At 69.9% G+C, this 55991-nt stretch carries 52 protein-coding genes (2 of these 52 cut by a window edge); 27 read left to right on the top strand and 25 right to left on the bottom strand.

Annotated elements, in window-relative coordinates; translation table 11 throughout:
* From AB0I28_RS16885 to AB0I28_RS16875, 3 genes are all read right to left on the bottom strand, one after another.
* Positions 1-947, bottom strand: the 5' portion of a protein-coding gene (locus AB0I28_RS16885) for a hypothetical protein (protein ID WP_357494116.1). It extends 112 nt beyond the left edge of the window; 947 of the gene's 1059 nt are visible here — the first part of the coding sequence; its start codon is at positions 945-947; its stop codon lies beyond the left edge, outside the window.
* Between the two features lie 53 nt (positions 948-1000).
* On the bottom strand, positions 1001-1291 hold the full coding sequence (locus AB0I28_RS16880; RefSeq protein ID WP_357494115.1) for a hypothetical protein: 291 nt from the start codon (positions 1289-1291) through the stop codon (positions 1001-1003).
* Positions 1292-1433: 142 nt separating this feature from the next.
* Complete coding sequence (locus AB0I28_RS16875) at positions 1434-1811, bottom strand: hypothetical protein (RefSeq protein ID WP_357494113.1); 378 nt, start codon at positions 1809-1811, stop codon at positions 1434-1436.
* Positions 1812-2081: 270 nt separating this feature from the next.
* Here AB0I28_RS16875 and AB0I28_RS16870 point away from each other — a divergent pair, with 270 nt between their 5' ends.
* The 3 genes from AB0I28_RS16870 (at position 2082) to AB0I28_RS16860 (ending at position 5452) form a co-directional block, all read left to right on the top strand.
* On the top strand, positions 2082-3167 hold the full coding sequence (locus tag AB0I28_RS16870; RefSeq protein ID WP_357494111.1) for an LLM class flavin-dependent oxidoreductase: 1086 nt from the start codon (positions 2082-2084) through the stop codon (positions 3165-3167).
* The gene (locus AB0I28_RS16865) at positions 3168-3779 is read left to right on the top strand and encodes an FMN reductase (protein ID WP_357494109.1); all 612 of its coding nucleotides are present in this window, start codon (positions 3168-3170) and stop codon (positions 3777-3779) included.
* Between the two features lie 92 nt (positions 3780-3871).
* Positions 3872-5452 carry an ATP-binding protein gene (locus tag AB0I28_RS16860; RefSeq protein ID WP_357494107.1) on the top strand — a complete coding sequence of 527 codons (1581 nt, stop codon included), beginning with the start codon at positions 3872-3874 and terminating at the stop codon, positions 5450-5452.
* Here AB0I28_RS16860 and AB0I28_RS16855 read toward each other — a convergent pair.
* On the bottom strand, positions 5403-5804 hold the full coding sequence (locus tag AB0I28_RS16855; RefSeq protein ID WP_357494105.1) for a DUF6326 family protein: 402 nt from the start codon (positions 5802-5804) through the stop codon (positions 5403-5405). The two genes, AB0I28_RS16860 and AB0I28_RS16855, sit on opposite strands and share 50 nt — an antisense overlap.
* 230 nt (positions 5805-6034) lie before the next feature.
* Here AB0I28_RS16855 and AB0I28_RS16850 point away from each other — a divergent pair, with 230 nt between their 5' ends.
* Together AB0I28_RS16850 and AB0I28_RS16845 are read left to right on the top strand one after the other, a co-directional pair.
* Positions 6035-7180, top strand: a complete 1146-nt coding sequence (locus AB0I28_RS16850; protein ID WP_357494103.1) for a sensor histidine kinase — start codon at positions 6035-6037, stop codon at positions 7178-7180.
* Positions 7177-7824, top strand: coding sequence for a response regulator transcription factor (locus tag AB0I28_RS16845; protein WP_357494101.1), 648 nt, complete (start codon positions 7177-7179; stop codon positions 7822-7824). Before AB0I28_RS16850 ends, AB0I28_RS16845 begins: the two co-directional genes overlap by 4 nt.
* A 53-nt stretch (positions 7825-7877) precedes the next feature.
* On the opposite strand, the gene AB0I28_RS16840 is transcribed toward AB0I28_RS16845, so the two are convergent.
* Positions 7878-9143 carry an ATP-binding protein gene (locus AB0I28_RS16840; RefSeq protein WP_357494099.1) on the bottom strand — a complete coding sequence of 422 codons (1266 nt, stop codon included), beginning with the start codon at positions 9141-9143 and terminating at the stop codon, positions 7878-7880.
* Between the two features lie 162 nt (positions 9144-9305).
* On the opposite strand from AB0I28_RS16840, the gene AB0I28_RS16835 reads away from it, so the two are divergent.
* Both AB0I28_RS16835 and AB0I28_RS16830 read left to right on the top strand, forming a co-directional pair.
* Positions 9306-9854: a thioredoxin family protein gene (locus AB0I28_RS16835; protein ID WP_357494097.1), complete on the top strand. Its 549-nt coding sequence runs from the start codon at positions 9306-9308 to the stop codon at positions 9852-9854.
* Positions 9855-9917: 63 nt separating this feature from the next.
* Positions 9918-10211: a hypothetical protein gene (locus tag AB0I28_RS16830; protein ID WP_357494095.1), complete on the top strand. Its 294-nt coding sequence runs from the start codon at positions 9918-9920 to the stop codon at positions 10209-10211.
* A gap of 5 nt (positions 10212-10216) precedes the next feature.
* Here AB0I28_RS16830 and AB0I28_RS16825 read toward each other — a convergent pair whose 3' ends face one another.
* Together AB0I28_RS16825 and AB0I28_RS16820 are read right to left on the bottom strand one after the other, a co-directional pair.
* Positions 10217-10477, bottom strand: a complete 261-nt coding sequence (locus AB0I28_RS16825) for a chorismate mutase (protein WP_357494093.1) — start codon at positions 10475-10477, stop codon at positions 10217-10219.
* Positions 10478-10699: 222 nt separating this feature from the next.
* Positions 10700-11689 carry a hypothetical protein gene (locus tag AB0I28_RS16820; RefSeq protein WP_357494091.1) on the bottom strand — a complete coding sequence of 330 codons (990 nt, stop codon included), beginning with the start codon at positions 11687-11689 and terminating at the stop codon, positions 10700-10702.
* A 146-nt stretch (positions 11690-11835) separates the two neighbouring features.
* On the opposite strand from AB0I28_RS16820, the gene AB0I28_RS16815 reads away from it, so the two are divergent.
* Both AB0I28_RS16815 and AB0I28_RS16810 read left to right on the top strand, forming a co-directional pair.
* Positions 11836-12453, top strand: coding sequence for a TetR family transcriptional regulator (locus AB0I28_RS16815; RefSeq protein ID WP_357494089.1), 618 nt, complete (start codon positions 11836-11838; stop codon positions 12451-12453).
* A 52-nt stretch (positions 12454-12505) separates the two neighbouring features.
* Positions 12506-13375: a hypothetical protein gene (locus AB0I28_RS16810; protein ID WP_357494087.1), complete on the top strand. Its 870-nt coding sequence runs from the start codon at positions 12506-12508 to the stop codon at positions 13373-13375.
* A 184-nt stretch (positions 13376-13559) separates the two neighbouring features.
* Here the strand turns inward: AB0I28_RS16810 and pcrA are convergent, their stop codons facing one another.
* Entirely contained in the window at positions 13560-15920 is a 2361-nt protein-coding gene (pcrA, locus tag AB0I28_RS16805; RefSeq protein WP_357494085.1) for a DNA helicase PcrA, read from the bottom strand.
* 45 nt (positions 15921-15965) lie between these two features.
* The gene (locus AB0I28_RS16800) at positions 15966-16790 is read right to left on the bottom strand and encodes a M23 family metallopeptidase (protein WP_357494083.1); all 825 of its coding nucleotides are present in this window, start codon (positions 16788-16790) and stop codon (positions 15966-15968) included.
* Between the two features lie 156 nt (positions 16791-16946).
* Here AB0I28_RS16800 and AB0I28_RS16795 point away from each other — a divergent pair, with 156 nt between their 5' ends.
* The 4 genes from AB0I28_RS16795 to sucD all read left to right on the top strand — a co-directional run bounded on the left by AB0I28_RS16795 (position 16947) and on the right by sucD (position 20956).
* Positions 16947-17354 (top strand): cobalamin B12-binding domain-containing protein, encoded by a 408-nt coding sequence (locus tag AB0I28_RS16795; RefSeq protein ID WP_357494081.1) that lies wholly within the window; start codon positions 16947-16949, stop codon positions 17352-17354.
* 847 nt (positions 17355-18201) lie between these two features.
* Positions 18202-18762, top strand: coding sequence for a hypothetical protein (locus AB0I28_RS16790; RefSeq protein WP_357494078.1), 561 nt, complete (start codon positions 18202-18204; stop codon positions 18760-18762).
* 125 nt (positions 18763-18887) lie between these two features.
* Complete coding sequence (gene sucC, locus AB0I28_RS16785; RefSeq protein WP_357494075.1) at positions 18888-20066, top strand: ADP-forming succinate--CoA ligase subunit beta; 1179 nt, start codon at positions 18888-18890, stop codon at positions 20064-20066.
* 2 nt (positions 20067-20068) lie between these two features.
* Positions 20069-20956 carry a succinate--CoA ligase subunit alpha gene (gene sucD / locus AB0I28_RS16780; protein ID WP_357494072.1) on the top strand — a complete coding sequence of 296 codons (888 nt, stop codon included), beginning with the start codon at positions 20069-20071 and terminating at the stop codon, positions 20954-20956.
* Positions 20957-21077: 121 nt separating this feature from the next.
* On the opposite strand, the gene AB0I28_RS16775 is transcribed toward sucD, so the two are convergent.
* Positions 21078-21530 carry a hypothetical protein gene (locus AB0I28_RS16775; RefSeq protein WP_357494070.1) on the bottom strand — a complete coding sequence of 151 codons (453 nt, stop codon included), beginning with the start codon at positions 21528-21530 and terminating at the stop codon, positions 21078-21080.
* 231 nt (positions 21531-21761) lie between these two features.
* On the opposite strand from AB0I28_RS16775, the gene AB0I28_RS16770 reads away from it, so the two are divergent.
* From AB0I28_RS16770 to AB0I28_RS16755, 4 genes are all read left to right on the top strand, one after another.
* The gene (locus AB0I28_RS16770) at positions 21762-23075 is read left to right on the top strand and encodes a DUF6350 family protein (RefSeq protein ID WP_357494068.1); all 1314 of its coding nucleotides are present in this window, start codon (positions 21762-21764) and stop codon (positions 23073-23075) included.
* Between the two features lie 3 nt (positions 23076-23078).
* Entirely contained in the window at positions 23079-23708 is a 630-nt protein-coding gene (purN, locus tag AB0I28_RS16765) for a phosphoribosylglycinamide formyltransferase (protein WP_357494066.1), read from the top strand.
* Positions 23708-25264 (top strand): bifunctional phosphoribosylaminoimidazolecarboxamide formyltransferase/IMP cyclohydrolase, encoded by a 1557-nt coding sequence (purH, locus tag AB0I28_RS16760; RefSeq protein WP_357494064.1) that lies wholly within the window; start codon positions 23708-23710, stop codon positions 25262-25264. Before purN ends, purH begins: the two co-directional genes overlap by 1 nt.
* 561 nt (positions 25265-25825) lie before the next feature.
* Positions 25826-26497, top strand: coding sequence for an HNH endonuclease family protein (locus AB0I28_RS16755; protein WP_357494062.1), 672 nt, complete (start codon positions 25826-25828; stop codon positions 26495-26497).
* Between the two features lie 65 nt (positions 26498-26562).
* Here AB0I28_RS16755 and AB0I28_RS16750 read toward each other — a convergent pair whose 3' ends face one another.
* Positions 26563-27012, bottom strand: coding sequence for a hypothetical protein (locus AB0I28_RS16750; protein WP_357494060.1), 450 nt, complete (start codon positions 27010-27012; stop codon positions 26563-26565).
* A 60-nt stretch (positions 27013-27072) separates the two neighbouring features.
* Here AB0I28_RS16750 and AB0I28_RS16745 point away from each other — a divergent pair, with 60 nt between their 5' ends.
* The gene (locus tag AB0I28_RS16745) at positions 27073-28041 is read left to right on the top strand and encodes a YafY family protein (RefSeq protein ID WP_357494058.1); all 969 of its coding nucleotides are present in this window, start codon (positions 27073-27075) and stop codon (positions 28039-28041) included.
* Between the two features lie 48 nt (positions 28042-28089).
* On the opposite strand, the gene AB0I28_RS16740 is transcribed toward AB0I28_RS16745, so the two are convergent.
* From AB0I28_RS16740 to AB0I28_RS16725, 4 genes are read right to left on the bottom strand one after another with little or no spacing between them, the layout of a single operon-like run.
* Positions 28090-30531 carry a glycoside hydrolase family 2 TIM barrel-domain containing protein gene (locus AB0I28_RS16740; protein WP_357494056.1) on the bottom strand — a complete coding sequence of 814 codons (2442 nt, stop codon included), beginning with the start codon at positions 30529-30531 and terminating at the stop codon, positions 28090-28092.
* A gap of 35 nt (positions 30532-30566) precedes the next feature.
* Complete coding sequence (locus tag AB0I28_RS16735) at positions 30567-31469, bottom strand: carbohydrate ABC transporter permease (RefSeq protein ID WP_357494054.1); 903 nt, start codon at positions 31467-31469, stop codon at positions 30567-30569.
* Positions 31469-32437, bottom strand: coding sequence for a sugar ABC transporter permease (locus tag AB0I28_RS16730; protein WP_357494052.1), 969 nt, complete (start codon positions 32435-32437; stop codon positions 31469-31471). The genes AB0I28_RS16735 and AB0I28_RS16730 overlap by 1 nt, the downstream gene beginning before the upstream one ends.
* Positions 32438-32495: 58 nt before the next feature.
* Entirely contained in the window at positions 32496-33776 is a 1281-nt protein-coding gene (locus AB0I28_RS16725; protein ID WP_357494050.1) for an extracellular solute-binding protein, read from the bottom strand.
* 227 nt (positions 33777-34003) lie between these two features.
* Here AB0I28_RS16725 and AB0I28_RS16720 point away from each other — a divergent pair, with 227 nt between their 5' ends.
* On the top strand, positions 34004-35038 hold the full coding sequence (locus AB0I28_RS16720; RefSeq protein ID WP_357494048.1) for a LacI family DNA-binding transcriptional regulator: 1035 nt from the start codon (positions 34004-34006) through the stop codon (positions 35036-35038).
* Positions 35039-35122: 84 nt separating this feature from the next.
* On the opposite strand, the gene AB0I28_RS16715 is transcribed toward AB0I28_RS16720, so the two are convergent.
* Positions 35123-38128 carry a S8 family peptidase gene (locus tag AB0I28_RS16715; protein WP_357494046.1) on the bottom strand — a complete coding sequence of 1002 codons (3006 nt, stop codon included), beginning with the start codon at positions 38126-38128 and terminating at the stop codon, positions 35123-35125.
* Between the two features lie 327 nt (positions 38129-38455).
* Here AB0I28_RS16715 and AB0I28_RS16710 point away from each other — a divergent pair, with 327 nt between their 5' ends.
* Together AB0I28_RS16710 and AB0I28_RS16705 are read left to right on the top strand one after the other, a co-directional pair.
* Positions 38456-39046, top strand: coding sequence for a pentapeptide repeat-containing protein (locus tag AB0I28_RS16710; RefSeq protein WP_357494044.1), 591 nt, complete (start codon positions 38456-38458; stop codon positions 39044-39046).
* 81 nt (positions 39047-39127) lie between these two features.
* Positions 39128-39898 carry a sporulation protein gene (locus AB0I28_RS16705; protein WP_357494042.1) on the top strand — a complete coding sequence of 257 codons (771 nt, stop codon included), beginning with the start codon at positions 39128-39130 and terminating at the stop codon, positions 39896-39898.
* A gap of 351 nt (positions 39899-40249) precedes the next feature.
* On the opposite strand, the gene AB0I28_RS16700 is transcribed toward AB0I28_RS16705, so the two are convergent.
* From AB0I28_RS16700 to AB0I28_RS16680, 5 genes are all read right to left on the bottom strand, one after another.
* Positions 40250-41296 carry a dipeptide ABC transporter ATP-binding protein gene (locus AB0I28_RS16700; RefSeq protein ID WP_357494040.1) on the bottom strand — a complete coding sequence of 349 codons (1047 nt, stop codon included), beginning with the start codon at positions 41294-41296 and terminating at the stop codon, positions 40250-40252.
* Positions 41293-42363, bottom strand: a complete 1071-nt coding sequence (locus AB0I28_RS16695) for an ABC transporter ATP-binding protein (protein ID WP_357494038.1) — start codon at positions 42361-42363, stop codon at positions 41293-41295. Before AB0I28_RS16695 ends, AB0I28_RS16700 begins: the two co-directional genes overlap by 4 nt.
* A 5-nt stretch (positions 42364-42368) precedes the next feature.
* Complete coding sequence (locus AB0I28_RS16690) at positions 42369-43220, bottom strand: ABC transporter permease (protein ID WP_357494285.1); 852 nt, start codon at positions 43218-43220, stop codon at positions 42369-42371.
* A 55-nt stretch (positions 43221-43275) separates the two neighbouring features.
* Entirely contained in the window at positions 43276-44199 is a 924-nt protein-coding gene (locus AB0I28_RS16685) for an ABC transporter permease (protein ID WP_357494036.1), read from the bottom strand.
* A 92-nt stretch (positions 44200-44291) separates the two neighbouring features.
* The gene (locus AB0I28_RS16680; RefSeq protein WP_357494034.1) at positions 44292-45887 is read right to left on the bottom strand and encodes an ABC transporter substrate-binding protein; all 1596 of its coding nucleotides are present in this window, start codon (positions 45885-45887) and stop codon (positions 44292-44294) included.
* A gap of 240 nt (positions 45888-46127) precedes the next feature.
* Between AB0I28_RS16680 and AB0I28_RS16675 the strand changes: the two genes are divergently transcribed.
* From AB0I28_RS16675 to AB0I28_RS16665, 3 genes are all read left to right on the top strand, one after another.
* The gene (locus AB0I28_RS16675; RefSeq protein ID WP_357494032.1) at positions 46128-47324 is read left to right on the top strand and encodes an RNA-guided endonuclease TnpB family protein; all 1197 of its coding nucleotides are present in this window, start codon (positions 46128-46130) and stop codon (positions 47322-47324) included.
* A 19-nt stretch (positions 47325-47343) separates the two neighbouring features.
* A complete protein-coding gene (locus AB0I28_RS16670; protein WP_357494030.1) occupies positions 47344-48921 on the top strand; it encodes a Na+/H+ antiporter in 1578 nt (525 codons plus the stop codon).
* A gap of 65 nt (positions 48922-48986) precedes the next feature.
* Complete coding sequence (locus AB0I28_RS16665) at positions 48987-49244, top strand: UBP-type zinc finger domain-containing protein (protein ID WP_357494028.1); 258 nt, start codon at positions 48987-48989, stop codon at positions 49242-49244.
* A gap of 28 nt (positions 49245-49272) precedes the next feature.
* Here AB0I28_RS16665 and AB0I28_RS16660 read toward each other — a convergent pair whose 3' ends face one another.
* Positions 49273-50100 carry an inositol monophosphatase family protein gene (locus AB0I28_RS16660; protein ID WP_357494026.1) on the bottom strand — a complete coding sequence of 276 codons (828 nt, stop codon included), beginning with the start codon at positions 50098-50100 and terminating at the stop codon, positions 49273-49275.
* A 62-nt stretch (positions 50101-50162) separates the two neighbouring features.
* Between AB0I28_RS16660 and AB0I28_RS16655 the strand changes: the two genes are divergently transcribed.
* Together AB0I28_RS16655 and AB0I28_RS16650 are read left to right on the top strand one after the other, a co-directional pair.
* Positions 50163-51020 (top strand): bifunctional methylenetetrahydrofolate dehydrogenase/methenyltetrahydrofolate cyclohydrolase, encoded by an 858-nt coding sequence (locus AB0I28_RS16655; protein ID WP_357494024.1) that lies wholly within the window; start codon positions 50163-50165, stop codon positions 51018-51020.
* A gap of 98 nt (positions 51021-51118) precedes the next feature.
* Complete coding sequence (locus AB0I28_RS16650) at positions 51119-52069, top strand: malate dehydrogenase (RefSeq protein WP_357494022.1); 951 nt, start codon at positions 51119-51121, stop codon at positions 52067-52069.
* A 106-nt stretch (positions 52070-52175) separates the two neighbouring features.
* On the opposite strand, the gene AB0I28_RS16645 is transcribed toward AB0I28_RS16650, so the two are convergent.
* On the bottom strand, positions 52176-52589 hold the full coding sequence (locus AB0I28_RS16645) for a nuclear transport factor 2 family protein (protein WP_357494020.1): 414 nt from the start codon (positions 52587-52589) through the stop codon (positions 52176-52178).
* On the bottom strand, positions 52586-53749 hold the full coding sequence (locus AB0I28_RS16640; RefSeq protein WP_357494018.1) for an MFS transporter: 1164 nt from the start codon (positions 53747-53749) through the stop codon (positions 52586-52588). Before AB0I28_RS16640 ends, AB0I28_RS16645 begins: the two co-directional genes overlap by 4 nt.
* Before the next feature lie 54 nt (positions 53750-53803).
* Here AB0I28_RS16640 and AB0I28_RS16635 point away from each other — a divergent pair, with 54 nt between their 5' ends.
* Positions 53804-54469, top strand: coding sequence for a TetR/AcrR family transcriptional regulator (locus tag AB0I28_RS16635; RefSeq protein ID WP_357494016.1), 666 nt, complete (start codon positions 53804-53806; stop codon positions 54467-54469).
* 283 nt (positions 54470-54752) lie between these two features.
* Here the strand turns inward: AB0I28_RS16635 and eccCa are convergent, their stop codons facing one another.
* Positions 54753-55991, bottom strand: partial view of a type VII secretion protein EccCa gene (eccCa, locus tag AB0I28_RS16630; RefSeq protein WP_357494014.1) — the 3' end only. 2769 nt of this gene lie beyond the right edge of the window; the window shows 1239 of its 4008 coding nt (coding positions 2770-4008); the start codon falls outside the window, past its right edge — the gene reads right to left on this strand; it ends in the stop codon at positions 54753-54755.

Below are 55991 nucleotides of genomic sequence, written 5' to 3'. Positions count from 1 at the left end.
CCCGGCCGCGTGCGGCCGGGCCCTCCTTCGCTCTGGCGAAGTACGTAGGAGCGGACGGTGCTGTGGGTGATCTTCGTGCCGTCGTCGCCGGTGGCGCTCATGCGCACCGAGACGTACTCGGCGCTCTTCGGGTGGCGCAGGGTCGCGGTGGCGTGGTCGCCGGTGCGGTCGAGGGCGACCTTCTTCCAGGTGGCGCCGTCGTCGTAGGAGACCTCGAAGGTCATCGACGTGGCCGCGGTGTCGGGCGCGCCCGGCTGGGGGGTGTAGTCGAGTTCGACCTGCTGGGCCTTGTCACGGGCGGCGGTGCCGTTGACGACGCCCTCGGCGTCGAACTCCACGACGCTGAAGGGCAGTGCGGCGGAGGTGTCGGCGGGCCCGGGAACGGAGTCGAACTCCCAGTCGAGGGTGTTGCGGGTGCCCAGCGGCGTCCAGGGCACGTCGAGGGTCCCTTCGAGGGACGGGCGGTAGCGGCCCGACTCGCCGGGCGGCAGGCCGGTGTCGAACCAGCTCAGGTCGCCGTCGATGCGGTTGATCTCGGCGCCGTCCTTGGTGACCACGGCCGTTCCGGTGACCGCGAAAACCTCGCCGAAGGTGTCGTAGATCGGATCGTCGTCGTTGTCGAGAAGATGCGGCTGGAAGTACAGGACGTCGTTGTAGCGGACCATCTCCTGCGCGAGGCCCGCGCCCGGCGAGTACGGGCCGGTGCCCATCGAGCCGCGGTAGGTGCCCGGCGTGTAGACGCGCTCGGCGGGCTCGGCGATGGCCATGTACCGCTCGGCGGAGTCGGTGAGCGTCAGGTAGCTCTGGTAGCGAGTCTGGCCGTCGGCCATGTAGTAGTTGGTGCGCGTCGAGGGGACGGCGATTGCGGCGAGCGCGCACATGCCGTTCTGGTCGTCACCGGTGTTGCTGCTCGCGCACTCGTAGCCCTGGTCCCAGGGCATGCCCATGCTGTTGTAGTCGACCGTGACGGCGGCCGGCGACGAGGTCTCGGCCGCGTAGGTCAGGTCGGCGGGGACGCCGCCGGTCTCGTTGCAGAGCAGCCGGTGCCGTCGGCGCCGATCTCGACGCGTTCCTCGACCCCGGCACCGCTGAGATAGAAGGTGCTCAGTCCGGGCGCCTCGCCCTGGCGGTCGCGCAAGGTGACGGTGAGCGTGGTGGTCGCGGCGGACGTGAACCGCTTCGCCCGCGCGGGCGGGGCCGTCGCCGGGGTGGACGGTTCGGCGGCCTGCGCGGCCGCCGGGAGCGTCGACAGCAGGGCCGCCACCGCGAGCAGGGGTATGAGCTTTCGCAAAGGGTTTCCTTCCGATCGTCGGGTTCGACCCGATCGAGGGAAGTACGCCCGCGGGCGGCCGCCGGGTTGTCGGCGTCGCCGAGGTGACCCGCACCACCCGCCGCCGCTCCCCCGGCGGCGGGCGAAAGGTCACCCGTGGGGGTCAGCCGCCGCCGCAGTTGTTGTTGCGGGCGGGCTGGGTGGTCTTCGACTGCGTGCCGAACTCGGCGTGGACGCGCATCACGCAGGGGAACTCGACGTCACCGGTGGTCGTGATGGTGTTGTCGTTGTAGTAGGTGGTGCCGCTGTCCCAGACGGACCAGTTGCCGGCCGCGTCCTGGCTCTGGACCTCCCAGGAGACGTCCCCGGCACAGCCTTCGAGGCCCTGGACGTACTGGATGATGTTGGCGCCGTTGTAGATCTCGCTCTGGATGAGCGTGCACGCCTCGGTGCCGACCGCGGCCTGCGCGGGGGCTGCGGTGGCGACCAGCGCCGCGGCGGCGAAGCCGGCGGTGCCGAGGATTCCCAGGATTTTGCGCATGGGGGCTTTCCTTCCTGCGGTGGACAACGGACGCTGTCCTTCTGAGGCACCGTTATAGCAAAGATCAAGTGACGCGGACCATAGTCGAGCGAAGAAAAGTTTCGTCGGTGAAGACCATCTCGTAGGTGACCTCCATCTATGGCGGAGCGTAATCACGACGGGGACGCCCGAAGTGCTCCAGACCACCGACCCGCGGTCGGCGGAATAGGGCCGGACAGGCTAGCGTTGTGCGCGATGTTGACACGTCAGCAAACAGAGAGGGTGAGTGCCGTGCAGTTCGGTATCTTCACGGTCGGTGATGTCACTCCGGACCCGACCACGGGCCGCGAGCCGACCGAGCACGAGCGGATCAAGGCGATGACCACCATCGCGCTCAAGGCCGAGGAGGTCGGACTCGACGTCTTCGCCACCGGCGAGCACCACAACCCGCCGTTCGTGCCGTCCTCGCCGACGACGATGCTCGGCTGGATCGCCGCGCGCACCGAGAAGCTGATCCTCTCCACGTCCACGACGCTGATCACCACCAACGACCCGGTGAAGATCGCCGAGGACTTCGCGATGCTCCAGCACCTCGCCGACGGGCGCGTCGACCTGATGATGGGCCGCGGCAACACCGGCCCGGTCTACCCGTGGTTCGGCAAGGACATCCGCCAGGGCATCCCCATGGCCATCGAGAACTACGCGCTGCTGCACAAGCTGTGGCGCGAGGACGTCGTCGACTGGGAGGGACGCTTCCGCACGCCGCTCCAGGGCTTCACCTCGACGCCCCGGCCGCTCGACGGCATCCCGCCGTTCGTGTGGCACGGCTCGATCCGCTCGCCGGAGATCGCCGAGCAGGCCGCCTTCTACGGGGACGGCTTCTTCGCCAACAACATCTTCTGGCCGCGCACGCACTTCAAGAAGCTCATCGATCTGTACCGGCAGCGCTTCGAGCACTACGGGCACGGCACCGCCGAGCAGGCGATCGTCGGCGTCGGCGGGCAGTTCTTCATGCGCAAGAACTCCCAGGACGCCGTCCGCGAGTTCCGCCCCTACTTCGACAACGCGCCCGTCTACGGGCACGGGCCGTCGATGGAGGAGTTCACGTCGCAGACGCCGCTGACGGTCGGCAGCCCGCAGGAGGTCGTCGACAAGACGCTGTCCTACCGCGACACCTACGGCGACTACCAGCGGCAGCTGTTCCTCGTCGACCACGCGGGGCTCCCGCTCAAGACCGTGCTGGAGCAACTCGACCTGCTCGGTGAGATCCTGCCGACGCTGCGCGCCGAGTTCGCCAAGGGACGCCCCGACAGCGTGCCCGACGCGCCCACCCACGCGTCGCTGCTCGCCGCCCGCGACAGCCTTCAGGAGGTGTAGATGAAACTCGTCGTCGTCTCGGCGGGACTGAGCGTCCCCTCGTCGACCCGCCTGCTCGCCGACCGCCTGACCGCGGCCACCGTCGCCGAGGCGCCGGACACCGAGGTCGAGGTCATGGAGCTGCGCGACCTCGCCGTCGACATCGCCAACAACCTGGTGACCGGTTTCGCCAACGTGCGGCTCCAGTCCGCGCTCGACGCCGTCGCCGGCGCCGACGGGCTCATCGCGGTGACGCCGGTGTTCTCCGCGTCGTACTCGGGGCTGTTCAAGTCCTTCTTCGACGTGCTGGACAACACCGCCCTGACCGGCACCCCCGTGCTGGCCGCCGCGACCGGCGGAACCCCGAGGCACTCGCTGGCGCTGGAGCACGCGATGCGGCCGCTGTTCGCCTACCTGCGGGCGGTCGTCGCGCCGACCGCGGTGTACGCCGCGTCGGAGGACTGGGGCGGGTCCGGCGATCCGCTGACCGACACGCTGCCGACGCGCATCGAGCGCGCCGGAGCCGAGCTGGCCGCGCTGATGCGGGGGCGGGCGGCGGTGGCGCCGGCGGACTCGCCGGAGGCCGTGGTGGTCCCCTTCGCCGAGCAGCTGGCGGCGCTGGAGAGGAAGTAGCGGTGCGGGAGGCCGGGGCCCGGGTCCCGGCCTTTCGGCTTGATAGGAGTACGCTTCTTAGTAATGCACTCCTAAGGAAACGAGGGCTTCCCGTGACCGCGCGCCGCTCCCTTCCCGAGAAGCCGGACCGCGTCTTCGGACGCGACACCGAGTGGCAGGGCCTGTCCACCTTCGCCGGGCGCACGTCGCCGCACGCGATGCTCGGCATCGTCAGCGGCAGGCGGCGCATGGGCAAGACCTACCTGCTGCGCGCACTCGTCGAACGACTGGGCGGCTTCTACTTCAGCGCGACGGCCGCCACCACCGGTGAGTCGCTGCGCCAGTTCGGCGCGGCACTCGCCGACCACGTGAACTCCCCGGTCGCGTTCTCCTTCGCCACCTGGGACGACGCGATCACCTACATGTTCGGGCTGGCCGCCCCCGAGCGCGGCGACGCCCCTGCCCTGATGGTCATCGACGAGTTTCCCTACCTCGCGAAGACCACTCCGGAGCTGCCCTCGCTGATCCAGCGGGAGATCGACCGCTTCCAGTCCGCGGAGAGCCGGATGCGGCTGCTGCTGTGCGGCTCGGCGATGTCGGTCATGGGCGGACTGCTCGCCGGGTCGGCGCCGCTGCGGGGACGTGCGCAGCTGGAGCTGATCGTCCGGCCGTTCGGCTACCGGGCGGCCGCCGAGTTCTGGGACGTGGCCGACCAGCCCGCGCTCGCCGCCCGACTGCACGCCACCCTCGGCGGCACGCCCGCCTACCGGCGACAGTTCCTCGCCGACGACACCCCCCAGTCCTTCGACGACTTCGACGACTGGCTGTGCCGCAACGTCCTGTCGCCGCTCAGTCCCCTGTTCAGGGAGGCCCGCTATCTGCTGGCCGAGGAAGCCGACATCCGCGACACCGCCCTCTACCACTCGGTCCTCGCCGCCATCGCCGACGGCAACTCCACTCGCGGGGGCATCGCCAACTTCATCGGCCGCAAAGCGGTCGACATCTCCCACCACCTCCACGTCCTGGAGGACAGCCACCTCCTGACCCGTGAGCGCGACCTGTTCCGGGCGGGCAAGTCGCAGTACCGGATCACCGAGCCGCTGATCACCTTCTACGAGGCCGTCATGCGGCCGGCGTGGGCCCGACTCGAAGACGGTGACGCCGCCGGCGTGTGGGCCCGGTCCGCCGAGACCTTCGCCGCCCAGGTCGCCGGACCGCACTTCGAAGCCCTGTGCCGCGAGTACGTTCTCGGGCCGGGACGGTCCCTCTTCGGTGGAGAACTCGGGGAGGTCGGCGGCGGAGTGGTCGTCGACCCGGTGGCACGACAGCAGATCCAGGTCGACGTCGCGGTGACCGAGGCAGGGTCGGGAGGCGCGAAACAGGGCGTCCTGCTCGTCGGGGAGGCCAAGTGGGGCACCGTGATGGGCGCCCGCCACCTGGAGAGGCTCGAACGTGCCAGGACACTGCTCGCCGACCGGGGCATGGAGACCGCGAGGTGCGCTCTGGCGTGTTTCAGCGCCGCCGGGTTCAGCGACGAGCTTCGCCGCAGCAGCGCCGAACGCGACGACGTCCACCTCCTCGGCCTCGACGAGCTCTACGGGCGGGAGGGGACGGCGCGGCTCGCTGTCGAGCCGGCCGCCGCAGTCACGGCGACGCCGTGCGACGTGGCCAGGTCCAGGCGGCGCGCAGGATGAAGGCCAGGAGCAGCACCTCGAGTCCGATGGAGAGACCGTAGAAGTACGAGTAGGTCCAGGACTCCCCTGCCGCGTTGAACACCGTCACTGGGATGTAGAGCGTCGCGACGACGAGGTTGACGATGCGGTTGACACGGGCGGGCAGTGTCATCGAGAGCAGGATCATGAGGATCGGGACGGCCATCAGCGTGAGCGCGATGGCGACAAACGTCGGGCCGGTGTCGAACTCGTGGACGACGCCGGCCAGGAGGCCGTCCAGGAAGCCGGGCTTGTACAGGGCGAGGTAGTCGACGTAGATGTAGAGGAACATGAAGCTCGTCCATGCCGCTGCGAGCTTGGCCTTCACGGGCATGCGCGGATCTTCCAGCGTGCTCTGGGCCGGCGGACGGTCTGGTGCGGTGTGGGACTGAGGCGTTCGCATCACGATGCTCCTTGCCTTGATTGGGTGAGTGCTTCCACCTTCACGGATGCCGGCGGCGGGCACATTGGCCCCGGAGCCTGACTCGACCTGGCCAACGGCACACCCGAGCTCTTGTACTTTGGGCGGATACGCCGAGCACGCGGGCTACCTAGGCTGATCGGATGGCCACCAACGCATTCCGCTCGCTGTGGGCCGAACCCCGACCCACGAATGCCCCGGACCAGGGGCCGCGGGACTGGGCCCTGGTCGCGGTACTGATCTGCGGGTCCGTGCTGGAAGCGTTGCTCCGCGAGGACATGGCGCCGCTCCCGCTGCTGCTCATCGCCGCTCTCGCGGTCGTCGTTCCCCTTCCGTGGCGACGTGCGCACCCGCTCGCCACGGCCGCGGTGGCTTTCGGCACGGTGACGGCGGTCGACGTCGTCCGAGTCCTCACCGACTCGCAGGGCGCGCTGCCCACGGGTGTCTCAGCCACCCTGGTCATTGCCTACGCCCTGTTCCGGTGGGGCTCCGGCCGGGAAGCCGCGAGCGGCCTCGGCGTCATCCTGCTCTGGCTGGCCGTCACCTGCGTCGCCGAATCGAGCAGCGTGGCCGAGACGGTCGCCGGGTACGCGTTCTTCCTGTTCGCCGCCACGCTCGGCGCCGCGATCCGCTATCGCGCGAAGGTCCGCGTCCGCGACATCGACCAGGCAAGGGCCCGCGAACGCGAACTGCTCGCTCGCGAACTCCACGACACCGTCGCCCACCACGTCTCGGGCATCGCCATCCAGGCCCAGGCGGGACGTGCCGTCGCGGCCTCCCACCCCGAGCGTGCCATCGAGGCCCTGGCCGCCATCGAGGACGCGGCGACCCGCACCCTCACCGAGCTGCGCGCCATCGTCGGCGTCCTGCGCGCCCCACAGGTCACCGGGCTCGCGCCGCAGCCCGGCGTGGCCGAGGTCGAGCGGCTCGCCACCGACGGCCGGACGCGTCCCTGCGTCGACGTGACGCTTTCCGGCGAGTTCGACGACCTCAGCCCGGCGGTCGGGGCCGCGATCTACCGCCTGGCCCAGGAATCCATCACCAACGCTCGACGGCACGCCCGCCACGCGACCCGGGTCACCGTCGCCGTCACAGGCGACGCCGATCAGGTACGGCTGACCATCGACGACGACGGCTCCGCCACCGGCGGCCGCGCCCCAGCCGGCTACGGCCTGGTGGGCATGCGGGAACGCGCCTCACTGCTCGGCGGCACCTTCCACGCGGGCCCCGCCGCCGAGCGGGGCTGGCGGGTGGAGGCGGTCCTGCCCCGAGCTGGGACGCCACGATGAGCATCAGGGTGCTCATCGCCGACGATCAGCACATCGTGCGCACCGGACTGACGATGCTGCTCGACGCCCAGCCCGACATCGAAGTGGTCGGCGCGGCCTCCGACGGGCGCGAGGCGGTCCGCCTGGCGCTCCGGTTGCGCCCCGACGTCGGCCTGTTCGACATCCGAATGCCGCTGATGGACGGCATCGAAGCCACCCGACGCCTCGCCGGCCCCGACGTCACCGACCCCCTGCCGATCGTGGTCATCACCACCTTCGACCTCGACGAGTATGTCCACGGGGCGCTCAAAGCCGGCGCCCGCGGGTTCCTGCTCAAGGACGCCGGCCCCGCCCTGCTGACCCAGGCCATCCACGCCGCCGCCGACGGAAACGCACTGATCGCCCCCAGCGTGACGGTCCGGCTGCTCGCGGCGTTCGCCCACGCGCAGACCTCACCACCGAGGCAGCCGATGGAACGGCTCACCGCCCGCGAGGAGGAAGTCCTCGTGACCGTGGCCCAGGGCCGCACCAATAACGAGATCGCCGGCGAGCTCTACATCACCCAGAGCACCGTCAAAGCCCACCTCGCCAGCCTCATGCGAAAACTCGGCGCCCGTAACCGCGTCGAGGTCGCCATGTGGGCCCACGAGACAGGCCGCGTCTGACGCCGCAAAGGGCCCGCCGCGTTTGCCGGTCCGACTGTCCACGGTCGCGGCGCTCAGGAAAGTGCCGCGCCGCCGTCGAGCCGACTTGTCCAGAGCGCCGAAATCGGGAGGCACGCCAAGCCCTCTCCGAATGGGAGTTGCTCCTCACCGCAGTACAGGACGAAGCCCGCCCGGAAGCGGTCACCGAGGCGTCTTTGGAGCAGCCGAAGCCCACGGAAGTCGTCTGACCGCACGGTCTCGGCGGCCTTGACCTCGACTCCCACGACTTGGCCCGCGTTGTCCTCCAGGACGGCGTCCACTTCGTACTGATCCCGGTCGCGATAGTGGAACAACCGAACGGAGGCACGAGCCCAGGTGAGCTGCCTGGCGAGTTCACCGAGAACGAAGTTCTCCATGAGCCCGCCGACCGGCGCGTCACCGACGGCACCGGCGACGAGATAGTTCGCGAGGCCGGAGTCGGTGAAGATCAGCTTGGGCGTGGCAATCGCACGGCCGGTGGCGTTCGCCGTCCAGGCCGGCACACGCCGAACCAGGAAGATCGTCTCAAGGATCTCGATGTAGTGGCGAACCGTCGGAGCGGTGACAGCGAGGTCGCCGGCGAGCCGGTCGACCTTGAGCAGTCCCCCGGTCTGCGCGGCGAGCAGCGAAATGAGTCGGCGCATGTCCGATACCCGCTGGATGTCGGCCACCTGTCGCACGTCTCTGGTGATGATGTCGCCGATGTACCCGTCGAAGAACCGCTCCCGCCTGCGTGGCGCCTCCCTGCGCACGGCTTCCGGGTATCCGCCGCGCATCATCCGCTCCATGTAGTCCTTGCGGCGCCACTCCGGGGCCGGGACTCGCAACTCGGCTCCCCTCGCGAAGGCAGCGTCGACGAAGTCGTCGGCGGTCCCGTCGATCTCGCCTTGCGACAAGGGCCAGAGCTCGATGGTCTCCGAACGTCCCGGAAGTGAGTCCGGGAGTTCTCGCAGTGCGAGGAGCCTGGCCGACCCGGTCAGCAGGAACCTTCCCGGCTGCGGCTCGCGGTCGACCAGATGTTTGATCGCGAGCCACAGGTCGGGAACCCGCTGCACCTCGTCGATGAGCATGGAGCCGTCGTGCCGGACGAAATCGACTGGATCGTCCTTGGCCGCCGCACGAGTGGTCGGGTCGTCCAGGTAGCGCTTGAGGCTGTTCGGGCGGCCTCGGAGGCACACTTCGGCGAGCGTGCTCTTTCCGGTCTGCCTTGCGCCGTTGATCACGACGACACGGGTGTCCTCCAGGGCGTCTTCAACGAGCCCCGCGGCCCTCCTGGGCAGGTAGTCAGTCGCTCGACGCATGATCCGACCCTAGCAGTCAGTTTAGATTTGCCGAGCGCTTGACTATGGATTTGACGAGGGTAGATCTTTCGATTTGCCGAAGCTCGGTGCTTCGATCCGCCGCCGGTGAACCCATGCCCGGCGATAAGCTCGCCTGAGACCCCGGACGAAAGGCTCTCCCCCATGGCCCTCAACTCCCAGATGGTCCCCCTCGGCACCCCCGCGCCCGACTTCTCGCTCCCCGACCTGGACGACATCCTGCGCACGAAAGCCGACTACGCCGGCGGCCCCGGCCTGCTCGTCGTCTTCAGCTGCAACCACTGCCCCTACGTCAAGCACATCGAGACCGCTCTCGGCGAGGTCCTCACCGAGTACAGCACCCTCCCGGCCGTCGCCGTGTGCACCAACGACGCCGAGGCCTACCCCGACGACGCGCCCGACAAGCTCCGCGAGCAGGTAATCCGCGCGAAGTGGCCGATCCCGTACCTGATCGACGCCACGCAGGAAGTCGGCCGCGCCTACAACGCCGCCTGCACGCCGGACTTCTTCCTCTACGGACCCGACCTCACCCTCGCCTACCGGGGCGCCTTCGACGACTCGACCCCCGGCAACGGCAAGCCCGTCACCGGCGAGCACCTCCGCAATGCCATCGCGCACGTCCTCAAAGGCGAAGCCGTTCCAGAGCCCCATTACCCGGCCATGGGCTGCGGCATCAAATGGCGCGAGGGCTGACGGCCGACGGGGGCGCCGAAAACGCGCCCCCCATCACCGCCTCGCATGCCTCACCATGAGTACATGCGTGCCCGACCTCTTCCCTCGCCGAGGCTCAAGACCGCCACGGCGCTGGCGACCCTGCTGTGGTTCCTCACCGCCTTAGGCCTGGCCTACATGGCCTTCAGCGTCTCGTTCTTCGACGGCCCCTACGAACGCCTCGCCCTGTGGTGCATCGGCACGGCGACCGCCGGCCCGCTGCTCATCGGGGTCCTGGCGCTCCTCGGCCGCCTGCGCAAGACCGGGATCGGTTTCCTGATCGCGGCCGTCACCGTCGGCGGCCTCCTGACGCGCCCGGCCCTGGCGTTCTACGGCTGAGCCGCCTACAGCGGCCCGCGACCCGAACGCAGCAGCAGCAGCGCGACCTGCGTCCCGTCGGCCCCCAGCGCCTCGCGGAAACGAGCGAGGATCTCGCGCTCGCGGTCGAGGACGAGCCGGGTGCCACCGGAGGCCATGCGCGCTTTGCCGACCTCCTGGGACAGGCTTGATCGCTCCTGCCAGAGGCGGATGAGTTCGGTGTCGATGGTGTCGATGCGCTCGCGGAGCGAGTCGATATCGACGGGGATCTCTGTGCTTGCGGTCATCGTCGGCTCCTAAGAAGGGAGTCCGGCAGGGCCCAGAGACGACGAATCCCCGGGCTCTGGAGGCCCGGGGTCGTTGGTCAGATGGTTACGCGCGACCTACGACTGCCGGTACCCCGGTGCCGTAGTAAAAGTAAAATCGCGCGTTGGTCACGTCGCCGAGTATGCCACAGCACGTCGCGAAACCGTCAAGTACGGCTCCGCGACGTACCGAGGAGTGGGATGTCAGGCGTGGACGGCGACGGGCGTCTCAGTCGCGGGAGTTGTCGGCGCCGGCTTCTTCGCGCGCTTCGGGATCACCAGCATGAGCAGGCCGGCGGCGATCCAGCAGCCCAGGACGAGCGTCGGGCCGGTGAGCGCGGCGCCGTCGAAGTAGACGGCGTTGCGGACGGCTTCGAGGGTGGCTCCGGGCGGCAGGACCGACCCGACGGCCCCGTACCACTCGGCGATGTAGCGCGGCCCGACCGGCCCGCCGGACGACGGGATCCCGATGGGGAAGAACAGCAGCCCGGCGAGTCCGCCCGCGGCCGCGCCGCCCAGCCGGGCGAGTCCGGCGACGGGGAAGGCTATCGAGGCCGAGGCGAGCACGGAGACCGCGAAGAGCCGCAGGGTCGAGTCGGGGAGGACGCCGGTGGCGGCGTCGGCGACGGAGACCGCGACGGCCGCGACGACGAGGGCGACGCCGGTGAGGGCGGTGAGCATGCCGAAGCGGCGCAGTTTCGTGCCGACGGCGAGCATGAGCGCGCCGCCGAGGGACGGGACGAGCACCGACATGAGGTAGAAGAACATCGCCGAGCCCGAGGGGTCCTCGGCCGACAGCGGGTGGGCGTCGGTGACGGCGAGGGTCGTGCCCTGCGCCTGGGCGGCGGCGGTGAAGACCTTGGTGATGATGGTCGCGCCGGCCAGGCCGGAGGCGCCGGCGGTGAGCAGGGTGTGGCCGTCGGGGCCGGGGATGAGGACGGCGTCGACGTCGCGGTCGGCGAGCGCGTCGCGGGCCTCGGCTTCGGTGTCGTAGGGGCGCAGGTCGAAGGCGCCGTCGGCTTTGGTGTCGACGGCGGTCTGGATCCGGCCGACGGCTTGTTCGGGGGCGACGACGGCGATGGGCACGTCGTGGGGCGCGGGCTTGTGCAGGGCGCCGATGAAGGAGCCGGCGAACAGGGCGGTGAGCAGGGCGACGGCGAGCAGGATTCCGGCGGGTTTCCGGAGGTCTCTCATGGCTGGCCTTCCAGGAGTTCATCACGTGTTGAGTTCAACGCTGTTGAAATTAGCTCAATTCCACGGTGTTGAATAGGACTTGTGAACGACGCCACCCCGCCACCGCCTGGCACCATGATCGGTACCGACGAGCGAAGGACCCCGCAGTGACCAAGACCCGCAAGTCCACGGCGGGCCGGCGCCCCGGCGAGTCCGGCACCCGCGAGGCGATCCTGGAGGCGGCGACCGACGCCTTCCTCGACCGCGGCTACGACGGCGCCACCATGCGCGGCATCGCGCGCGCCGCCGAGGTCGACCCGGCGCTCGTCGTGCACTTCTTCGGCAGCAAGGACGGCCTGTTCAAAGCCGTCCTGGAGACCGGCGCCAACCCCCTGCGGCAGATCGCGAAGTTCGTCGACGCCCCCGACGACGAACTCGGCGCGCGCCTGATCCGGCACTACCTGGACGCGTGGGAGTCGCCCGAGACCTCGGCGCGGATGTCGGCGGTCCTGCGGGCGGCGGCGACCTCCGAGGCGGCCGCCGAAGTGCTCAAGAGCTTCGTCACCGACGCACTGCTCACCCCGCTGACCGGCCGCGTCAACGCCGGCGAGGCGCCCCTGCGGGCGAGTCTGTGCGGGGCGCACCTGGCCGGGATCTCACTGACCCGGTACATCCTCAAGACCGAGCCGATCGCCTCGCTCGACGCCGAGCGGCTCGCCGCCGTCGTTGGCCCCTGCCTCCAGCACTACCTGGCCGGAGAACTCGGCGCCGGACCCGCGACCTGATCGTGATTTGCGCCGGGTTCCATTGCCGCACAAGCGAAAGCGAGGTGCGGCGATGCGATACGTCATCCCCGGCGAAGCGGTGTTCCCCGAAGGCGTCACCGAGGCCCCCGACGGGCGCGGCTTCTTCGTCTCCGGCTCGGCCGACGGCACGATCTTCCGCGGCGAGCTGGGCGGCGGGGACCTCACCGTGTGGGGGCCGGCGGGGTCGGACGGACGCGACAGCGCCCTGGGCATGACCGTCGACCCTCACGGACGGCTGCTCGTCTGCGGGGGAAAGAGCGGCGTCCTGTTCGCCTACGACCTGGCGACGGGCGCGCTCGCCGCGCGCAGACCCGTCGGCGCCGAACCGACGCTGCTCAACGACGTGTGCGTCCTCGACGGCCACGCCTACGTGACCGACTCGCTGCGGCCGGTCGTGTGGCGTTTCGCGCTGGCGCCCGACTCCGTCGGACCCGCCGAGGAGTACTTCGACCTCACCCCGCACGATCCCGGCGACGCCTACCTCAACGGCATCGTCCCCACCCGCGACGGCACCGGCCTGTACGCCGCCGCCCAGGGCACCGGCGAACTCTGGCGCCTCGACCCCGCCACTCGCGCCGCCGCCCGCGTCGACCTCGGCGGGGTCCCCGTCAACGGCGACGGCATGGTGTGGGTCGACGACGTGCTCTACGTCTGCGACAACACCGACGAGCCCGACGGCTCCGCCCGGTACTGGCTGACGGCGCTGCACCTCGCCGACGACGGGCGCAGCGGTGTGCTGGCGGGGCGCTGGGAGCGGACGGTCGCGGACACGCCGACGACGGTGGCGTACGTCGGCGGGAGGTTGCTGCTGGTGAACTCGCAGTTCGGGGCACGACGGGAGGGCACCGCGAAGGCTCCGTTCACGGTGTCGGAGGTGGGGGTGCCGTTGCCGGCTTCTTGAGCCCGGCGCTCACAACAAGGCGACCGCGGCGGCTCAGAACCGGGCTGGTGATCGTGAGCCGCCCGGGAGTCGCGCCGAACGTCGACGCCCATCTCGGGTGGGCCCGCAGGAGGTGCCGGCAGCGTGGGGCCGAGGTGCCGGGCGCGGGCGACCTGCACGGTGCCGCATCGACCGACGCCCCTCCCTACAACTTCTGCACCGGCGCGTGCCGCACCACCAGCCACCGCTTCTGGTCGCCGAAGTCGATCTCCGCCCGCGTCCGCGCGCCGGAGCCCTCGACCTGCGTGACGCGCCCGAGCCCGAACTTGTCGTGCGTGACCCTGTCCCCCGGCACGAGGACGGGCACGTCGGCGCCGCCGCGAAGATTGCTCGCCGAGGTCAGGCCGACGCCGCCGAGGCCGAGCTTGGCCGCCAGCGAGGACTCGGGATGACGCACACCGCTCGACCGCACCATGCGCGAGGGCGCCGCGTCCGTCTTCTCCCACGCGAGCAGCGCGTCGGGAACCTCTTCGAGGAACCGGCTCGGCGGGTTGTACTGCGGCTGCCCCCAGGCGCTGCGCGTCACCGCGCGGCTCAGGTACAGCCGCCGCCTGGCGCGCGTGATGCCGACGTAGGCCAGCCGCCGCTCCTCCTCCAGCTCCTCCTCCTTGGTGGAGCGCTGGTGGGGGAAGACCCCGTCCTCCATGCCCGTGAGGAACACGACGGGAAACTCCAGCCCCTTCGCCGTGTGCAGCGTCATGAGGGTGACGACGCCGTCGGTGTCGTCATCGTCGGGAATCTGGTCGGAGTCGGCGACCAGCGCCACCTGCTCCAGGAAACCGCCGAGGGTCGGCCGCTCCTCACCGCTCTCCTCACCGCTCTCCTCGCCGTCCTCGCCCTCCTCGGCACCGGACTCGCCGAGGACCCGCTCGGTGTACTCGCGGGCGGCGCTGACCAGCTCCTGGAGGTTCTCGACCCGGCCCTCGTCCTGCGGGTCACCGGTCGACTCCAGCTCGGCGAGGTAGCCGCTGCCGGCCAGGATGTGCTCAAGGACGACCTCGGGCCCCTCCGACTCGGCGATCGCGCGGGCCTCGTCGATCAGGGCGGTGAACTTCCGGACGCTGTTCGCCGCGCGCGCGGTCACACCGACCGCCTCCCCGACCCGCCACAGCGCCGCGCCGAAGGAGATCCGCTCGCGCTGCCCGAAGGCGTCGATGGCCTCGATCGCGCGGTCCCCGACACCCCGCTTGGGCACGTTCACGACCCGCCGGGCGCTGACGGTGTCGTCGCCGTTGGAGACCAGCCGCAGGTAGGCGAGGGCGTCGCGGACCTCTTTGCGCTCGTAGAAGCGCACTCCGCCGACGACCTTGTAGGGCATCCCCGCGCTCATGAACCGCTGCTCGAACACCCGCGACTGCGCGTTGGTCCGGTAGAACACGGCCACGTCGGCGGGGCGGACGTCCTCGTCGTCGGTGAGCCGGTCGATCTGCTTGACGATCCACTCGGCTTCTTCGTGCTCCGTGTCGGCCACGTAGCCGACGATCTGCTCGCCGTCGCCCTGGTCGGTCCACAGGCGCTTGGGCTTGCGGCCGTTGTTGCGGTCGATGACCGCGTTGGCCGCCGAGAGGATCGTCTGCGTGGAGCGGTAGTTCTGCTCCAGCAGGATCGTGCGCGCGTCGGGGTAGTCGCGCTCGAACTCCAGGATGTTGCGGATCGTGGCGCCCCGGAAGGCGTAGATCGACTGGTCGGCGTCACCGACGACGCACAGCTCGGCCGGCGGGATGTCCCCGTCGGCGGGACCCACCAACTCGCGGACCAGGCGGTACTGCGCGTGGTTGGTGTCCTGGTACTCGTCGATGAGGACGTGCCGGAACCGGCGCCGGTACTTCTCGGCGACCAGCGGGAACGCCGACAGCAGGTGCACGGTGTGGCCGATGAGGTCGTCGAAGTCGAGGGCCTGCGCGGTGCGCAGCCGCTCCTCGTAGAGCTTGTAGGCCTCCGCGACCGTCTTCTCCTTGGGCGTGTCGGCACGCGCCAGCGCCGTCTCGGAGTCGACGAGCTCGTTCTTGAGGTTCGAGACCTCGGCGGCCAGCCAGCGCGGTGAGTTGCGCTTGGGGTCCAGATCGAGTTCGGCGATGACCATCTGCATGATGCGGCGGGCGTCGTCGGCGTCGTAGATGGTGAACGACGACTTCAGCCCGAGCGTCTCGGCCTCGGCGCGAAGGATGCGCACGCAGGCCGAGTGGAAGGTGCTGACCCACATCATCCGGGCGCGGCGGCCGACCAGCTCGGTCACCCGCTCGCGCATCTCCGCGGCGGCCTTGTTGGTGAAGGTGATCGCGAGGATCTCACCGGGATGCACCTTGCGATGGGACAGCAGATGCGCGATGCGCTGGGTGAGGACGCGCGTCTTCCCCGACCCGGCGCCGGCCACGATGAGCAGCGGGGTGCCCTCATGGAGGACGGCGGCGCGCTGGGCCTCGTTCAGGTCGGCGAGACCCGGGTCAGGGCGCGCGGCGTCGGTTTTCGGGCGGTTGGCTGCGGTTTCCGGAAAGAGCACATCCATGGCCCGTCGAGTCTATTCCGGGGGTACGACAGACACGCCGCCCGCCTAACCGGGGAGCAGCGAGTCGTCGGGGTAGACGTTCTCGGCGGCCTTGGCCACGTCGAGCCCGCGCTTCTTCAGGTACGGCATCGGGTCGACCTTCTCGCCGTTGAGATGCACCTCGAAGTGACTGTGCGGACCGAAGGAGTACCCGGTGTTGCCGACCTTCGAGATCGGGTCGCCGGCCTCGACCTTGTCGCCGGCGCTGACCGACAACGCCGAGTTGTGCGCGTAATACGTCGACAGCCCCTTCCCGTGATCGATGACCACCAGGTACCCGTACGTTCCCGCCCAGCCGGCCTCGACGACCGTGCCCCTGTGGGCGGCGTAGACGGGCGTACCCGTCGGCGCGGCCAGGTCGATCCCCGCGTGCAGGACGCCCCAGCGCTGCCCGAAGAAGGAGGTGAGGTCGAACTCGCCGTTCTTCAGGGGCGACGTCCAGATCTCCTCGGCGGGCTGCGACTTCAGCGGTGTGCGGTCCACCCCCCGCGTGGCGACGGTGGCCGTCGTGCGCTGCACGACACTCTCCTCGCCCCCCGCCTGTCCGTCCTGGACGACGGCGACAACGGCGGGCGGTCCCGCGACGGACGGCGCCGGGCCCTCGTCGGGCATGGCGGCCGCGCTGCCCAGGGCGATGACGCCCCCGGCGATGACCGCCGTGGCGACGACGGTCGCGTATTGGATCTGGATGGCGGAGGCCGCGCGGCGGCGCCCCACGTACGTTCCGGCGCCGAACTCCCATTCGGCGCCCACACGCCCGAGGATCTGCGACGCGGTGGCCTCCCAGTTCGGGGCGGCCCGGTGCCTCGCGACGAAGTGACTGTCCCTCACGAGACACCCCCAATCGCCGAACACCGTAACCGATGAGTCACGCAGCGTTGTGACCGGGACCTCCCCCACACCTTCTCCCTGCGGCACCTGAACGATCGGTAGGCTCGACTGCGAGTCGTTGGCGCACCGAGGCGCCGTGCTTGAAGGGTGAAGACCATGAGTTCACGCATCAGGGTCGTGGTGGCCAAGCCGGGCCTGGACGGCCATGACCGCGGTGCCAAGGTGGTCGCCCGCGCTCTGCGCGACGCCGGCATGGAGGTCATCTACACCGGCCTCCACCAGACGCCCGAGCAGATCGTGGCGACGGCGATCGCCGAGGACGCGCAGGTCGTCGGCCTCTCCGTCCTCTCCGGCGCGCACATGACACTGTTCGAGCGGGTGATCGCCCTGCTCACCGAGCAGCAGGCGACCGACATCGTCGTCTTCGGCGGGGGAATCATCCCCGACGGAGACATCCCGGCGCTGACGAAGATGGGCGTCGCGAAGATCTTCACGCCGGGGGCCACGACGACGTCGATCGTCGAGTGGGTACGCGACAACGTGAAGACCGCATCGGCCGCTTAGGCCGGGGCGGAAGGCCGGGCTGCTTGGGCCGGGGCGACTGCTTGGCCGGGCCGGAGGGCCGGGGCGGAAATGCTGGGCTGGTTGGGCCGGGCCGGAGGGCCGTGTCGTCCCGATGGGCCGGGACGGTTTTCTCCAGATCGAAACGGAGGGGCCGCCCATGCCGCCTCCCACTTCTGACTGTAGAAGAGCGCCACGCATAGCTGTGTAGGGCTCAGCGGCCGACCCTGTGGATAACTTGTGGGTTGTGGATATGTTCGGGCCGCCGCCACGGCAACGCCTATACGGCCCGCAGCCCAGGCTCAGGTCCGGGCCCAGGGACGGAGTCCCTGGTGGGGGCCTGGGGGCGAAGCCTCCCAGCAGGGTCTGGGACGGAGTCCCAGCAGGGTCCGGGACAGCGTCCCGGCGGGGGTGCTGGGGGCGGAGCCACCCAGCCGGTTCTAACCCCGCGAGCCGACCCGACCCGAGACCAAAACCCGAAACCCACAGAAAAGCGGCGGCAGCCGAAGCCACCGCCGCCCCCGTCGTATATAACGAGGGACCGGACGCACCCCTCAGACGTCCGGTCCCTCTCATGCACGACACCCCGCCGCCACCCCTCGACCGACAGGGCATCGGCCGTAAACATCGGCCCGAACCGGGCGGCTTATCGCCGCTCACTGTCCGTTTTGGCCGACGTTGATATCAACGATCCTGCCAGACGAGGGTTACGCCCTGCACGCAGATCTTCTACAACTAGTTTTCGGCGTGTCGGATTCGCACGCTTGTCGGGCACAATCGTCCCGGCAGAACCCACGACCCCGACCCGCCCCACACCCACCCCACGAGACCACACCACGAAAGGCGTCCCATGCAGATCCGCACCAGCCCCCCGCCCGAGCCGACCTTCGTCGTGCGCGCCGACTCGAAGGCGCAGCGCAAGGTCTACGGCGCCATGGGACTGGTCGGCGGTCTCGTCGCCCTCGGCGGGCTCGTCCAGCTCGCCGTCGACTACCGCTCCCCGGTCGCATGGGGCCTGCTGATCGTCGGCCTCGGCATCCTCGGTCACACCCTCTACGAGTGGCGCCGGCAGACCGCCTTCCCCGTCCTGGTCGTCGAGACGGGCAACATCTGGTTCCGCATCGGCCCGCGCCACCTCGTCGGCGTGCCCTGGTCGCAGGTCACCGGCGTGCGCTCGACCACTCACGGCGGCTTCTGGTTCCTGTGCGTCGACGCCGACGACACCGCCGCCGAACTGGAGCGCACCCAGCCGAAACTCTGGCAGCGCACCGCGCCGGCCCGGCAGGCCCACGGCACGCCCTTCGCCCTCACCGACAGCGGCAAGGACCAGTCGCGCTTCAAGATCGCCGCCGCCGTCGACCGCCAGCGCGCCGAGTCGGCACCCGGATCCGGTGACTCCCCGTCGATGTGACACGTACGACACACCCGGCGCGGGTGCGATCGCAACCCCCTCGCTACCCTGCGGAGGAGTCGCCCCGGCGACCATGAGTTGTCTCAACCAATGTCAGCGAAGACGCAGGGAGCAGGGACTTAATCGTGGACCTGTACGAATATCAGGGGCGCGCGCTGTTCGAGCGGCACGGGGTGCCGGTGCTCGACGGCGGAGTGGCCACCACTCCGGAAGAGGCTCGCGAGCTCGCCGAGCGCCTGGGCGGCAAGGTCGTCGTCAAAGCGCAGGTCAAGGTCGGCGGCCGCGGTAAAGCCGGTGGTGTGAAGCTGGCCGACGGCGCCGACGAGGCCTTCGCCCGTGCCACCGACATCCTCGGCATGGACATCAAGGGCCACACCGTCCACAAGGTCATGCTGAGCGTCACGGCCGACATCGCCGAGGAGTACTACTTCTCGTTCCTGCTCGACCGCGCCAACCGCACCTTCCTGTGCATCGCCTCGACCGCCGGCGGCATGGAGATCGAGCAGGTCGCCGAGGAAGACCCCGAGAAGGTCCTCAAGCTCCCGATCGACGCGATCAAGGGCGTCGACGAGACCGTGGCCGGCGAGATCGTCGACCGGGCCAAGTTCCCCGCCGAACTGCGCGGCCAGCTGGTCACCATGTTCGTGAAGCTGTGGGACGCCTTCGTCGCCGAGGACGCCACCCTGGTCGAGGTCAACCCCCTCGCCCGTATCGCCGACGGCACCGTCCTGGCCCTCGACGCCAAGGTCACCCTCGACGAGAACGCGTCGTTCCGTCACCCCGGGCACGAGGAGTACGTCGACGTCAACGCCGTCGACCCCTTGGAGCAGGCGGCCAAGGAGAAGGACCTCAACTACGTGAAGCTCGACGGCAACGTCGGCATCATCGGCAACGGCGCCGGCCTGGTCATGTCCACGCTGGACGTGGTCGCCTACGCCGGTGAGAACTACGGTGGAATGAAGCCGGCCAACTTCCTCGACATCGGCGGCGGCGCCTCTGCCGAGGTCATGGCCAACGGCCTGGAGATCGTGCTGGGCGACGCCGACGTGAAGTCGGTGTTCGTCAACGTCTTCGGCGGCATCACCGCCTGCGACGAGGTCGCCAACGGCATCGTGCAGGCGCTGGCGATGCTGGCGTCGCGCGGCGAAGAGGTCGCCAAGCCGCTGGTCGTCCGGCTGGACGGCAACAACGCCGAGGAGGGTCGCCGGATCCTCGACGAGGCGAACCACCCGCTCGTGCAGCGAGTGGACACGATGGACGGCGCGGCCGACAAGGCCGCCCAGCTCGCGGCGCAGGGAGCGTAACGATGGCTATCTTCCTCACTGAGAACTCCAAGGTCATCGTCCAGGGCATGACCGGCTCGGAGGGCATGAAGCACACGCGCCGCATGCTCGCCTCGGGCACCAACGTCGTCGGCGGCGTGAACCCGCGCAAGGCCGGCACCAAGGTCGACTTCGACGGTGTGGCGCTGCCGGTCTTCGCGAGCGTCGCCGAGGCCATGGCCGAGACCGGCGCCGACGTGTCGGTGCTGTTCGTACCGCCGGCCTTCACCAAGGCCGCCGTCATCGAGGCCATCGACGCCGAGATCGGCCTCGCGGTCGTCATCACCGAGGGCGTGCCCGTGCACGACTCGGTGTCCTTCTGGGCCCACGCGGGCGCCAAGGGCAACAAGACGCGGATCATCGGGCCGAACTGCCCGGGTCTCCAGTCGCCCGGCAAGGCCAACGCGGGAATCATCCCCGCCGACATCACCGGCTCCGGCAAGATCGGCCTGGTGTCGAAGTCGGGGACGCTGACCTACCAGCTCATGTACGAGCTGCGCGACATCGGCTTCTCGACCGCCGTCGGCATCGGCGGCGACCCGGTCATCGGGACCACGCACATCGACTGCCTGAAGGCTTTCGAGGCCGACCCGGAGACCGAGGCGATCGTGATGATCGGCGAGATCGGCGGCGACGCCGAGGAGCGGGCCGCGGAGTTCATCAAGGACCACGTGACCAAGCCGGTCGTGGCCTACATCGCCGGCTTCACCGCGCCTCCCGGCAAGACCATGGGGCACGCGGGCGCGATCATCTCCGGCTCCGCCGGCACCGCCGAGGGCAAGAAGGTCGCCCTTGAGGCCGCCGGCGTGAGGGTCGGCAAGACCCCGTCGGAGACGGCGAAGCTCATGCGCGAGGTCGTCGAAGGTCTGTAGCCGCACAGAACGTGCCCCCGGCCGTCCTGAAGGACGGCCGGGGGCACGTTCCCCTGAGCAGGCACGTGGGATCCGGATCGACTCCGGACGACTCACACGTGAACCGCCACGGCTCCCGGAACTAGCAGTTCGCCTTCGCGTCGTTGTAGTTCCTCCAGGAGGCGCGGTCCTCGCTCTCCACGCTGACGCGGCCGTCGTAGAGCTTGATCACGAAGAGGAAGCAGTGGGCCTCGGGCAGGTCGTACCACCCTCCGTCCGACGCGCGAACGGTATTGCACACACCGGAGCCCGAGGCGGTGATGTGGTAGCGAAGTTCCCCGCCGGCGGACTTGTCGTAAACCATGAGATCAGCGTGGGCTCCGTCCGCGTGAACGTCGCAGAGCTGGACGATGTCGCCGTTCGACCAGAAGTCGACCCTCCCGCCGTTGGGCGAGGAGTCGTCGGTGTACATCCAATAGTGCGGGCCGGTCGCGGCCATCGCCGGTGACGGCATCACGAGCAAGACGGCTCCGAGAGCCACGACGGACGCCACGAGCGTGCCGGCGATCCGCTGACGTAAACGGGAAAGTGACATGGGCTTCTCCTTGGGGCGCTGATCTGTTGCGGCACTGTAGCAGCGGCCGTGCACGGCGGTGATCCACAGCTTCGGCAACGCGTGTTGCAGGTTCCCGGGCAGCCGGGCGACCCTGTCCGGCCTGACGGCGGCCTCCCTGACGGCCGGGCAACGGCACAAGCCGCCAGGCCGTGCGATCAAGCCCGGCAGGCCGCCACCCGATTCGGTGCTCCCCCTGAGACACTTACCGCGATGGGCGAGCAGAGCCGGAAACGAGGCGCACAACGCGAGACCGCGAAGGTCGACGTCAGCCGTGTCCGCCAACGGCGGGGTACGCAGCGTGAGACCGTCCCCGTACAACAACGTCCGCGCGGCGGTCAGCGCGAGACGGTCCCGGTCGCCGACCGGCCCCCGCCCCCGCGGCGGAAGCGAACGGCGCGGTCGGTGTTCACCGCGGGGGGCGCGACCACGGGCTGGGCCGTGGTGGTCATCGCCACGCCCTTGATCGTCTGCGTCCTCGCCGCCTGGTTCATCGCGGGGCACCCCGGTTCGGCGTCCGACGCGGTCCGCGTCGCGGGCGCGACCTGGCTCCTCGGCCACGGCGTCCCGGTCGGCATCGGCGGCAGCCTGATCGGTCTGCCCCCGCTGGTCATCACCGCCCTGCTCGCGTGGCGCCTCAAGAAGGCCGGCGCGAACACCGCCCGGGCGATCGGCGCGCGCGACACGGCGGCCGTGCGGTCGGTGCTCCTCGCGATCGTCCCGCCGTACACGGGCGTCGCGGTGATCGTCGCGGCACTGGTCGACTCCGAGTTCTTCAGCGTCCCCGTCCTGCGCAGCGCGGGACACGCGGCGCTCTTCGCCGTCGTCTTCGCGCTGTGGGGCGCGCTGCGCGAGTCGAAGGTCGGCGTCCGGCGCTGGCGGCGCCTGCCGCAGTGGCTGCGCCGCGGCATCCGCACCGGCGGCATCGCCGCGCTGGTCCTGCTCGCCGCGGGCGCCCTGGCGGCAGGGGTATCCCTGGCGGCCAACGGCGCGGCGGCCACGGAGATCCTCGACGGCTACGGCACCGGCGCGCTCGGCGTCGGCCTGATCTGCCTCCTCTACGTACCGACCTTCACCATCTGGGCGACCAGTTTCCTGCTCGGGCCCGGCTTCGCCGTCGGCACGGGCACGACCGTCTCGCTCGTCGACGTGGTCCTCGGGCCGGTCCCGGCGGTGCCGCTGCTCGCCGCGCTGCCGACCCAGCCCGCACCGCCCGCCGCGACGGTCCTGCTCGGCGTGCCGCTGGCCGTCGGCGTCCTGCTCGGCGTCTTCCTCGCGCGGCGAAGCTCCGACCTGCGGCTGGCCCGCCTTCTCCTCGCGAGCATCGCGGCCGGACTGGTGTGCGGCGCCCTCATCGCGATCGCGGCCTACGCGGGGTCGGGACCTCTCGGCACGGGCAGGCTGGCGACGATCGGGCCGCACCTTTGGCTGACCGCACTGACCGCCACCGGCACCATCACCGTCGCGGTCGCCTTCGGCGCCGCCGCGACCCGTGCGCTTCTGGGCCGCGACCGGCGGTTAAGGTAGGTCGTGACCCTGCGTAGCCCCGCTCGTCTCGTCGTCCTCATATCCGGCTCCGGCACCAATCTCCAGGCGCTCATCGACGCCTGCGACGACCCGGCGTTCGGCGCCCAGGTCGTCGCGGTGGGAGCCGACCGGGGAGGCATCGCCGGGCTGACGCGCGCCGAGCGCGCCGGGATCCCCACCTTCGTGCACCGGGTCAAGGACTTCGCCGAGCGCGAGGCGTGGAACGCCGCGGTCACCGCCGACGTCGCCGCCGCCAAGCCGGACCTGGTCGTGTCGGCCGGCTTCCTGAAGATCCTCGGGAAGTCATTCCTCGCCGAGTTCGGCGACCGCTACATCAACACGCACAACTCCCTGCTGCCCTCCTTCGCCGGCATGCACGGCCCCCGCGACGCCTTCGAGGCCGGCGTCAAACTCGCCGGGGCCACCCTCTTCTTCTGCGACGCGGGCATCGACACCGGCCCGATCATCGCGCAGGTGGCGGTGCCCGTCCTCGACGACGACACCGTGGACACGCTCACCGAGCACATCAAGGAAGCCGAGCGGCGGCAACTCGTCGACTGCGTCGGCCGGATGGTGCGCGAAGGCTGGACCGTGACCGGACGCAAGGTAACCCTCGGACAGAAGAGCGAGTAATGAGCGACGCACGCAAACCCATCACCCGCGCGCTGGTCAGCGTCTACGACAAGACCGGCCTGGAAGACCTCGCCCGCGGCCTGCACGCCGCCGGCGTCGCGATCGTGTCGACCGGATCGACGGCCTCGACCATCGAGTCCTTCGACGTCCCGGTCACCCGGGTCGAGGAGCTCACCGGCTTCCCGGAGTGCCTCGACGGGCGCGTGAAGACGCTGCACCCGCGCGTCCACGCGGGCCTGCTCGCCGACCTGCGGCTGGACACGCACCGGGCGCAACTGTCCGAACTGGACATCGAGCCCTTCGACCTCCTGGTCAGCAACCTCTACCCGTTCCAGCGGACGCTGGCCTCGGGCGCCTCGACCGACGAGATCATCGAGCAGATCGACATCGGCGGCCCGGCGATGGTGCGCTCCTCGGCGAAGAACCACGCGAACGTCGCCGTCGTCACCGACCCGTCGTTCTACGCCGAGCTGCTCGCGGCCGTCGAGGCCGGCGGGTTCACCTTCGCCGACCGCAAGCGCCTCGCCGCGCGCGCCTTCGCGCACACCGCGACCTACGACGCCGCCGTCGGAAGCTGGCTGGCACGCGAGACCGGCGAGGGCGCGGAGTTCCCCGCGTTCGTCGGGCAGGCGCTGTCGCTGGAGAAGACGCTGCGGTACGGGGAGAACCCGCACCAGGCGGCCGCTCTGTACAACGAGCCGCAGGCCGCGGCCGGGCTGGCGCAGGCCGAGCAGCTCAACGGCAAGGAGATGTCGTACAACAACTACGTCGACGCCGATGCCGCGTGGCGTTCGGCCAACGACTTCGCCGACCCGTGCGTCGCGGTCATCAAGCACGCCAACCCGTGCGGGATCGCCGTCGGCGCCGACGTCGCCGAGGCCCACCGCAAGGCGCACGCCTGCGACCCGGTCAGCGCCTACGGCGGTGTCATCGCGGTCAACCGCGAGGTGACCGTCGAGCTGGCCCGGCAGGTCAAGGACATCTTCACCGAGGTCATCGTCGCGCCCTCCTTCGCCGACGAGGCCCTGGAACTGCTGCGCACGAAGAAGAACCTGCGGGTCCTGCTCGCCCCTGAGTGGACACCCGCGCCGCTGGAGTTCAAGCAGGTCTCCGGTGGAGTGCTCGCGCAGAAGGCCGACCGCGTCGACGCCGAAGGCGACGACCCCGCCAACTGGCGGCTGGCCACCGGTACTCCCGCCGACGACGAGACGCTCGCCGACCTGGCCTTCGCCTGGCGCGCGATCCGTTCGGTGAAGTCGAACGCGATCCTGCTCGCCAAGGACGGCGCGACCGTCGGGGTCGGGATGGGGCAGGTCAACCGCGTCGACTCGGCGAGGCTGTCGGTGACGCGCGCCGGCGACGACCGCGCGAAGGGCTCGGTCGCGGCCTCGGACGCGTTCTTCCCCTTCGCCGACGGGCTCGAAGTGCTGCTGGCCGCGGGCGTCAAGGCCGTCGTGCAGCCGGGCGGGTCGATCCGCGACGAGGAGGTCGCGGCGGCGGCGGAGAAGGCCGGCGTGACGATGTACCTGACGGGGGCGCGGCACTTCTACCACTAGGTTCTCCGCACATCCGATCCCGCCGACCGGAGTCGCCTCGCCCCGTCCGGCGAGGCGCGTTCCGGTCGGCGGCCTCGTCGCGGCCGCGGCCCCAGGCGCAGCCGCACCGGGCCGGCTCGCTCCTCGCCGGCGCCGGGGTTCGGTGGGGTGGTGTGTCGGCGTCGCTCGCCGTGGGTCTGGCGCGTGCGGGCGCTCGGCGGCTGTCGCGCCCGCCGGGGTGGGGCCTGGCGGCGGTCTGTGCGCCCGCCAGGGTGGGGCCTGGCGGCGGTCTGTGCGCCTGCCGCGCCCCCGCCTGCCGCGCACCCGCCCGCCCGGCGCCCGACGCCACTTCCGGGCTGTGGGGCCTCCCGGCCTCCTCCCTACGTTCGACGGTAGAGGGACGTCAGGCCCACGTGGCGAACCCGAATCCCCTTCCCTGTGGACAACCGGCGGGTTGTGGACAACCACCCCGCCACTCCCCCGCCCCCAACAGATCCACATTTCGTCATATTCATGTCATTGACACCCCCCACTTCACCCCCGACCATGAGGTCACCAGTCCCTCCGACCCCGGAGACCTTCATGTCCAAGCTCTTAACCCGAGCCACACTCCTCCTCGCGGCCCTCGTCGCCGCCTCCACTCTCTCCGCTTTCGCCTACCCGGCACCGGCGCAAGCGGCGTCCTACTCGGCACCACTGCGCACCGCGGTCGCCGGCCTCCCCGTCGCCACCGAGATCCGCACCGGCTACGACCGCGACCTGTTCCAGCACTGGATCGACGCCGACGGCGACGGCTGCAACACCCGCTACGAGATCCTCATCGCCGAGGCGACCACCGCGCCCAGCGTCGGCTCCGGCTGCACGCTCAGCGGCGGCCGCTGGTTCTCCTACTACGACGGCGCGTACTGGACCCTGCCCGCCGACCTCGACATCGACCACTTCGTCCCACTCGCCGAGTCCTGGGACTCCGGCTCGCGCAACTGGACCTCGACGCAGCGGCGCGCCTTCGCCAACGACCTCGGCGACTCCCGTTCGCTCATCGCGGTCACCGACGACGTCAACCAGGCCAAGGGCGACAAGGACCCGCGCGAGTGGCTGCCGTCGGTGACCAGCGTCCGGTGCCGCTACATCACCGAGTGGGTCGCGGTGAAGATCCGCTGGCGCCTGACCGTCGACAGCGCCGAGAAGAGCACGCTCACGTCGCTGGCCGCCGGCTGCTCGAACGTCACCGTATCGGTCACCTACGCGATCTGACCGCGGGCGTGTGGTGGGGCCTCGTGCCCGCGTGGCCCCACCACCCCCGTCACCCGCGTCCTGACCTAATCGCGGGTGAAGTCCATGACCCAGTTGAGTTCCCAGGTCTCGCCGTCGTCGGCGGAGAAGGACTGCTCCCAGCGGAAGGCGTCGGCGCCTCGCCCGGCCCACGCGTTGCGGACCCGAACGGTCCGTCCCTCGTGGACGGTCTCGCCGTAGAACTCGCCGTCACCGTCGCTCACCTTGCCGACGACCGGCTCGGTGAGGATCCCGTCGCGGCCGTCGACCCAGTAGAGCGACCACTCGCCGCTCTTCTGGTCCTGGAATCCGACGGTCATACCGGTGACGCCCTTGCTCGGGAAGGCCATCTCGTCGACCATCCCGACCCCGTCGAGGAGCAGCCGGCACACCGTCGTCCCCTCGAACTCTTCCCATTCGGTGTCGCCCGACAGCCATGTCCTCAACCGTCGGTTGGCGACCTTCCAGGACCCGACGAAGAAGTCGAAATCGTTCATGCCCGAACGCTATGTCCGCACCACTGCCATCTTCTGTCAGTGGATGTGTAAAGCTTCGGCATGCGCGCCGGCCGCCTGCTCTCCACCCTCCTGTTGTTGCAGGCCAAGGGGCGCAGGACCGCGCGGCAGATCGCCGACGAGCTGGAGGTCTCGGTCCGCACGGTCTACCGCGACATCGCCGCGCTCCAGGCCAGCGGCGTGCCGGTGCTCGGCGACCCGGGCCACGACGGCGGATACCACCTCCCCGACGGCTTCCGCACCAAGCTGACCGGCCTGACCACCGACGAGGCGGGCGCGCTGTTCCTCACCGGACTGCCCGAACCGGCCGCCGCGCTCGGGCTCGGCGGGCTGGCCGCCGCGACGACGCTGAAGCTCATGGCCGCGCTGCCCGATCCCATGCGGGAGCAGGCGACCAGGGTCCGCGACCGCTTCCACGTCGACACTCCCGACTGGTACGGCACCGCCGACGACACCCCGCACCTGGCCGCGATCGCCCGCGCGGTCTGGGAGGAGCGGCGCATCGCCGTCCGCTACCGGCGCTGGGCGAGCCCGCGCGAGGTCGACCGCGAACTCGACCCCTACGGCCTGGTCCTCAAGGGCGGGCACTGGTACCTGGTCGGGGCCGACCGCGGCGAGATGCGCACCTACCGCGTCTCGCGCGTGCTCTCCATGTCGCCGACCGGGACGGGGTTCCAGCGCTCGGCCGACTTCGACCTGGCCGCCCACTGGCGGGAGTACCTCGGCGAGTTCGACGCCCGCCGGGTGCACGGTGAGGTCACGGTCCGCCTGTCCCCCACCGGGATGGAGATGCTGACCGACCTCTTCGACGGCAACAGCGTGCGCGCCGTCGCCGACACCGGAGTCGCCGGAGCCGACGGCTGGGTCACCGCGCGGATCCCCTACGAGAGCGTGGAGTACACCACGACCCTGGTGCTGCGCTTCGGTGAGGACGCCGAACTCCTCGAACCGGGCTGGATGCGCGAGCGGCTCGCGGCGACCGTACGCGCGATCGCGGAGAAGTACGCGTGAGGCGCGACCGTGCGGGAAGGCGCCGCGGCGCCTTCCCGCACGGGAAGTTCAGCGCCTGGTGTCGTTGACGCACCTCAGCACCGGCGCGACCGTGAAGGCCACCGGGTCCAGTCCTTCCGGAGCGCTCACCGTGAACACCGTCGACTCGCCCGGCAGCAGGGTCACCATGGCGGTGTCCACTGTGGCCTGCGGGTCGACCCGGTCGGGGAACAGCGTGAGGTCGCGCAACAGCGAGCGCGCCTCGACACGTACGGCGTAGCCGCCCTCGACGGGTTCGGCGGTGGCCTCGAAGTCGGCTTCGGGGTAGGCCAGATCCTTGTCGCGGCCGAAGAACCACCAGGCTCGGTGGCCGTCGGCCTCGGCGAGGAGCAGTTCGCCCCGATCGTATTCGGGCGTGGCGGTCTCGGCGGCGAGGTCTATGCGGGCCGTGCCGTGGGAGTCGGCGTGGAGGGTGGCGGTGTGCTTGGCGAGCACGCGGCCGTCGAAGGACATGCGGGTGATCTCCACGGGTGCGTCCCAGGCCGCGCCGGAGTCGTTGACACCGAACAGGACGGGTGCCCCGTCGCGTTCCTGCACGGTGAGGAGTCGGTCGGCGTAGACCTCGCGCAGGGCGTACCAGAGGGGCTTTCGGCGCCCGTCGCCGTCGACGGCGGCCCAGGAGGTGACGGGCCAGCAGTCGTTGAGCTGCCACATGATCGTTCCCGTGCAGACCGGGCGCAGGGAACGGAAGTGGCTGATGCCCAGCGACAGGGCGCGGGCCTGGTTGAGCTGGGTGAGCCAGTGCCAGTCGTCGAAGTCGGCGGGCTCGCCGAAGTGGGCGTCGAGGCCGCGTCGGAGTTTGAGGTCGCCGTCGGCGGCCTTCTGGTGATGGGCCATGCCGGGCGAGTCGGGCGCCAGGACCTCGTCGGACAGCGCGCGGCGCAGGGTGGCGTAGGCGGGTGGCGCCTGGTAGCCGAATTCGGCGGCGAAGCGCGGGGTGTAGGTCAGATAGTGGGTGTAGTCGTGGGTGTTCCAGACGTCCCAGATGTGCATGTTGCCGTGCGCGGGATCGTTGGGGTGCAGGTCGTTCGAGCCCGACCAGGGACTGCCGGGCCAGTAAGGGCGGGTCGGGTCCAGTTCTTCCACAATGGACGGCAGGGTCTCGAAGTAGTATCCGGCGCCCCAGGTGAGCTCGCCGAGTTCGTCCTTCCAGCCCCAGTCCTCGTGGCCCCAGATGTTCTCGTTGTTACCGGTCCACAGCACCAGGCTCGGGTGGCTCGCGAGCCGAACAACGTTGTCGCGGGCCTCGGCCTCGACGTGTCCGGCGATCGGCTGCTCCTCGGGGTAGGCGGCGCAGGCGAAGAGGAAGTCCTGGCCGACCATGAGCCCCAGCTCGTCGGCGAGTTCGTAGAAGTCGCGCGACTCGTAGATGCCGCCGCCCCAGACGCGCAGGAAGTTGACGTTCGCGTCGACGGCCTGGGCGAAGCGTTCGGCGAGGCGTTCGCGGGTGATGCCGGCGACGAAGACGTCGTCGGGGATCCAGTTGACGCCGCGGACCCAGATGGGGCGGCCGTTGACTTCGACGGTGTACTGGCGGCCGTGTTCGTCGGGTTCGGTGTTGAGGGTGACGGTGCGGAAGCCGACGCGGCGCGACCAGGTGTCGTGGACGGTTCCGTCCTCGCCGAGGAGTTCGACGTCGAGGTCGTAGAGGGGTTGTTCGCCGTAGCCGCGGGGCCACCAGAGGCGGGCGCCGGGTACGTCGATGTCGACGACGGTCTCAGCGGTGGGGTCGGTGACCGGGACGTCGACGCGGTTGCCGTCGATGCGCACGGCGATGGTGAGGGGCCCGGCGGTGTCGTCGTCGAGGTCGATGTGCAGCCGGACCTTGCCGACGCCGTCGTCGACGGTCACCAGTGGACGGACGCGCGCCAGCCGCGCGGTCCATTCGTGGAGTTCGATGGGGCGCCAGATCCCGGCCGTGACGAGGGTGGGGCCCCAGTCCCAGCCGAAGTTGCAGGCGTTCTTGCGGATGAAGCCGAAGGGCTCGGGGTAGGCGTTGGGCCGGTCGCCGAGGAAGTCGCGGGTGCGCTCGGCGTATCCGTAGGCCGATCCGAAGCGCACGGCGATGCGGTTCTCGCCTTCGCGCAGGAGGTGCCGGACGGGGAAGCGGTGGCCGACGTGCATGTTGGAGGTGCGGCCGGCCTCGACGTCGTTGACGGTGATCGTGGCGACGGTGTCGAGCCCTTCGCACACCAGGTCGGTGCCCGTCTGGTCGCCCGGCGTCCAGTCGAAGGTCGTCTCGTAGACCCAGCCGGCGCGGCCGATCCAGGACAGACGCGTCTCGTTGTCGTCGAGGTAGGGGTCCTCGATGAGCCCGGCGGCGAGCAGGTCGGTGTGGACGCAGCCGGGGACGGTCGCGGGCACCGTCGCGGTGGCCACGTTGTCGGGCACCGGCGAGCCGACGGCTGCGGTGAGCCGCCAGCCGGCGTGCAACGGGGTGTGCTGGCTCAATGGATCTCCTTGACTCAATGGATCTTGTGCGTTGGTCAACCTTTGATACCCGACAGCGTGATGCCCTTGGTGAAGTGCTTCTGGAACACGAAGAAGAAGATCACAGTCGGCAGTGAGGTGAGCAGTGAGGCCGCCATCACCACGCCCATGCCCTGCGGGTTCTGTGCCACCGAGGTGCTCAGCCGGGACAGGGCGACGGGGAGGTTGGCGAAGGAGTCGTCGTTGATGATGATCAGCGGCCACAGGAAGTTGTTCCACTCGGCCAGCGCGATGAAGATCGCCATGGCGGCCAGCGCGGGCCGCAGGAGCGGAAGGACGATGCGCCACCAGATGCGGAACTCGCCGGCGCCGTCGACGCGGCCGGCGTGCACGAGTTCGTCGGGGATGGAGCGCATGTACTGGACGAGGAAGAACAGCACGAAGGCCTTGGCCAGCGCGGGAACGATGTACCCCTGGTAGCTGTCGAGCCAGCCGAGGTTGCGCACGATGAGGTAGTTGGGGATGAGGCTGACCTGCCAGGGGACCATCATCGAGGCCAGCACGACCAGGAAGATGATCCGGCGGCCCTTGATCTCCATCTTGGTCAGCGCGTAGGCGGCCATGGAGGCCAGCAGGAGCGAGCCGACGGTCACGGCGGTGGTGACGACCAGCGAGTTGGCCATGAAGCGGAAGTAGCCGCCGGGCAGTTCGGGCCAGCGCTGGAAGACGCCGGCGACGTGTCCGGCGATCTGCTTGCCGGGTTCCCACACGGAGTCGTGGAAGTTGTCGACGGAGGGGTCGGCGGGCAGGAAGCTCGGTGGGTTCTTGCTGAGTTCGGGGACGGGTTTGAAGGCGCCGATGACCATCCACCAGAAGGGCGCGAGCATGGTCACGGCGAGCAGGTAGAGGGGGACGCGGGCGAGGCCTCCCCAGGGCGCGCGGCGCTGTCGTGTGGCCATCACAGGTCCTTGAGGGTGCGGGTCAGGCGCAGCTGGACGGTGCTGACGATGAAGATGATGATGAACAGGGTCCAGGCGACGGCCGAGGCGAAGCCGAGTTCGAACTTCCCGAAGCCCATGTCGTAGAGGTAGGGCACGATCATCAGGGCGCTGTCGAGGATGCCGCCGACGTTGCTGGCGGTGGTGCGGAAGACGATGTAGACGGCCTCGAAGACCTGGAAGGCGCCGATGAGGCTGGTGACCAGGACGTAGGTGGTGACCGGGCGCAGCAGGGGCAGGGTGATGTGCCAGAACTGCCGGAAGGTGGAGGCGCCGTCGATCTCGGCCTGTTCATAGAGCTCTTCGGGGATCGCGTTGAGGCCGGCGACGAAGATGATCATGCCGTAGCCGGCGCCGCCCCACACGGATATGAACACGAGGATGGGGACGGCCAGTTCGGGTGTGCTCAGCCAGGCGACCGAGTCGCCGCCGAACCAGCCGAGGACGGTGTTGGCCAGGCCGAAGTCCTCGACGTCGAAGATCCAGCCCCAGATCAGGAACAGCGCCATCGACGAGGTGACCGAGGGCAGGAAGAAGATGGTGCGCATGGTCTTGTCGCGCAGGCTGGTGGTGCGAAACGCCAGGGCGAGGGCCAGTGCCAGGAGGGTGGTGAGGGTGACGGAGGCGATCACGTACATGACAGTGTTGCCGAGGGCTTTGCGGAAGCGGGCGTCGTCGGTCCAGAGGCGTTCGAAGTTGTCGAAGCCGACGAAGCCGGGCGGTTTGATGCCGTTGAAGTCGGTGAAGGCGAGGTAGAGGGAGTTCAGCAGCGGCCAGACGAGGAACGCGGCGAACAGCGCCAGGAACGGCAGCAGCATCAGGTAGCCCGGGAGGTTGCGGCGCAGGTGCGGCTGGTGGTTCTTCTTGCGGGCGGGGGTTTCCGGCGGGGTTTCGGGTGGGGCGGCCTCGGGGGCCTTGGTCGTCGACATTGGACTCTCCAGATGGCGGCGGGGGCCCGGCGGGGGTGCCGGGCCCTCGGGTGTGCGGTCAGCCGGTGAGGTTCTCGGTGAGCAGTGCGGCGATCTCGCCGAGCTTCTCGGCGGGGTCGGCGTCGTTGAGCACGACTTCCTGGAGGAGTTTGTCGATGTCGGGGCTGCTCTTGTCCCAGCCGTTGCAGTTCGGCGGGCCCTCGGCGGTCTGGAGTGTCGTCTTGAGCGCGGTCTTGGCGGTGTCGGTGGTGTCGAGCTTGTCGACGAGTTCGGCCCGCGGTGAGATCCACAGGAAGCCGTTGGCCTTGGCGGCCTGCTGGAGGGCGGCGACGGCCTCGTCGCTGTAGAAGAACTTGATGAAGTCGGCGGCCTGAGCGGGGAACTTCGTGTAGGACATGGCGCCCAGGACGCGGCCGCCGATGAAGCTGCCGGCGCCGGCGGGGCCTTCGGGCAGGACGCTGACGTCCCATTTGCCGACGAGGTCGGGGTGGGAGACGTCGAGTCCGCTGAGGTTCCAGTTGCCGCCGTTGGCCATCACGATGTCGCCGGACTCGAGGCCGCTGGCGAGGTCGGGTTCCTCGTTGGGGGCGCCGTGCTTGCGGTGCAGGTCGGCCCAGTAGTTGAGGGCGCTGACGCCTTCGGGGGTGTTGACGGTGACCGCCGAGCAGTCGTCGGTGTACCAGTCGCCGCCGGCCTGCTTGAGGAAGTTGGTGTACTGGAGCCAGCTCAGCGTCGACCAGGTCATGACGAAGGGGTTGTCGACGCCTTTGCCCTTGAAGTGCTCGGTGGCGGCGGTGAGGTCGGCCCAGGTGGCCGGCGGGGCGATGCCCTCGGCGGCGAGCAGGTCGCTGCGGTAGTAGAACAGGTACAGCGTCATGTCCATGGGGACGCCGTAGACGGCGCCGTCGGTGGATTCCACCGACTTCCAGGAGCCGGGCGCCACGAGGGGTTTCACCTCGTCGACGATCCCGAACTCGCGCAGGTCGAGCATGCCGCCGAGTTGGCCGAACTCGTTGCCCCAGGACAGGCCGCCGGAGATGACGTCGGGGCCCTGCTGGGCGGTCGCCGCCGACAGGATCTTGGCGTGCGAGTCGGCCCAGGCGACGGCCTGGATGTCGATGGTGGTCCCGGGATGCGCGGCGATGTAGAGATCGGCGACGGCCCGAAGGACCGCCACCTCCTCGTCGCCGCCGGTGTTCCAGAAGACCAGGTGAGCCGGTTCAGAGGAATCGGCGGTCTCGGTCTGCGGGGTCGAGGTGGTGCAGGCCGAGGCGGCCAGCACGGCGGCCGCCAACGCGGCCGCGAGCAGGGTCCTTAAGGCTTTCCTTGCGGGGTTCATGGTCATCGCGCCTTTCGTCCGAGCAGGAGAAACAGCTACTGAACCGGGTAAGTGAACCGACCGTAGGACCCTCGGACAACGATGTCAAGCAGTGGTCGAGACGGTGACCGTTTCGTGACGTCGCGGGAGATCAGAAGCGTGCGCCGATGGAGGTAGCGTTGGGCGGGCTCGGCGCAGGCCGAGGTCAACCGGTCAACCACCCTTCATCCCGCGGGGGATCGCACGACATGAAGCGGCCCACCATCGCCGACATCGCCAAGCGCGCAGGCGTCTCCAAGGGCGCGGTCTCCTACGCGCTCAACGGCCGGCCCGGCGTCTCCGCCGAGACCCGGCAGCGGATCCTGGCCATCGCCGAGGAGGTCGGCTGGCAGCCCAACAGCGCCGCGCGCGCCCTGTCCGGGTCGATGTCCAATGTGGTCGGTCTGGCGCTGTGCCGCCCGGCCCGGGTGCTCGGCATCGAGCCCTTCTTCATGGAGCTGATCAGCGGTCTCGAAGCCGAGCTCTCGGCCCGCGACTACGGCCTGACGCTCCAGGTCGTCGCCGACGCCGAGGCCGAGCTGGCCGTGCACCGCCGATGGTGGGCCGAGCGTCGCGTCGACGGCGTGCTGGTGTGCGACCTGCGCGTCGACGACCCGCGCGTGCCCGCGCTGGAGGCCCTCGGCCTGCCCGCCGTGGTGATAGGCGGCCCGACCAACACCGGCGCACTGCCCAGCGTCTGGCACGACGACGCCCGGCCGCTCGCCGAGACCGTGGAGTACCTGTCCGCCCTGGGACACCGCAGGATCGCCCACGTCGCGGGCCTCCCGGAACTGCTGCACACACGGGTGCGCACCGACGCCTTCCACGAGGTCGCCGCGCGCCTCGAACTGCCCGAGGCCGAGACGGTCTCCTCCGACTACACCGGGGAGGCCGGCGCCCGGATCACCCGGCGGCTGCTGAGTTCGGCGCGGCGGCCGACGGCGATCCTCTACGACAACGACGTCATGGCCATCGCCGGACTCGGCGTGGCGCAGGAGATGCGGCTCGACGTGCCCGGCGACCTGTCGATCGTGGCCTGGGACGACTCCCCCCTGTGCCAGCTGACCCACCCGGCGCTCACCGCCCTCGGCCGCGACATCCCCGCCTACGGCGTGATCGCCGCCAAGCGGCTCCTGGCCGCGATCGCCGGCGAAGACGTCGGCGACTACCGCGATCTGCCCGCGCAACTCACCACCCGCGGCAGCACCGGCGCGGTCCGGAGCCGAGCGGGAAAAGTCACTTAACCGTTTCAGTGCCACGGGAGGAAAACCGGGCCGCCCCCATGGAACGGCCCGGTCCTCAGTGCACTGTCCACTCTCGACCAGGTGTCAGGCCCTGATCACCACGGTCGTCGTGCTCAGCACCGTGCCGGTGGCGTCCCGGTAGGTCACCACGCCCCGGTACTCCAGCCCGGCCGTCAGGCCGCTCCAGGTTCCGGTGAGGGTGTAGGGCTGGTCGGCATTGACCGGCTGGGAAGGCTTGTTCAGCACGAAGTTCCCGGCGTCGCCGCCGAGCGCCAGCACGTGCAGCTTCCCGGTCACCGGCAGGTTCGCCGGCGAGGCGAACAGGTCGACGTAGACCACGTAGGTCGCACCGCCCGGCAGCGTCGCGCCCTCCTGTGCCGTCGTACCGGCCGAAGCGCCGAGGTAGGTCAGCGACCCGTTGGCGTTCTTGCGGTAGAAGAACAGGTCGAGGTCGGTCTGTTCGGCGTAGTCGCTGTCGTAGGTGTTGAACGACGCCGTCGCGCCGGCCGGGACGGTGGTCTCGACCTTCTTGACGTGGTCGTTCTCCGCCGGCGCGCCCGTCGGGAAGTTGCTCCCGTCGGGGTTGCGCAGGTCGAGCGAGCTGGTCACGACCGGCGCGAGACCGCTCACGGTCGCGTTGAGCGTGCCGGTGTAGCCGCTGGTTCCCGCCAGGTTCACCGAACCGCTCGTCCCGGTGCCCTCGACGGCCTTGGGGGCGGCCAGCGCGCCGGGCTTCACGACGACCGGGCTGCGCACCGAGTGACCGCGCAGGTCACGCCAGGTGTACGAACCCTCGGTGTAGGCACCGAGCGCCGCGGTCGTCCGGGTCACCGTCACCTTGAAGGACGCCGACTGGCCCGGGCGCAGCGTCAGCGACTGCGGCGAGACGGTCAGCTTGGTGCCCTCGGGGGCGTCGGTGGTCGCGAAGTACGTGCTGGTCTTGTCCGACACGTTCGTCACGGTCCGGGTGACCGTCTCGGCCCGCACGAAGTTGCCGATCGCGATCGACGGGTAGTTCAGCTGCGTCGGGTCGAGCGCGCCGAACTCCGCGCACAGGTCCGGGTAGCGCGGCACGAGTTCGCCGACACCGCAACCCCAGCGCAGCCAGTCGACCGCGTCGGAGTCGTAGACCAGACCCGGATCGAAGGCCTTGCCGACCGTCACGTGCCCGGCGCCGTAGTCGAAGGCCGTGGCGTCGCGCCCGGCCCGCTGGATCGGGCGTCCGGCGGTGTCGGTCTGGGACGCGGTGGTCATCAGCGCCGACTTGACCGCCATCGGCGACCAGTCCGGGTGCTTGCCGATGACCAGCGCGGCCAGGCCCGCGATGTGCGGGCTCGACATCGAGGTGCCGCTGTTCGGCCCGAAGTTCTGGCCGTTGTTGTTGGGCGGCGCGACCGCGGCGTAGACGTCCACGCCGGGGGCGGTGATGTCGGGCTTGAGCAGGTCGCCGCCGGCGGCCAGCGCGGGACCGGCCGAGGAGAACCCGGCGATCTCGGGCGCGGGCTTGGTGGAGGCCACGGCCGACCCGATGGCCGCGGTCGGCGTCGAGGTGCTGCTCAGGTAGGCCAGCAGGGTGCTGCCGGCGGCGGCGTTGACGTGCACGGCCGGCAGGACGTGCGCGTCGAGGACGACGTCGTCGGAGGCGGGCGACGGGTTGTACAGGATCATCCCGACACCGCCGGCCTGCAAGACGGCCTTGCCCTTGTCGACACGGCCGACGGTCCCGCGGGCGCAGGCGACGATCTTGCCCGTCACCTTGGCGGGATCGAGCGATCCGATCGCGCAGAGGTTGGCGTCGCCGCCACCTGGCAGGCCGCTTTCGCCCGACAGCACGACCGGCGCGCTGGGCAGGCCGTTGCTGAGGCTGGCGCCCTTGAAGGTCTGGCCGTTGCCGAGCGTCACGGTCGCCTCGGAGATGCGCCCGTGGGTGCTGGCCGCGACGGTGGTGACCCACGGCGTGTTGTGCGCGACCGTGCTGGCGCCCGGACCGCTGTTGCCGGCCGAGTTGGCGACGAACACGCCCGCCGCGGCGGCGTTGAAGTACGCCAGCTGCTGGGGGGTGAACGCCACGTTCGTCGAACCGGAGATGGAGTAGTTGATGACGTCGACACCGTCGTTGACGGCGTCCTCGATGGCCGCGACCGCGTTGGCCGAGGACACCGTGCAGCCGCCGTCGGCGGTGGTCCAGCAGATCTTGTAGAAGGCCAGGCGCGCGGCCGGGGCCATGCCGGAGATCTTGCCGAGGGGCTTGCCGAAGACGCCGGCGTCGACGCCGTGGTTGCCGGCGGCCGTTGAGCCGACGTGCGAACCGTGGCCGTTGTGGTCGCGCGGCGAGGCGAAGTCGCCGGGGACGACCACGGCGGGCTTGTAGTAGCGCGCCCCGATCACCTTGTTGTTGCACTCGATGTCGCGGGCGGGGTCGCCGGTCTCACCGTTCTGGCAGGTCCCGTTCCACTTCGCGTCGATGACGTCCTGGTCGGGCCGCGGCTCGGGAAGCGCGCCGAAGGACGGGTTCTCGGGCCACACGCCGGAGTCGAGGATGCCGACGATGACGCCCTCACCGGCGTGCTCGTCGCCGCCGTACTGCTGCTCCCACACACCACTGGCGCCGGTGAGGCCCAGGAAGTCGGGGGTGGTGACGGTGTCGGCCTTGAGCTGCTCGTCCGGGTAGAGGTTCTTGACGCCGGGCGCCTTCGACAGCGCGAGGGCCTCCTCGGCGGTCAGTTCGGCGGTGAAGCCGTTGAACACGGTGTCGTAGGTGCGCAGCACCTCGGCGCCGGGGACCTCGGCGATGGCGTCGCCGCGCAGGCCGGCCAGGTAGTTGCGGTAGCGGGCGACCTTGGACTCACCGGTGTCGAGGCGTTCGCCTTCGTCGGCGCGGGTCGAGGCGAGGCCGCTGACACCGCCGTCATAGGTCGCGACGGGTTCGGCGTCGAGTTCGACGATGAAACGGCCGGCGCTGTACTGGGTCGGAGCGCCTTCCTCGGCCACCGCCGCCGTGCCACTGCTCAGCAGGGCCCCGGCGGTGACCGCGACCGTCACCAACGTTAAATAGACCGGTTTACGGCCGAAGAGAGTTTTCGAGGACACGAAACGCTGACCTCCACTGTGGTGGGCTGCCCGCGCGGACGGATGCCCTTCGGGCAGAAGCCCCTGGGCGAGGGGCGTGTGCGGAGCGTAGGCCAGCCGATCGAGTGATGTAAATCAACCGAACCGGTCGTGGGCTCACCCTGAGTGGCCCCGGATATGCCATCGTGTAACGAATCCGGCGACGTCGTCGCAGGTCAGCCAGAGATGCCTCCGGGCGGCGGCCGGGACCGCCCGCCGGGCGCGGGAGTGCGGCGAGGACGGCGCGAGGACGAGACGGGGACGGCGGCGCTTCGCGCGGGCCCCGGGGCGGTCGTGTTGACTGTCGGGGTGACCATCACCGACGAACGCATCGCCTACCAGGACTGGGCTCTCGAGGAGCGGACGAAGGAGCGCTTCGAGGGCTGCGAGTTCGTCGAGGTCGACGCCTCCGAGGCGGTGTTCACCTCGTGCGTGTTCGAGCGGTGCGAGTTCACCGGGCTGCGGCTGAACTCCGCGACGCTGACCCGGTGCGCGTTCCTGGGCTGCACCTTCCGTCGCTGCGTGCTGTTCGGGACGCTCTTCGACGACTGCAAGCTCACCGGAACGTCCTTTGTGGAGACGGAGCTGCGGCCGGCGCGCATCGTCGGCGGCGACTGGTCCTATGTGAACCTGCGCAAGCAGGACCTGTCGAAGGCGCGCTTCGCGCGGCTTCGGCTTCGCGAGGCCGATCTGACCGAGGCCGACCTGTCGGGCGCCGACCTGCGCGAGGCGGACCTGTCCTACGCGCGGATCCACAACGTGAAGCTGCGCGGAGCCGACCTGCGCGGCGCCGACCTCACCGGCATCGCCCTGCGCAACCTCGACATCACCGACACGCGCATCGATCTGGCGCAGGCGGCGCTGTTCGCCTCGGCGTACGGGGCGCGTGTGGAGTTGTGAGCCGGTCGGTCCACTATTCACCCGTCACAGGCGCGGTTACGCTGGTGGCCACTCTTCAGGCTCAATGAAAGGAACCACCCCGTGGTCTTGCGTCAGCTCAAGGCGGTCTTCGGTGCGGGGGTCACCGTGGACAGTGTCCTGACCGACCCCAACGTCACACCTGGCGCCACGCTCAACGGGGAGGTCACCTTCACCGGCGGGGAGAACGACCAGAAGGTCGAGGGCATCACCGTCGAGTTCACCGCCATCGTCGAACTCGACGACAAGGGCGAGGACAAGCAGTCCACCTTCGACTTCCACCGCGCCCAGGTCTCCGGTCCCTTCCAGCTCGCCAAGGGGTCGACCCACACCGTCGCGTTCGCCATTCCCGTTCCGCTGGAGACGCCGCTGAGCGCCGTCAACGGCAGGCCGCTGCCGACGATGAAGCTCGGCGTCTCGACCGAACTGGCCTTGGACAACGCCTTCGACAAGGGCGACCTCGACCCGCTGGTCGTCGAGCCGCTTCCCGTGCAGGCCGCGGTGATGACGGCGATGGAGGAGCTGGGCTTCGTGCTCCAGGTCGCCGACCTGGAAGCCGGCACGATTCCCGGCTCGCACATGCCGTTCTACCAGGAGATCGAGTACTGGCCCGGCGGTGAGTTCAAGGAGAAGTTCCGCGAGGTGGAGCTGACCTTCGTCGCCGGCAAGGCCACCACCGACGTGCTGTTGCAGGCCAACGACAAGGGCGGGCTGCTCAGCCCGGCGCACGACGCCTACCAGCGCTTCACCGTGCAGAACGAGACGCCCGGCGACCTGGTCGAGGCCCTGCGCACGCAGCTGACCCAGCTGGCGCAGAGGCAGGGGATCGCTTAGCGACGGCCGGATGCCCCAGCCCGCTGAAACCAAGCCGGTGGGTGGCCGCCTCACGGCGACCCCCCACCCGGTGGCGGAAACGGGAGACAATGCGTTCCGCTGGGCGTTCGACCCCGCGAGGTGGTCGCGCGCCGATACCGAGTGTAGACAACCTCGCACGAGCCGTGACATCGGCACCGGGTCGATTCATTCCGTTATCGGGCGCGGTCGGCGGGTGGGGCGGGGGTTTGGTTGGGGGGTAAGGGAATCAACCCGCCCACCACCGGAGCCGCCGAGGCAGCGAGGTCACCGCGCCCGCCCCGCGAGCGCGGGCGCGAAACGTACAGGGTGAGGAGCCCGGCCGCGGCCCCCTCACCCCAGAATGTGGTCCGCCCTCTCGGCGTAGTGGCAGGCGCTCGGGTGCGGGTCGGCCTCGCGCTCGATCAGCGCCGGCGTCTTCTCGGCGCACAGGTCGGTCGCCTTCCAGCACCTGGTGCGAAAGCGGCAGCCCGAGGGCGGGTTGGCCGGTGACGGGACGTCGCCGGAAAGGCGGATGATCCGCCGGTGCTCGCGGGCGTCGGGGTCGGGCACGGGCACGGCCGACAGCAGGGCCTGCGTGTAGGGATGGGTCGCGCGGTTGTAGATCTCGTCCTCGGACCCGATCTCGACGATCCTGCCGAGGTACATCACGGCGACGCGGTCGCAGATGTGCCGCACCACCGACAGGTCGTGCGCGATGAAGATGTAGGACAGCCCCAGCTCGGCCTGCAACTTCTCCAGCAGGTTGATGACCTGCGCCTGGATCGACACGTCCAGCGCCGACACCGGCTCGTCGCAGATGATGATCTCGGGGTTGAGCGCCAGCGCTCGGGCGATCCCGACACGCTGCCGCTGCCCGCCGGAGAACTGGTGCGGATAGCGGTTGATGTGCTCGGGATTGAGCCCCACGAGGTCGAGCAGTTCGCGCACCCGCGTCTCGCGCGCCTTGTCCTTCCCGCCGACCCCGTGGATGATCAGCGGCTCGGCGATGATGTCACCGACCGTCATGCGCGGGTTCAGCGACGTGTACGGATCCTGCATGACCATCTGCACCTGCCGCCGCAGCCGGCGCAGCTCCCCGCCCTTGGCCGCGACGATGTCGCGCCCGTCGTAGACGGCGGTGCCCGCGGTCGCGTCCTCCAGCCGCATCAGCAGCTTCGCCAGGGTCGACTTCCCGCAACCGGACTCGCCGACGACGCCGAGCGTCTCCCCCTTGTGGAGGGTGAAGTCGACGCCGTCGACGGCCTTCACATCCCCGATCTTCCTGCGGAAGAGGATGCCGCGCGTGATCGGGAAGTACTTGACCATCCCCTCCACGGTCAGGATGGGCTGGCCGAGCGTGGGTTTGGCGACGGCCGCCGCCCCGGTCCGATTGCTCACAGCTCCGGCTCCTTCCGCGTGGGCTCCAGTTCGCCCGCCAGCAGTTCGCGTGCGAAGTGGCAGGCCGAGTGGCGCCCGCCGAGGTCGAGCGAGGGCGGCACCTCCGACCGGCAGACGTCGCGCACGAACCGGCAGCGCGGATGGAACGGGCAGCCCGAGGGGATGTTCGTCAGGTTCGGCGGCAGGCCGGGGATCGTGCGCAGGGTCTTGCCCTTGTCGTCCAGCCGCGGGATCGAGTTGAGCAGGCCGAGCGTGTACGGGTGCGCCGGACTGCGGTAGAGCGCGTGCACGTCGGCGTGCTCGATGATCCGCCCGGCGTACATGACGGCGATGCGGTCGGCGACGTCGGCGACCACGCCCAGGTCGTGGGTGATCAGGATCATCGCCGTGTTCAGCTCGCGGCGCAGATCCCCCAGCAGGTCCATGATCTGGGCCTGCACGGTCACGTCGAGGGCCGTCGTCGGCTCGTCGGCGATGACCACGTTCGGCTTCTGGGCCAGCGCCATGGCGATCATGACGCGCTGGCGCATGCCCCCGGAGAACTGGTGGGGATAGGCCTTCAGACGCTCGCGGGCCCCCGGGATGTTCACCAGCTCCATCAGCTCGACCGCGCGCTCCAGGCCGTCCTTCTTGGACAGACCCTCGCGCTTGCGCAGCGCCTCGGAGATCTGCCACCCGACGGTGAACACCGGGTTGAGCGCCGAGAGGGCGTCCTGGAAGATGATCGAGATCTCCCGGCCGCGCACCGCGCGCCGGTCGCTCTCGCTCGCGGTGAGCAGATCCTTGCCCTGGTAGAGGATCCGGCCGCCGGTGACGAAGCCCGGCGGGGTGTCGAGGATGCCCATGATGGCCTGCGCCGTCACCGACTTGCCCGACCCGGACTCGCCGAGCACGGCGAGGGTCTCGCCGGGGTCGAGGTGGTAGGACACGCCGTTGATGACCTTGGCGGTGCCCTCGCCGGTTCGGAACTCGACGTAGAGGTCGTCGACCTCCAGCAGGTGGCCGCCGCCGTCGTCGGGCCCCGGCGCGCTGTCCTGCTCCACAATGGAGTGCGAGTGTCTACCCATCTCAGTCACCGCAACTTCGGGTCGAAGGCCTCGCGCACGGCGTCGCCGAGCATGATGAAGGCCAGCACGGTCAGGGCAAGGAACGTCGACGGGAACAGCACCGGCCCGAGCGCGTTGCGGACCCGGCCGGTGGCGTCGGCGATGTCGGCGCCCCAGGAGATCTCGCCCCCCTTGAGGCCGATTCCCAGGAAGGACAGCGTCGCCTCGACGGAGATGAACGAGCCGAGGGCGATGGTGAGTACGACGATGACCGGGGCCATCGCGTTCGGGGTGATGTGCCGGATCATGATCCGCCTGTTGTCGGCGCCGAGCATCCGCGCGGCCTGCACGTAGTCCTGGCCCTTGGCCGAGATCACCGACGAGCGCACGATCCGCGCCGGACTGGTCCAGCCGAGCAGGCCCAGCGCCAGCACGACCGGCCAGACACCGGTCAGCGTGACCGACGACAGGATCACGATCGCACCGAGCAGCAGCGGGATTCCCAGGACGATGTCGGTGACCCGGGCGATGACCGCGTCGGCCCAGCCGCCGTAGTAGCCGGCCAGCATCCCCAGCACCGCGGCGATGACCGCGACCATGATGACCGAGTAGAGGCCGACCTGGAGTGATGCCTTCGCGCCGTAGATGGTGCGGGCGTAGATGTTGCAGCCCTGCAGGTTGTACCCGAACCAGGCCTCCGAGCTCGGCGGCTGGAGCGAGCGGCTCAAGTCGCAGGCGTAGGGGTCGGCGTCGGTGAACAACGACGGCCAGAGGGCCATCAGCACCAGGAGCACGATGATGACCGCGGAGATGATCGCGATCGGGTTTCGCCGAAGGTCGCGCCAGGCGTCGGAGGCGAGGGACCGGGTCTGGCCCATGCCCGCTTCGCCCTCGGCGAGGACGACCGTGGCGTCGGGCGGCAGTGCGTTCTGATCACTCATAGCGGATCCGAGGGTCGAGGACGGCGTACAGGACGTCGACGAGCAGGTTCATGAGCAGGTAGACGATGACGAGGAGGCTGACGATGGTGACCACCGTCGGCCCGTCCTCCAGGCTGATGGCCTTGGCCAGTTCGAAGCCGATGCCGGGGATGTTGAAGATCTTCTCGGTGACGATGGCGCCGCCCATGAGGCCGCCGAGTTCGATGCCGAGGAAGGTGATGACCGGGATGAGGGAGTTGCGAAGGACGTGCACTCCCACGACCTGGGAACGCTTGAGCCCCTTCGACTTGGCGGTGCGCACGTAGTCGGCGCGCAGATTCTCGCCGACCGAGCTGCGGGTCAGCCGCACGGCCGTGGCCAGCGACAGCGAACCCAGCACCAGCGCGGGGACCACGTAGGCCGACAGGTCACCGGAGCCGCCGACGTTGGTCGTCCACAGCCCCCACTTGGCGCCGAAGAGTGCCAGCGTCGAACCGATGACGAAGACCGGGATCGAGATGACGATCAGCGTGAGCAGCAGGACGACGGTGTCGAAGATCCCGCCGCGCTTCATCGCCACGATCACGCCGAGGGTGATGCCCACGACCACGACGAAGACGAAGGCGATGAACGCCAGCTTGAGCGTGTAGGGCCAGGCCGACGCGACGATCTCGCCGATGTCGCGGCCGGAGGTGTTCACGCCGAGGTTGAAGGTCAGCAGGTCCTTCATGTAGTAGAGGTATTGAACGAAGAACGGCTGATCGAGGTGGAACTCCTCGATGAGCGCCTGGCGGACCGACGGGCTCAGCGGTTTCTCACCGGCCAGCGCGGCGATCGGGTCGCCGCTGGCGGCGAACATGAGCCAGTACACCAGAAGCGTGGTGCCGAAGAAGGCGAGCACCATCTGGAGTAGTCGGCGGATGATGTAGCGGAACATCGCAGCCCCTCATGGGCCGGCGGGGCGGCCCTCACGGTGTCCTCCGAGGACGGTGGCCGGGACGCGCTGGACGCGCCCCGGCCCCGGGTGCCTCAGGCGTTCTCGATCGAGAGCAGGTCCAGCTCGTAGAACAGGTCGATGGTCACGTTCTTGACCTGGTCTGAGTAGCCGAAGTTGTTGCGGCCGAAGCGCATCGGCAGGACCGGGAGCTTCTCGGCGAGGATGTCCTCGGCGGCCTGGAAGTCCGGGATCGAGGCCTGCGCGTCGGCGGCGCCGAAGCCTTTGGCGAGCAGGTCGTCGAAGGACTCGTCGCAGAAGCCGGAGTAGTTGGGCTGCGGGATGGCGTTGCAGCTGTAGAGCGGTTCGAGGTAGTTGTCCATGGTCGGGTAGTCGGGGATCCAGCCCTGGCGGAAGATGCCGACGGCCTCCTTTTTGGACAGGGAGGTCAGCAGGTCGGCGAACTTCGGGACGGGGTTGCCGGTGCAGGTCACGCCGAGGTTGGTGGCGAGCTGGTTGCAGGTGGCGTCGATCCACTCCTTGTGGCCGCCGTCGGCGTTGTAGCTGAGCTGGATGGTGTCGCTGCCGTCGGCGGCGGTGTAGAGCGCCTTGGCCTCGGTGGGGTTGAACTGGCACCACTCACCGCAGGAGTTCTCGCGCGCGCCGGGGAACTGCGGCGAGACCCAGGAGGTCGCCGGGGTCGCCGAGCCGGCGAAGATGGTCTCGGTGATGGCGGGGCGGTCGATGGCCATCGAGATGGCCTGGCGGATGCGGACGTCTTGGAACTCCTCCTGGTAGACCGGGAAGGCCAGGCCCTGGAAGGAGCCCGACGGGGTCTGCCCGAAGCGGTCGCCGAGGTCGGCCTTGGCGTTGCCGATCTGCGCGGTGGGGATGGTCTTGACGATGTCGAGGTTGCCGCCGACGACGTCGTTGTACTGCGCGCCGGCGTCCTGGTAGATCTTGAAGTCGACGCCCTTGATCTTCGGCTTGGTGCCGATGTAGCCGTCCCATGCCTCGACGGAGATCTTCTGGTCGTGCTCCCAGGTGCCGTTCATCTTGAAGGGGCCGTTGCCGATCGGCGCGTTCTGGAAGTTGGCCGGGTCGGCGAAGGCTACCGACGGCAGCGGGAGGAAGTTCGTGTAGCCGAGCGTGGTGTCGAAGGCAGAGTAGGGCGAGGCGAGGGTGACCTTGATGGTCAGGTCGTCGACCTTCTCCAGGCCCGACATGCGGTCGGTCGTCGGGGTGGAGCCGTTGGTCGGGTTGAGCGCGGCGTACCCGTCGATCTTGTTGTAGTACGAGTTCAGGTCCTGGGCGTTGGGGCCGTAGGCGCCGTAGTTCCAGGTGTTGATGTAGCTGTCGGCGGTGACCTTCTCGCCGTTGTGGAAGGTGTAGCCGTCCTTGAGCTTGATCGTCCAGACCTTGTTGCCCTCGCTGGCCTCGATCGACTCGGCGGTCTCCAGCTCGGTCTCCAGCTGGTCGTTGTAGCGGACCAGCGGCGAGTAGAGCGCCGAGATGACCTGGTGGCCCTCGGTCTCGCCGACGGAGGTCACGAACAGGCTCTTCGGCTCACCGATGCCGACGCTGATGACACCCTCGGAACTGCCGCCGCCGTCGTCACCGCCGCCGCAAGCCACGAGCACGCCCGCGGCGAGCGGCAGGCTCACGAAGGCGCAAAGCGCGCGCTTCCCCATTGCGTCTCCCTATGCCTCGAAGTCAGACCGGCCAAAGCCGCCTTGACGCACTGGCGACCGGTCGGCTCGTGTCACATTGGCCACCATACGCCCAGATTTTCGAGAAATAGGTGTTTCGTCCGCTAGACGGTCTACCGCGTCGTCGTTCGGCCCGACCGTGCCCGGACCTGCGGTTCCGGACCGGTCCGGCCCTTAACGCCGCCTTACCACCAAGCACTACCGGGTGGTAAGTTCGTCCACATGAGAGGCGCGTACAAGTGTCGGGCGTACCCCGACCCCGAGCAGGCGGCGATCCTCGTCCGCACGTTCGGCTGTGTGCGCAAGGTCTGGAACGAGGTCCTGGAGTGGCGCACCCGCCGCTACCGGGCCGACCAGGTCAAGACCAGCTACGCCGAGTCCGACCGGTACCTCACCTCGCTGAAGAAGACCAGCGAGCTGGCCTACCTCAACGAGGTCTCCTCGGTCCCGCTCCAGCAGACGCTGCGGCACCAGTACCGCGCCTACATCGCCTTCTTCACCGGCCGCTCGCGCTACCCGCGCTTCAAGTCGCGCAACGGGCGCCAGGCCGCCTCCTACATCCGCTCGGCCTTCCGCATGCGCGAGGGCGTCTTGCACCTGGCGAAGATGAGCAGCCCGCTGCCCTTCGTGTGGTCCTGGCCGGAGATCGACCCCGCCGACATCGACCCGGCCACGGTCACCGTCAGCCGTGACCCCGACGGCCTGTGGTTCGTCACGTTCCAGCTCGACACCGCCGGGCCGGCGCCGCTGCCCGAGACCGGACGGCAGGCGGGCCTCGACCTCGCCGCGGGCGCCTTCGCCGTCACCTCCGACGGCGAGCGCTTCGCCTGCCCGCGCGGCCTGACCAGGCGTGAGCGCAACCTGGCGCGCTACCAGCGGCGGATGGCCCGGTGCCGGGCCGGCTCGAACAACCGGGCGAAGGCCAGGCTGAAGGCCGACCGCGCGCGCGGCAAGCTGCGCCGGGCCCGTACCGACTTCCTGCAGCGCACCTCCACCGACCTGGTGCGCCGCTATGACCTGCTCGTGGTCGAGGACCTCGCGGTGACCGGCCCGCGGCCCAACCGCCGCTACGCCAAACGCCCTCCCGATACCGGGTGGCCGGCGTTTCGGTCGATGCTGGTGTACAAGGCCGCCAAGTGGGGCCGCCAGCTGGTGACCATCGACCGGTTCTTCCCCTCGTCGCGAACCTGCTCTGGTTGCGGGCACCTCCTGGCCCGCCTGGCCGACAAGACCAGGCACTGGACGTGCCCGACCTGCCGCACCCTGCACGACAGGGATGTCAACGCGGCGAAGAACATCCTGGCCGAAGGACGTTCGGTTGCGGCCTGTGGAGCCGATATAAGACGGCGAGGGACACCCCTCCCGCGTTCGGCGGCGAAGCAGGAAACCCCACCCGTGAGGGTGAGAACCCTCCACTAGGTGGAGAGAAAGTCAAGACATGACCCAGTACCTGACCGTTCTCGGTGTCGTCATCGTCGTCGTCGCCGTGTACGCCGCGTCCCGCCGTATGGGGATCCTGGCGCCCATCCCGCTGATGATCGCCGGTGTGATCCTGGGCCTGACCCCGTGGATCGAGACGCCCGGGCTCGACCCGGAGCTGATCTTGTTCGGTTTCCTGCCGCCGCTGCTGTTCGTGGCCGCGCAGGAGTTCTCCGTACCGGCGTTCCGGCTGCACATGCGGCCCATCCTGCTGCTGGCCGTCGGCCTGGTGATCTTCACTTCGCTGTCGGTCGGGTTCGTGCTGCACGCGGTGATGCCGCAGATCCCGCTGCCGGCCGCGCTGGCGCTGGGGGCCGTGGTCGGCCCGCCCGACGCGGTGTCGGCGATCGCCGTGGCCCGTCGCCTGGGGCTGCCGCGCAAGCTCGTCACCATCCTCGAAGGCGAGAGCCTGCTCAACGACGCGACCGCGCTGGTCATGCTGCGCGTGGCCGTCGCCGCGGCGGTCGGGGAGGCCGTCGGCATCGGCGGGATCGCGCTGACGGCGGTCCAGTCGGCCGGCGGCGGCCTGCTCGTCGGGCTGATCGCCGGCGTCGTCATCTCCTTCCTGCACCGGCGGACCCTCTACCCGCTGCTCGACAACGCGATCAGCCTGATCACGCCCTTCGCCGCCTACTACGCCGCCGAGCTCATCCACGGTTCCGGTGTCGTCGCGGTCGTCGTGACCGGTCTGTACGTCGGGCACCGCCTGCCGACGATGATGTCGGCGGCCTCGCGGCTCCAGATGGCGGCCTTCTGGAAGATGGTCGTGTTCATGCTGGAGGGCGCGGTCTTCGTGCTCGTCGGACTGCACATCAACCTGATCGTGCACGACCTCACCGAGCCCCTGCACGTCATCGTCGGACTGTCGGCGCTGGTCGTGGGCATCGTGCTCGTCGCGCGCTTCGTGTGGATCATCCCCGCCACATACCTGGGCAGACTCTTCCCCAACCGGGAACGCGACCGGGATTCACTGACCTATCCGATCGTGCTCAGCTGGGCGGGCATGCGCGGGGCGATCACCCTCGCCGCCGCTCTCACCCTCCCGCTGTACCTGGCCGACGGGGTCACGCCCTTCCCGCACCGCACCCTGCTCATCTGGCTGGCCTTCGTCACGATCATGGCGACGCTCCTGCTGCAGGGCACCACCCTGCCCACGCTCGTGCGCAAGCTCAAGGTCCACCAGGACGACCCGAAGGTCGACGCGCTCGCCGAGGCAGCCGTCCAGCACGAGGCGACGCGGGCGGCGCTGGTCCGGCTCGAACAGGAGATCACCGAGCAGCCGGCGCCGCAGGAGGTCGTCGAACGTCTCCGGCAGGGTGCGACCATCCGCGCCAACCACGCCTGGGAGAGGCTCGGGCCGGAGGAGATCGAGACGCCGTCCGACAGCTACCGGCGCCTGCGTCACGCGATGCTCGACACCGAGCGGGGCGTGTTCATCTCGGCCCGCGACGAGGGGCGCATCCCCGACGAGGTCATGACGCGCGTCCAGCGGGACATGGATCTGGAGGAGTCCCTGCTCGGGCGGGAACACGGGTAGCCCACTCGGCGCTAACGTGATCATGTGGCCCGGCCGCCACGTGTTCACGGACCCGAGGAGCACCGATGAACTGCACACATCTCGACCGCGCCGGCGACCTGCCGGTCCCGTCGCAACTGTCCTGCGCCCGCTGCATCGAGGAGGGCCATCACGACTGGGTGCATCTGCGGATGTGCCTGGACTGCGGGAATGTGGCGTGCTGCGACTCCTCACCGGGGCAGCACGCCTCCGCCCACTACAAGGAGACCGGCCACCCGGTGATGCGCTCGGTGGAGCCGGGCGAGGAGTGGCGCTGGTGCTTCGTGGACGAGGTCCTGGGCTAGGGAGTGTTCTGGCCCTAGCGGTCCTAGATCAGCCCAGCGCCTCGTTGACGACGCGCAGCAGCTCGTCGTGGATGTGCCCGTTGCTGTATACGCCGGCGCCCGCGTCGACGCGCGAGCCGCCGGACAGGTCGCTGTAGCGGCCGCCGGCCGCCTCGACGATCGGGACGACGGCGGCGTGGTCCCACGGCCCGCCGCCGAGCAGCACGTAGCCGTCGAGAAGGCCCTCGGCGACCATGAGCCCGCCGTGCACGTTGCCGGTCGCCTCGCGCAGCGAACCGCCCTCGTCGGCGGTCGGGCGCAGGAGCGCGCTGGCCTCGCTCAGGGCGGTCACGACCGGGCGCAGCTTCGCCGAGGCGCGGTGGGCGACCGGCCACATCGCGAGGACGGACTTGTCCAGCGTCGCCGTCGACGACACCGTGAGACGGGCCGGCTCGGCCCCTTCGGTCGCCGACCAGGCGCCCTCGCCCGTCGCGGCCCACCAACGGCGGCTCAGCGCCGGCGCCGAGGCCATGCCGACGGTCACCCGCCCGCCCTCCTGAAGGCCGATGAGGGTGCTCCAGGCGTCGTTCTTGCCGATGAAGTGGGAGGTCCCGTCGATCGGGTCGATGATCCAGAACCGGCCGTCCGGCTCGCCGTCGTCGGCGCCGAACTCCTCGCCGATCACCAGATCGTCGGGCCGCACCGTCGCCAGCTCCACGCGAAGGACCTGCTCGACCTCGCGGTCGGCGAGCGTCACCGGTGAACCGTCGGGCTTGATGACGATGCCGAGATCGGCCCCGTCGTAGTAGCGCATGGAGACCGGGTCGGCGAGGTCGGCGAGACGATGGGCGAGCGCGAGATCATCGGAGTAGGTCATGTCCGATCAGTCTAGGCTCGTCACTCTTCGGCGTCGGACCGGCGCTGTGGGAAGATGCGGCCATGCAGCTGCTTGACGGTAAGGCCACGGCCGCGGCCATCAAAGAGGAACTGAGCATCCGGGTCAAAGCCCTCGCGTCGAAGGGGGTGACGCCGGGTCTGGCGACGGTCCTGGTCGGCGACGATCCCGCGTCGAAGGTCTACGTGGCCAGCAAGCACCGCGACTGCGCGGCGGTCGGCATCCACTCGGTGCAAAAGCAGCTTCCCGCGTCGGCTTCGTTCACCGAGGTCGCCGAGGTCATCGACGAGCTCAACGCCGACGACGCCGTCCACGGGTACATCGTGCAGTTGCCGCTGCCGGCCGGGATCAGCCAGCAGGCGGTGCTGGAGCGCATCGACCCCGACAAGGACGCCGACGGGCTCCACCCCGTCAGTCTCGGGCGGCTCGTGCTCGGTGAGAAGGGCGCGCTGCCGTGCACGCCGCGCGGGATCGTGGAGCTGCTGCGCCGCTACGACGTGCCCCTCGACGGCGCCGAGGTCGTCGTGGTCGGGCGCGGGATCACCGTCGGCCGGCCCCTCGGGCTGCTGCTGACCCGTCGCAGCGAGAACGCCACGGTCGTGTTGTGCCACACCGGCACCCGTGACCTCGCCGCGCACACCCGGCGCGCCGACATCGTCGTGGTCGCGGCTGGGAAGGCCGGTCTGCTCACCGCCGACATGGTCCGTCCGGGCGCGGCGGTCCTCGACGTCGGCGTGACCCGCGAGGTGAAGGCGGACGGGAAGGCCAAGATCCTCGGCGACGTCGCGCCCGAGGTCGCCGAGGTCGCCGGGTACCTCGCGCCCATGCCGGGCGGGGTCGGGCCGATGACGCGCGCGATGCTGCTCACCAACGTCGTGGAGCGGGCCGAACAGCTCGCGTGAGACGCACTACCTCCTACGCCTACCCGACAGGCTCTCATGTCCGGCGTGCGCGTAGGTTCGCCTTAACGACCTGTCAAGGACTCAAAGGAGCAGCCAGAATGGGCAAGAAGGTCACCGTCGTCGGCGCCGGTTTCTACGGCTCCACCACGGCGCAGCGGCTGGCGGAGTACGACGTCTTCGAGACCGTCGTCCTGGTCGACGTAGTCGACGGCAAGCCGGAGGGTCTGGCGCTGGACCTGAACCAGTCGCGCCCCATCGAAGGCTACGAGACCCAGGTGATCGGCAAGACCGTCGGCACCGACGGGTCGGGCTACGAGGTCATCGAAGGCTCCGACGTCGTCATCATCACCGCCGGTTTCCCCCGCAAGCCGGGCATGAGCCGGATGGACCTCCTGGAGAAGAACGCCGGGATCGTGCGCCCGGTGTCGGAGAACGTGGCGAAGTACGCCCCCAACGCCGTGATCATCGTGGTCACCAACCCGCTCGACGAGATGACCGCGCTGGCGCAGATCGCCTCCCGGCTGCCCAAGCAGCGCGTCCTCGGCCAGGCCGGCATGCTCGACACCGCCCGCTTCAGCCACTTCGTGGCCGAGGCCGCCGGCGTCCCGATCGCCGCCGTCAAGACCCTCACCCTCGGCTCGCACGGCGACACCATGGTGCCCGTGCCCTCCGCCTGCTCGGTGAACGGCAAGCCCCTCTCGGAGGTCCTGCCCGCCGAGAAGATCGAGGAACTCGTCGTGCGCACCCGCAACGGCGGCGCCGAGGTCGTGGGCCTGCTCAAGACCGGTTCGGCCTACTACGCCCCCTCGGCCGCCGCGGCCCGCATGGCCAAGGCCGTCGCCGAGGACTCCGGCGCGGTCATGCCGGTGTGCGCGTGGGTCGACGGTGAGTACGGCATCGACGGCGTGTACCTGGGCGTCGAGGCCGAGCTGGGCGCCGAGGGCGTCCGCCGGGTCGTCGAGACCTCGCTGACCGAGACCGAGCTCGCCGGGCTCAAGGAGGCCGCCGAGGCCGTCCGCGCCAAGCAGGCCGACGTCGCCAGCATGTAGTTCACGCACTTTCGACGCCCCCGCCGACCTGTCGGCGGGGGCGTTTCCTCGTTGGGAAGCGCGGCGCCCCGGTGACACCCGGCCGGGGCGCCGCGCTCGTTTCGGCTCAGACGCCCGGTTCGCCGTCCCCGCCGAAGGCGAGGTGGACCGCGTAGGAGTCCTCGTGCATGTGGTACCTGGTGATCCGGCCGCCGATGACGGTCAGCCGCAGCGCGAAGGTCGAGGCGAAGGTCTTGCCGGTCTCGTTGACCAGGTGGGCGAACTCGCCGAGTACGACGGCCTCGTCGCCGTCGACGAGGACCTTCTCGACCTCGAAGCGCTCGGGGGTGCACAGGTTGTGGATGAGGTTGAAGAACTCGGCGACCTGGATGTGGCTGCGTCGCCGGCCGAGCCAGGGCACCAGCGGCGAGCCGTGGACGGCCATGTCGACGGGGTCGGCGACGAGGTTCAGCACCCCGTCGATGTCCCATTTTCCGAGTCGGGCGAGGAAGTTCTCGACGGTCTCACGGGTGTTGCTCACGGGCGGTCCTTTCGGAAGTTGTCACGGGATACGCAGAACGCGGCGCCGGCACCGAGGAAGGTCACGGCGGCGGCGAGGAAGACTGATGTGGACAGTCCGTTGAGGGCGGTCGCGATCGGTCCGGCGACGCTGGCGCCGATGAGAAGTGCGGCGTTGAAGACCCCGGCGCCGAAGGCCCGGGCCGAGCCGGACGCCAGCCCCACGGCCTCGGCCAGAGACGGTGCCGCGACGGCGACTCCGAGCGTCAGGGCGAAGAGAAGGAAGGCGAGACCGGCGAGGGACGTCCGCTCGCCGGTGACGGCGATGACCGCGGCGATCACGGCGACCGTGCCGAGTCCGCCGGCCGCCCGGAGAGCGGGCCGGACGGGCAGCCGTCCAATGAGGAACGGGGCGACCAGCACGGCCGGGACGGCGCACAGTCGCAGCAGGGGCAGCGATTCCCGGCCGGCCAGCTGGAGTCCGGTGTAGACGGTCACGAAGGCGATGAGGAGCGTGAAGGCCGCGGCGTAGAGGCCGCGCAGCTCCCGGCCGACGTGCAGCCGGGCGACGGTGGTGCCGCTCGCGCGGCGGGGGTCGGGCAGCAGGACGAGCCGGACCGCCAGCGCCGACGCGGCGAGAAGCACGGCACCCCCGGCGAAGGCGAGGCGCCAGGAGCCGAGCGCGACGACGCCCTGTCCGGCGAGCTGGGCGAGGCCGCCCGCGGCGAGGAAGCCGCCGGTGAGGCAGGACAGGACCACTCCCCTGCGGTGGGCGGGGACCGCGGCGCCGACGTAGGCGAAGGCGGCGGGCGGGAAGGCGCCGACGGCGAAGCCCTGCAAGGCGCGCAGGGCGTAGCCGGAGGCCGGGTCGACGGCCAGGACGACGGCGAGGGTCGCGAAGGAGGCCGCGAGGAGGCCGCGGGTCATGACGCGGCGGGGGCCGAGGCGGTCGACGAGCACGCCGAAGGTGAGGACTCCGGCGGCGTAGCCGAAACCGAAGACGGTGAGGACGGCGGTCGCGGTGGTCGCGGGGACCTGCCAGTCGGCGCCGACGGCGGGGACGAGGGGGATGCCGAGGTAGAGCTGACCGGTGGCCAGGAGGGCGGGCGGGGCGAGGACGAGGACCGTCGGAAGGAGGCGGGTCCGGGGTGGGGCCGGCGCCGGGCGGGTGGCGGTGGTCATGCGCCGAAGCTAGCCAACCAACTAGTTGGTTGGCAACCGGCTAAGCTGTCATGCATGTCACGCAATCCCGAAGTGACCCGCGGCCGACTGCTCAGCGCGGCCCGCCGGGAGTTCTCCCTGTACGGCCTCGCCGGTGCCCGCGTGGACCGCATCGCGCGCGAGGCCGGGGTGAACAAGGAGCGGATCTACGCCTACTTCGGCAGCAAGGAGTTGCTCTACGACACCGTGATCGAGCTGGCGCTACAGCAGATCCGCCTCGCGACGCCGCTGGAGATCACCGACGGGGAGGACGTCGGGGACTTCGTTCGGCGCGTGTTCGAGTTCCACCGGCGCGACCCGAGCCTGATGCGCATCTTCATGTGGGAGTCGCTGGAGATGGGCAGCCGCGACCTGATCGCCGACGCCGAGCGGCGCGCGTTCTACCGCGAGCGCATCGAGGACATGGCGGCGCAGTTGGGGATCGCCGACCTCGGGAACGCGCGGCGGTTGTTCCTGACGCTGGTGGGCATGGCGGGGTGGCCGGCGGTGATGCCGAACCTTGCGCACCTGATGACCGACGGGGACACCGACGGGGCGGAGGGGCAGGAGGCGCTGCGGGACTTCTTGGTGAGGTTCGCGGTGGCGGGTGCGGCCGGGGCGGCGGGGATCGGGGGCGGGACTGCGACGAGCTCGGGTGTCGCAGATGGCGATGGGGTGCGGACGGACGAGGAACGGGGGTGAGGGGTGCCCGCGGAGAGCACGGGCGGGCCGCGGATCCATACCCTCCAGCCACGCGGGTTCCAAATAGGGCACATGATCTGAAACCAAATCTTATCTCGCATATACGGATCATTGCAGACAGGATGTTAAATCCGCGTAAGTCGAAGCACGTCGATGTCGGTGCTGGTCGGGCGGGGTTTTCCGAGGGATGCAGGCAGGCTCTTCCATCGTGCTGGGGCACGCTCGTGGCGCAACGGAGCGCGGCCGTACCCGACCGCCGCACACCCCGCCTCAGTCCGCTCCCCTACCCCGCCGTCGCCACCTGCACCGGCTCCGGCGGCTCGCCGCGGCGCGTCATCAGCGCACGGCCCACGGGCAGCCGCTGCGGCGCGACGCCGTTGGCCAGACGCCCCTCCATGCGGTCGCCGGAGAACATCATCGTCGGCGGCGACATGTCGGACAGCGTCTGCAGGAAGGGCTCGTACAGCGCCCTCGACGCGCCGCCGGTCCTTCGGGCGACGATCACGTGGAACCCCAGATCGCGCCCCTGCGGGATGAACTCGATCAGCGGGGCGAGCGGGTTTCCGTTCGCCGAGGCCACGAGGTCGTAGTCGTCCACGAACAGGAACACCTCGTACCCCTTCCACCACGAACGGTCGCGCAGCTGCCTCGGTGTCACGTCGGGGCCGGGGAGTCTGGCGCGCAGCCCTTCGGCCAGCTCCTTCGCGTTCTGCGCGGCGTGGGCCGCCGAGGTGCAGTACGTCAGCTCGTAGTCGGGCGGGACTTCTTCGAGGTGACTGCGCCGGAAGTCGACCATCATGACGCCGACGTCGCCGACGGGCCGGCGCAGCACCTGCCCGATGATGGTGCGCAGGAGCGTCGACTTGCCGGTCTGCGGATCGCCGTACACGACCAGGTGCGGGTCGGTGTCGAAGTCGACGCGCGCGGGGCCGAGGTCCCTTTCGGACAGTCCGACGACGGGCAGCATGGCGTAGGGGTCGTCGGCGGATCCGGTGTCCCAGGCGGGAACGAGTTCGCCGATGTCGATGTGCGACGGGAGAACGCGCACCTGCGGGACGGGCGGCTGGGGCCAGCGGCCGCTCACTTCCCTGGCGAGCTGGGCGATGGCGGCGGGCAGGTCCTCGGTCTCCGCGACGCCGTCGATGCGCGGCAGGGCGACGTGCCCGTACTGCTCGTCGGCCCACAGTAGACGGCCCGGCGTCTCCTTCGGGAGCGCTTCGGCGGCCTTGCGGTCGATCCCGGAATCGAAGGGGTCCGACAGCCGCAGTTCGACGCGGCCGCCGATCGACGACGACAGCCGGGTGCGGATCTGGGTGGAGTTGACCGCGGTCAGCACGGTGTGCACACCGAGCGCGGGACCGCGCCCGACGATCTCCATCAGCGGATCCTCCAGCTCGAAGTCGACCTCGCGCAGCGCTCCCCAGCCGTCGACGACGAACACGACGTCACCGGCGATCTCGGGCGGGATCTCGCCGGCGGCCCTTGCCTTGCGCAGGCGGGCGGGCGAGTCGAGACCGTACTT

Source organism: Phytomonospora sp. NPDC050363 (genome assembly GCF_040655735.1).
Classification (GTDB): Bacteria; Actinomycetota; Actinomycetes; order Mycobacteriales; family Micromonosporaceae; genus Phytomonospora.
Note: the sequence above shows the minus strand (reverse complement) of the source record. Positions and strands in the feature narration are given on the sequence as shown.

Excerpts from the sequence above, each read along its gene's own strand:
- AB0I28_RS16875 (WP_357494113.1), bottom strand. The coding sequence starts at position 1,811 with ATGCGCAAAATCCTGGGAATCCTCGGCACCGCCGGCTTCGCCGCCGCG.
- AB0I28_RS16755 (WP_357494062.1), top strand. The coding sequence starts at position 25,826 with ATGTCCAAGCTCTTAACCCGAGCCACACTCCTCCTCGCGGCCCTCGTC.
- AB0I28_RS16845 (WP_357494101.1), top strand. The coding sequence starts at position 7,177 with ATGAGCATCAGGGTGCTCATCGCCGACGATCAGCACATCGTGCGCACC.
- purH (WP_357494064.1), top strand. The coding sequence starts at position 23,708 with ATGAGCGACGCACGCAAACCCATCACCCGCGCGCTGGTCAGCGTCTAC.
- AB0I28_RS16825 (WP_357494093.1), bottom strand. The coding sequence starts at position 10,477 with ATGACCGCAAGCACAGAGATCCCCGTCGATATCGACTCGCTCCGCGAG.
- AB0I28_RS16770 (WP_357494068.1), top strand. The coding sequence starts at position 21,762 with ATGGGCGAGCAGAGCCGGAAACGAGGCGCACAACGCGAGACCGCGAAG.
- AB0I28_RS16695 (WP_357494038.1), bottom strand. The coding sequence starts at position 42,363 with ATGGGTAGACACTCGCACTCCATTGTGGAGCAGGACAGCGCGCCGGGG.
- AB0I28_RS16725 (WP_357494050.1), bottom strand. The coding sequence starts at position 33,776 with ATGAACCCCGCAAGGAAAGCCTTAAGGACCCTGCTCGCGGCCGCGTTG.
- AB0I28_RS16685 (WP_357494036.1), bottom strand. The coding sequence starts at position 44,199 with ATGTTCCGCTACATCATCCGCCGACTACTCCAGATGGTGCTCGCCTTC.
- AB0I28_RS16730 (WP_357494052.1), bottom strand. The coding sequence starts at position 32,437 with ATGTCGACGACCAAGGCCCCCGAGGCCGCCCCACCCGAAACCCCGCCG.
- AB0I28_RS16635 (WP_357494016.1), top strand. The coding sequence starts at position 53,804 with ATGTCACGCAATCCCGAAGTGACCCGCGGCCGACTGCTCAGCGCGGCC.
- AB0I28_RS16670 (WP_357494030.1), top strand. The coding sequence starts at position 47,344 with ATGACCCAGTACCTGACCGTTCTCGGTGTCGTCATCGTCGTCGTCGCC.
- AB0I28_RS16665 (WP_357494028.1), top strand. The coding sequence starts at position 48,987 with ATGAACTGCACACATCTCGACCGCGCCGGCGACCTGCCGGTCCCGTCG.
- AB0I28_RS16830 (WP_357494095.1), top strand. The coding sequence starts at position 9,918 with ATGCGTGCCCGACCTCTTCCCTCGCCGAGGCTCAAGACCGCCACGGCG.
- AB0I28_RS16745 (WP_357494058.1), top strand. The coding sequence starts at position 27,073 with ATGCGCGCCGGCCGCCTGCTCTCCACCCTCCTGTTGTTGCAGGCCAAG.
- AB0I28_RS16840 (WP_357494099.1), bottom strand. The coding sequence starts at position 9,143 with ATGCGTCGAGCGACTGACTACCTGCCCAGGAGGGCCGCGGGGCTCGTT.
- AB0I28_RS16775 (WP_357494070.1), bottom strand. The coding sequence starts at position 21,530 with ATGTCACTTTCCCGTTTACGTCAGCGGATCGCCGGCACGCTCGTGGCG.
- AB0I28_RS16640 (WP_357494018.1), bottom strand. The coding sequence starts at position 53,749 with ATGACCACCGCCACCCGCCCGGCGCCGGCCCCACCCCGGACCCGCCTC.
- AB0I28_RS16690 (WP_357494285.1), bottom strand. The coding sequence starts at position 43,220 with ATGGGCCAGACCCGGTCCCTCGCCTCCGACGCCTGGCGCGACCTTCGG.
- AB0I28_RS16810 (WP_357494087.1), top strand. The coding sequence starts at position 12,506 with ATGCGATACGTCATCCCCGGCGAAGCGGTGTTCCCCGAAGGCGTCACC.
- AB0I28_RS16790 (WP_357494078.1), top strand. The coding sequence starts at position 18,202 with ATGCAGATCCGCACCAGCCCCCCGCCCGAGCCGACCTTCGTCGTGCGC.
- AB0I28_RS16650 (WP_357494022.1), top strand. The coding sequence starts at position 51,119 with ATGGGCAAGAAGGTCACCGTCGTCGGCGCCGGTTTCTACGGCTCCACC.
- AB0I28_RS16660 (WP_357494026.1), bottom strand. The coding sequence starts at position 50,100 with ATGACCTACTCCGATGATCTCGCGCTCGCCCATCGTCTCGCCGACCTC.
- AB0I28_RS16865 (WP_357494109.1), top strand. The coding sequence starts at position 3,168 with ATGAAACTCGTCGTCGTCTCGGCGGGACTGAGCGTCCCCTCGTCGACC.
- AB0I28_RS16680 (WP_357494034.1), bottom strand. The coding sequence starts at position 45,887 with ATGGGGAAGCGCGCGCTTTGCGCCTTCGTGAGCCTGCCGCTCGCCGCG.
- AB0I28_RS16795 (WP_357494081.1), top strand. The coding sequence starts at position 16,947 with ATGAGTTCACGCATCAGGGTCGTGGTGGCCAAGCCGGGCCTGGACGGC.
- AB0I28_RS16855 (WP_357494105.1), bottom strand. The coding sequence starts at position 5,804 with ATGCCCGTGAAGGCCAAGCTCGCAGCGGCATGGACGAGCTTCATGTTC.
- AB0I28_RS16850 (WP_357494103.1), top strand. The coding sequence starts at position 6,035 with ATGGCCACCAACGCATTCCGCTCGCTGTGGGCCGAACCCCGACCCACG.
- AB0I28_RS16655 (WP_357494024.1), top strand. The coding sequence starts at position 50,163 with ATGCAGCTGCTTGACGGTAAGGCCACGGCCGCGGCCATCAAAGAGGAA.
- AB0I28_RS16675 (WP_357494032.1), top strand. The coding sequence starts at position 46,128 with ATGAGAGGCGCGTACAAGTGTCGGGCGTACCCCGACCCCGAGCAGGCG.
- AB0I28_RS16820 (WP_357494091.1), bottom strand. The coding sequence starts at position 11,689 with ATGAGAGACCTCCGGAAACCCGCCGGAATCCTGCTCGCCGTCGCCCTG.
- AB0I28_RS16835 (WP_357494097.1), top strand. The coding sequence starts at position 9,306 with ATGGCCCTCAACTCCCAGATGGTCCCCCTCGGCACCCCCGCGCCCGAC.
- AB0I28_RS16750 (WP_357494060.1), bottom strand. The coding sequence starts at position 27,012 with ATGAACGATTTCGACTTCTTCGTCGGGTCCTGGAAGGTCGCCAACCGA.
- AB0I28_RS16735 (WP_357494054.1), bottom strand. The coding sequence starts at position 31,469 with ATGGCCACACGACAGCGCCGCGCGCCCTGGGGAGGCCTCGCCCGCGTC.
- sucD (WP_357494072.1), top strand. The coding sequence starts at position 20,069 with ATGGCTATCTTCCTCACTGAGAACTCCAAGGTCATCGTCCAGGGCATG.
- AB0I28_RS16720 (WP_357494048.1), top strand. The coding sequence starts at position 34,004 with ATGAAGCGGCCCACCATCGCCGACATCGCCAAGCGCGCAGGCGTCTCC.
- pcrA (WP_357494085.1), bottom strand. The coding sequence starts at position 15,920 with ATGGATGTGCTCTTTCCGGAAACCGCAGCCAACCGCCCGAAAACCGAC.